General features: G+C 71.1%; 52 protein-coding genes and 1 pseudogene (1 of these 53 only partly in view). 25 read left to right on the forward strand and 28 right to left on the reverse strand.

What is annotated here, in order from left to right; translation table 11 throughout:
• Positions 1-849 (reverse strand): PspC domain-containing protein (locus tag ACWD6N_RS21720; RefSeq protein WP_450005141.1); only part of this gene is annotated, 849 nt, incomplete at its 3' end.
• 158 nt (positions 850-1,007) lie between these two features.
• On the opposite strand from ACWD6N_RS21720, the gene ACWD6N_RS21725 reads away from it, so the two are divergent.
• Complete coding sequence (locus ACWD6N_RS21725) at positions 1,008-2,273, forward strand: PspC domain-containing protein (protein ID WP_354964880.1); 1,266 nt, start codon at positions 1,008-1,010, stop codon at positions 2,271-2,273.
• Positions 2,274-2,275: 2 nt separating this feature from the next.
• Positions 2,276-2,962, forward strand: coding sequence for a response regulator (locus tag ACWD6N_RS21730; RefSeq protein WP_172899192.1), 687 nt, complete (start codon positions 2,276-2,278; stop codon positions 2,960-2,962).
• Here the strand turns inward: ACWD6N_RS21730 and ACWD6N_RS21735 are convergent.
• Positions 2,920-3,183, reverse strand: a complete 264-nt coding sequence (locus ACWD6N_RS21735) for a PIG-L family deacetylase (RefSeq protein WP_354964707.1) — start codon at positions 3,181-3,183, stop codon at positions 2,920-2,922. The genes ACWD6N_RS21730 and ACWD6N_RS21735 overlap by 43 nt on opposite strands.
• A 432-nt stretch (positions 3,184-3,615) precedes the next feature.
• Between ACWD6N_RS21735 and ACWD6N_RS21740 the strand changes: the two genes are divergently transcribed.
• The 5 genes from ACWD6N_RS21740 (at position 3,616) to ACWD6N_RS21760 (ending at position 9,353) form a co-directional block, all read left to right on the forward strand.
• Positions 3,616-5,253, forward strand: coding sequence for a peptide ABC transporter substrate-binding protein (locus ACWD6N_RS21740; RefSeq protein ID WP_354964706.1), 1,638 nt, complete (start codon positions 3,616-3,618; stop codon positions 5,251-5,253).
• A 148-nt stretch (positions 5,254-5,401) separates the two neighbouring features.
• A complete protein-coding gene (locus ACWD6N_RS21745) occupies positions 5,402-6,328 on the forward strand; it encodes an ABC transporter permease (RefSeq protein ID WP_354964705.1) in 927 nt (308 codons plus the stop codon).
• Entirely contained in the window at positions 6,321-7,289 is a 969-nt protein-coding gene (locus ACWD6N_RS21750; protein ID WP_354964704.1) for an ABC transporter permease, read from the forward strand. The genes ACWD6N_RS21745 and ACWD6N_RS21750 overlap by 8 nt, the downstream gene beginning before the upstream one ends.
• A gap of 26 nt (positions 7,290-7,315) precedes the next feature.
• Positions 7,316-8,344: an ABC transporter ATP-binding protein gene (locus ACWD6N_RS21755; RefSeq protein WP_354964879.1), complete on the forward strand. Its 1,029-nt coding sequence runs from the start codon at positions 7,316-7,318 to the stop codon at positions 8,342-8,344.
• Positions 8,337-9,353, forward strand: a complete 1,017-nt coding sequence (locus ACWD6N_RS21760) for an ABC transporter ATP-binding protein (RefSeq protein ID WP_354964703.1) — start codon at positions 8,337-8,339, stop codon at positions 9,351-9,353. The genes ACWD6N_RS21755 and ACWD6N_RS21760 overlap by 8 nt, the downstream gene beginning before the upstream one ends.
• Before the next feature lie 161 nt (positions 9,354-9,514).
• Here the strand turns inward: ACWD6N_RS21760 and ACWD6N_RS21765 are convergent, their stop codons facing one another.
• Positions 9,515-9,820 (reverse strand): chorismate mutase, encoded by a 306-nt coding sequence (locus tag ACWD6N_RS21765; RefSeq protein WP_354964878.1) that lies wholly within the window; start codon positions 9,818-9,820, stop codon positions 9,515-9,517.
• Between the two features lie 458 nt (positions 9,821-10,278).
• Between ACWD6N_RS21765 and pcrA the strand changes: the two genes are divergently transcribed.
• On the forward strand, positions 10,279-12,684 hold the full coding sequence (pcrA, locus tag ACWD6N_RS21770; RefSeq protein ID WP_354964702.1) for a DNA helicase PcrA: 2,406 nt from the start codon (positions 10,279-10,281) through the stop codon (positions 12,682-12,684).
• Positions 12,685-13,263: 579 nt separating this feature from the next.
• Here the strand turns inward: pcrA and ACWD6N_RS21775 are convergent.
• The 8 genes from ACWD6N_RS21775 to ACWD6N_RS21810 all read right to left on the reverse strand — a co-directional run bounded on the left by ACWD6N_RS21775 (position 13,264) and on the right by ACWD6N_RS21810 (position 20,261).
• Complete coding sequence (locus tag ACWD6N_RS21775) at positions 13,264-14,217, reverse strand: D-2-hydroxyacid dehydrogenase family protein (protein ID WP_354964701.1); 954 nt, start codon at positions 14,215-14,217, stop codon at positions 13,264-13,266.
• Between the two features lie 472 nt (positions 14,218-14,689).
• Positions 14,690-15,892 carry an ABC transporter permease gene (locus ACWD6N_RS21780; protein WP_354964700.1) on the reverse strand — a complete coding sequence of 401 codons (1,203 nt, stop codon included), beginning with the start codon at positions 15,890-15,892 and terminating at the stop codon, positions 14,690-14,692.
• Positions 15,889-16,596, reverse strand: coding sequence for an ABC transporter ATP-binding protein (locus tag ACWD6N_RS21785; RefSeq protein ID WP_387327768.1), 708 nt, complete (start codon positions 16,594-16,596; stop codon positions 15,889-15,891). Before ACWD6N_RS21785 ends, ACWD6N_RS21780 begins: the two co-directional genes overlap by 4 nt.
• A 2-nt stretch (positions 16,597-16,598) precedes the next feature.
• Positions 16,599-17,654: a peptidoglycan-binding protein gene (locus tag ACWD6N_RS21790; RefSeq protein WP_387327765.1), complete on the reverse strand. Its 1,056-nt coding sequence runs from the start codon at positions 17,652-17,654 to the stop codon at positions 16,599-16,601.
• The gene (locus tag ACWD6N_RS21795) at positions 17,651-18,226 is read right to left on the reverse strand and encodes a hypothetical protein (protein WP_354964697.1); all 576 of its coding nucleotides are present in this window, start codon (positions 18,224-18,226) and stop codon (positions 17,651-17,653) included. Before ACWD6N_RS21795 ends, ACWD6N_RS21790 begins: the two co-directional genes overlap by 4 nt.
• Before the next feature lie 222 nt (positions 18,227-18,448).
• Positions 18,449-19,042: a sensor histidine kinase gene (locus ACWD6N_RS21800; RefSeq protein WP_354964696.1), complete on the reverse strand. Its 594-nt coding sequence runs from the start codon at positions 19,040-19,042 to the stop codon at positions 18,449-18,451.
• The gene (locus tag ACWD6N_RS21805; RefSeq protein ID WP_354964695.1) at positions 19,039-19,608 is read right to left on the reverse strand and encodes a HAMP domain-containing protein; all 570 of its coding nucleotides are present in this window, start codon (positions 19,606-19,608) and stop codon (positions 19,039-19,041) included. Before ACWD6N_RS21805 ends, ACWD6N_RS21800 begins: the two co-directional genes overlap by 4 nt.
• Positions 19,605-20,261: a response regulator transcription factor gene (locus tag ACWD6N_RS21810; protein WP_354964694.1), complete on the reverse strand. Its 657-nt coding sequence runs from the start codon at positions 20,259-20,261 to the stop codon at positions 19,605-19,607. The genes ACWD6N_RS21805 and ACWD6N_RS21810 overlap by 4 nt, the downstream gene beginning before the upstream one ends.
• Positions 20,262-20,467: 206 nt before the next feature.
• On the opposite strand from ACWD6N_RS21810, the pseudogene ACWD6N_RS21815 reads away from it, so the two are divergent.
• Both ACWD6N_RS21815 and ACWD6N_RS21820 read left to right on the forward strand, forming a co-directional pair.
• Positions 20,468-21,007: pseudogene (locus ACWD6N_RS21815) on the forward strand (alanine racemase); the annotation flags it as partial.
• A 335-nt stretch (positions 21,008-21,342) separates the two neighbouring features.
• Positions 21,343-21,462, forward strand: a complete 120-nt coding sequence (locus ACWD6N_RS21820) for a hypothetical protein (RefSeq protein ID WP_449935092.1) — start codon at positions 21,343-21,345, stop codon at positions 21,460-21,462.
• Between the two features lie 172 nt (positions 21,463-21,634).
• Here ACWD6N_RS21820 and ACWD6N_RS21825 read toward each other — a convergent pair whose 3' ends face one another.
• Complete coding sequence (locus ACWD6N_RS21825) at positions 21,635-22,402, reverse strand: M23 family metallopeptidase (RefSeq protein WP_354964693.1); 768 nt, start codon at positions 22,400-22,402, stop codon at positions 21,635-21,637.
• A 273-nt stretch (positions 22,403-22,675) separates the two neighbouring features.
• Positions 22,676-23,386, reverse strand: coding sequence for a M23 family metallopeptidase (locus tag ACWD6N_RS21830; RefSeq protein ID WP_354964692.1), 711 nt, complete (start codon positions 23,384-23,386; stop codon positions 22,676-22,678).
• Positions 23,387-23,834: 448 nt separating this feature from the next.
• On the opposite strand from ACWD6N_RS21830, the gene ACWD6N_RS21835 reads away from it, so the two are divergent.
• From ACWD6N_RS21835 to ACWD6N_RS21850, 4 genes are all read left to right on the forward strand, one after another.
• Positions 23,835-24,239 carry a cobalamin B12-binding domain-containing protein gene (locus ACWD6N_RS21835; protein ID WP_074314422.1) on the forward strand — a complete coding sequence of 135 codons (405 nt, stop codon included), beginning with the start codon at positions 23,835-23,837 and terminating at the stop codon, positions 24,237-24,239.
• A 431-nt stretch (positions 24,240-24,670) separates the two neighbouring features.
• Positions 24,671-25,849 carry an ADP-forming succinate--CoA ligase subunit beta gene (gene sucC / locus ACWD6N_RS21840; RefSeq protein WP_354964691.1) on the forward strand — a complete coding sequence of 393 codons (1,179 nt, stop codon included), beginning with the start codon at positions 24,671-24,673 and terminating at the stop codon, positions 25,847-25,849.
• A gap of 2 nt (positions 25,850-25,851) precedes the next feature.
• Positions 25,852-26,739 carry a succinate--CoA ligase subunit alpha gene (sucD, locus tag ACWD6N_RS21845; protein WP_354964690.1) on the forward strand — a complete coding sequence of 296 codons (888 nt, stop codon included), beginning with the start codon at positions 25,852-25,854 and terminating at the stop codon, positions 26,737-26,739.
• Between the two features lie 67 nt (positions 26,740-26,806).
• The gene (locus tag ACWD6N_RS21850; RefSeq protein WP_354964689.1) at positions 26,807-27,037 is read left to right on the forward strand and encodes a GNAT family N-acetyltransferase; all 231 of its coding nucleotides are present in this window, start codon (positions 26,807-26,809) and stop codon (positions 27,035-27,037) included.
• A 9-nt stretch (positions 27,038-27,046) separates the two neighbouring features.
• Here the strand turns inward: ACWD6N_RS21850 and ACWD6N_RS21855 are convergent, their stop codons facing one another.
• Positions 27,047-27,313: a DUF4190 domain-containing protein gene (locus tag ACWD6N_RS21855; protein ID WP_354964688.1), complete on the reverse strand. Its 267-nt coding sequence runs from the start codon at positions 27,311-27,313 to the stop codon at positions 27,047-27,049.
• Positions 27,314-27,514: 201 nt separating this feature from the next.
• Between ACWD6N_RS21855 and ACWD6N_RS21860 the strand changes: the two genes are divergently transcribed.
• The gene (locus ACWD6N_RS21860; RefSeq protein WP_354964687.1) at positions 27,515-28,804 is read left to right on the forward strand and encodes a cell division protein PerM; all 1,290 of its coding nucleotides are present in this window, start codon (positions 27,515-27,517) and stop codon (positions 28,802-28,804) included.
• Between the two features lie 69 nt (positions 28,805-28,873).
• Here ACWD6N_RS21860 and ACWD6N_RS21865 read toward each other — a convergent pair whose 3' ends face one another.
• Together ACWD6N_RS21865 and ACWD6N_RS21870 are read right to left on the reverse strand one after the other, a co-directional pair.
• Complete coding sequence (locus ACWD6N_RS21865; RefSeq protein ID WP_354964686.1) at positions 28,874-29,428, reverse strand: DUF4190 domain-containing protein; 555 nt, start codon at positions 29,426-29,428, stop codon at positions 28,874-28,876.
• Between the two features lie 26 nt (positions 29,429-29,454).
• Positions 29,455-29,754: a CD225/dispanin family protein gene (locus ACWD6N_RS21870; protein ID WP_354964685.1), complete on the reverse strand. Its 300-nt coding sequence runs from the start codon at positions 29,752-29,754 to the stop codon at positions 29,455-29,457.
• A 178-nt stretch (positions 29,755-29,932) separates the two neighbouring features.
• Here ACWD6N_RS21870 and purN point away from each other — a divergent pair, with 178 nt between their 5' ends.
• Positions 29,933-30,553, forward strand: coding sequence for a phosphoribosylglycinamide formyltransferase (gene purN, locus ACWD6N_RS21875; RefSeq protein WP_354964684.1), 621 nt, complete (start codon positions 29,933-29,935; stop codon positions 30,551-30,553).
• On the forward strand, positions 30,550-32,121 hold the full coding sequence (purH, locus tag ACWD6N_RS21880; protein ID WP_354964683.1) for a bifunctional phosphoribosylaminoimidazolecarboxamide formyltransferase/IMP cyclohydrolase: 1,572 nt from the start codon (positions 30,550-30,552) through the stop codon (positions 32,119-32,121). The genes purN and purH overlap by 4 nt, the downstream gene beginning before the upstream one ends.
• A gap of 116 nt (positions 32,122-32,237) precedes the next feature.
• Here purH and ACWD6N_RS21885 read toward each other — a convergent pair whose 3' ends face one another.
• The 5 genes from ACWD6N_RS21885 to ACWD6N_RS21905 form a co-directional block, all read right to left on the reverse strand.
• Positions 32,238-33,269 carry an ABC transporter ATP-binding protein gene (locus tag ACWD6N_RS21885; protein WP_354964682.1) on the reverse strand — a complete coding sequence of 344 codons (1,032 nt, stop codon included), beginning with the start codon at positions 33,267-33,269 and terminating at the stop codon, positions 32,238-32,240.
• Positions 33,253-34,290 (reverse strand): ABC transporter ATP-binding protein, encoded by a 1,038-nt coding sequence (locus ACWD6N_RS21890; RefSeq protein ID WP_354964681.1) that lies wholly within the window; start codon positions 34,288-34,290, stop codon positions 33,253-33,255. Before ACWD6N_RS21890 ends, ACWD6N_RS21885 begins: the two co-directional genes overlap by 17 nt.
• A 7-nt stretch (positions 34,291-34,297) precedes the next feature.
• On the reverse strand, positions 34,298-35,254 hold the full coding sequence (locus ACWD6N_RS21895) for an ABC transporter permease (RefSeq protein ID WP_354964680.1): 957 nt from the start codon (positions 35,252-35,254) through the stop codon (positions 34,298-34,300).
• Positions 35,247-36,185 (reverse strand): ABC transporter permease, encoded by a 939-nt coding sequence (locus ACWD6N_RS21900; RefSeq protein ID WP_089019049.1) that lies wholly within the window; start codon positions 36,183-36,185, stop codon positions 35,247-35,249. The genes ACWD6N_RS21895 and ACWD6N_RS21900 overlap by 8 nt, the downstream gene beginning before the upstream one ends.
• Positions 36,186-36,380: 195 nt before the next feature.
• A complete protein-coding gene (locus ACWD6N_RS21905) occupies positions 36,381-37,979 on the reverse strand; it encodes a peptide ABC transporter substrate-binding protein (RefSeq protein ID WP_354964679.1) in 1,599 nt (532 codons plus the stop codon).
• Positions 37,980-38,426: 447 nt separating this feature from the next.
• Between ACWD6N_RS21905 and ACWD6N_RS21910 the strand changes: the two genes are divergently transcribed.
• Complete coding sequence (locus ACWD6N_RS21910; protein ID WP_449935085.1) at positions 38,427-39,287, forward strand: bifunctional methylenetetrahydrofolate dehydrogenase/methenyltetrahydrofolate cyclohydrolase; 861 nt, start codon at positions 38,427-38,429, stop codon at positions 39,285-39,287.
• 150 nt (positions 39,288-39,437) lie between these two features.
• Positions 39,438-40,388, forward strand: coding sequence for a malate dehydrogenase (locus ACWD6N_RS21915; protein WP_387327749.1), 951 nt, complete (start codon positions 39,438-39,440; stop codon positions 40,386-40,388).
• Between the two features lie 132 nt (positions 40,389-40,520).
• On the opposite strand, the gene ACWD6N_RS21920 is transcribed toward ACWD6N_RS21915, so the two are convergent.
• Positions 40,521-41,345, reverse strand: coding sequence for an MBL fold metallo-hydrolase (locus tag ACWD6N_RS21920; RefSeq protein WP_387327746.1), 825 nt, complete (start codon positions 41,343-41,345; stop codon positions 40,521-40,523).
• 138 nt (positions 41,346-41,483) lie between these two features.
• Between ACWD6N_RS21920 and ACWD6N_RS21925 the strand changes: the two genes are divergently transcribed.
• A complete protein-coding gene (locus tag ACWD6N_RS21925) occupies positions 41,484-42,701 on the forward strand; it encodes an NADP-dependent isocitrate dehydrogenase (RefSeq protein ID WP_354964675.1) in 1,218 nt (405 codons plus the stop codon).
• A 326-nt stretch (positions 42,702-43,027) separates the two neighbouring features.
• Here ACWD6N_RS21925 and galT read toward each other — a convergent pair whose 3' ends face one another.
• The 3 genes from galT to cysC all read right to left on the reverse strand — a co-directional run bounded on the left by galT (position 43,028) and on the right by cysC (position 46,563).
• Positions 43,028-44,104 carry a galactose-1-phosphate uridylyltransferase gene (gene galT / locus ACWD6N_RS21930; protein WP_354964674.1) on the reverse strand — a complete coding sequence of 359 codons (1,077 nt, stop codon included), beginning with the start codon at positions 44,102-44,104 and terminating at the stop codon, positions 43,028-43,030.
• Positions 44,101-44,925: a DeoR/GlpR family DNA-binding transcription regulator gene (locus tag ACWD6N_RS21935; RefSeq protein WP_354964673.1), complete on the reverse strand. Its 825-nt coding sequence runs from the start codon at positions 44,923-44,925 to the stop codon at positions 44,101-44,103. Before ACWD6N_RS21935 ends, galT begins: the two co-directional genes overlap by 4 nt.
• Positions 44,926-45,033: 108 nt before the next feature.
• Positions 45,034-46,563 (reverse strand): adenylyl-sulfate kinase, encoded by a 1,530-nt coding sequence (cysC, locus tag ACWD6N_RS21940; protein ID WP_354964672.1) that lies wholly within the window; start codon positions 46,561-46,563, stop codon positions 45,034-45,036.
• Between the two features lie 252 nt (positions 46,564-46,815).
• Here cysC and ACWD6N_RS21945 point away from each other — a divergent pair, with 252 nt between their 5' ends.
• The 5 genes from ACWD6N_RS21945 to ACWD6N_RS21965 all read left to right on the forward strand — a co-directional run bounded on the left by ACWD6N_RS21945 (position 46,816) and on the right by ACWD6N_RS21965 (position 50,989).
• A complete protein-coding gene (locus ACWD6N_RS21945) occupies positions 46,816-47,730 on the forward strand; it encodes an ABC transporter ATP-binding protein (protein WP_387327743.1) in 915 nt (304 codons plus the stop codon).
• Positions 47,723-48,628 (forward strand): ABC transporter permease, encoded by a 906-nt coding sequence (locus tag ACWD6N_RS21950; protein ID WP_354964670.1) that lies wholly within the window; start codon positions 47,723-47,725, stop codon positions 48,626-48,628. Before ACWD6N_RS21945 ends, ACWD6N_RS21950 begins: the two co-directional genes overlap by 8 nt.
• Positions 48,628-49,539, forward strand: coding sequence for an ABC transporter ATP-binding protein (locus ACWD6N_RS21955; RefSeq protein ID WP_387327740.1), 912 nt, complete (start codon positions 48,628-48,630; stop codon positions 49,537-49,539). The genes ACWD6N_RS21950 and ACWD6N_RS21955 overlap by 1 nt, the downstream gene beginning before the upstream one ends.
• Before the next feature lies 1 nt (position 49,540).
• Complete coding sequence (locus ACWD6N_RS21960) at positions 49,541-50,251, forward strand: ABC transporter permease subunit (RefSeq protein ID WP_354964668.1); 711 nt, start codon at positions 49,541-49,543, stop codon at positions 50,249-50,251.
• Positions 50,252-50,344: 93 nt separating this feature from the next.
• On the forward strand, positions 50,345-50,989 hold the full coding sequence (locus ACWD6N_RS21965) for a hypothetical protein (RefSeq protein WP_354964667.1): 645 nt from the start codon (positions 50,345-50,347) through the stop codon (positions 50,987-50,989).
• Positions 50,990-51,035: 46 nt separating this feature from the next.
• Here ACWD6N_RS21965 and valS read toward each other — a convergent pair whose 3' ends face one another.
• From valS to ACWD6N_RS21980, 3 genes are all read right to left on the reverse strand, one after another.
• On the reverse strand, positions 51,036-53,600 hold the full coding sequence (gene valS / locus ACWD6N_RS21970) for a valine--tRNA ligase (protein WP_354964666.1): 2,565 nt from the start codon (positions 53,598-53,600) through the stop codon (positions 51,036-51,038).
• 107 nt (positions 53,601-53,707) lie between these two features.
• A complete protein-coding gene (locus tag ACWD6N_RS21975) occupies positions 53,708-55,267 on the reverse strand; it encodes a trypsin-like serine protease (protein ID WP_387327733.1) in 1,560 nt (519 codons plus the stop codon).
• Positions 55,268-55,394: 127 nt separating this feature from the next.
• On the reverse strand, positions 55,395-56,730 hold the 3' portion of the coding sequence (locus ACWD6N_RS21980; protein ID WP_354964664.1) for an ABC transporter ATP-binding protein. 542 nt of this gene lie beyond the right edge of the window; the window shows 1,336 of its 1,878 coding nt (coding positions 543-1,878); its start codon lies beyond the right edge, outside the window; the stop codon is at positions 55,395-55,397.

Raw genomic sequence — 56,730 nt, forward strand, 5'->3', positions numbered from 1 at the left:
GGTCGCCAGCGGGCCGGTGGGCGGCACGGCGCCGGAGGCCGGCGCCGGCCAGGCGACCGGCGGGACGGGCCCGGGCGGCGTACCCATCGGCCCGGAGGGCGCCGCCCCACCGGGGACACCGGGCTGTGGCCCTCGGCTGTCCCGGTTGAGCAGTAGCGCACCGCCGATCAGGATGGCCGCCCCGAGCAGCACCGCGCGGAAGGCGTCGGTGACGATGTAGCCGAAGCTGGCCGCGACCAGGATGCCCAGGATGATCACGGTCACCGGCGACATGCTGGACCGGCCGCGTCCGAGCATGGACTCCACGGGGGACGCGGTGTCGCCCTCGTTGGGGATGATCAGCCAGGCGGCGACGTACACCAGGATGCCGATGCCGCCGAAGAACCCGAGCACCGCGAGCAGCACCCGCCAGAGCACCGGATCGGTGTTGGTGGCTCGTCCGATGGCCGCGCAGACCCCGGCCAGGTAGCGCCCCTCACGCGGCCGGACCAGCCCGTACCGCGAGGTGAAGCCGGCCCCGCCCAGCGGCGGCGCCGACGGCCCGGGACCACCCGGCCCGGGTGGCGTACCCCCGGCCCCGCCCGCCCCGTAGCCGGTGCCGGCCGCGTACCCGGCGCCGTAGCCGGCGCCGGGCCCGTAGCCCGCGCCGCCGGGCCCGTAGCCGCTGTCCGGAGCGCCCGGTGTGGGGTCGGCGGCCGGACCCGCGTCGAAGCCGGTGGTGGCGCCGGTGGGCGGGCCGAACTGGGTGGGCTCGGCCCAGCCGGCGGGTGTCGCGGCTGGTGAGGGCGGTGATGAACCGCCCGGCTGTGCCGACCCGGGTCGGGGCGGCGGGGCAGCTTCCTCGGTCATGCCTCGATCCTGCTGCCAGGTGGGCCCGAGCGACCTCAGGACCCGACCCTGACCCCACCCTGAGATCCGGGCGGCCGGAATGTCGGGGGCGTCCCCGTGGTCGCGGTACGCCGCAGCGTGTGACGATCGGATCCACCGACCTCGCCCGACCCGCCACCGTGACCAGGGAGCCTCCGATCAGCATCGTGACACCGCCCCCGCGCCTCTACCGCGCCCCCGAGCACCGGATGGCCGCCGGCGTCGCCGCCGGCATCGCCGACCACCTCGGCATTTCGGTGCTGCGGGTGCGGGTCGCGTTCATGGTGCTGCTCGGCCTGAGCGGGCTCGGCCTGCTGCTCTACGCGGCCTTCTGGGCGGTGGTGCCGCTACGGCCCGGTGACACCGCGGTGCCGCGCCGGCGCGACGTGGCCCAGCTCCTGCCGTTCGTGGGGATCGGGCTCGGGGTTCTGCTGATCCAGGTGATGGTCTTCGACTCGGTCGGCGCGGCGGGCACCGCCGGCTGGCTGGTGGCCATCATCGCGGTCGGCGCCGGCGTCATCTGGCACCAGTCCGCGCCCGAGCGGCGGCGGCGGTGGGGCGACACGATGCCGGTGCCCTGGCTCGGCGCGGTGGTCGAGGAGAGCGACCGGCGGGCCTTCGTGCTCCGGTTCATCGGCGGCGGGGTGCTGGTTGCGGTCGGCATCATCGGCGTCGCGGCGGTCTACTCGCCGGCGCAGAACTTCGACGCGGTGATCAACGGCGTGATCTTCGCGCTGGTCGGGCTGGCCGGGGTCGGTGTGGTCGCCGCGCCGGTGCTCTGGCGGACGTACAGCCAGCTCCGCTCGGAGCGCGAGGGGCGCATCCGCGAGCAGGAGCGGGCCGAGCTGGCCGCGATGGTGCACGACCAGGTGCTGCACACGTTGGCCCTGATCCAGCGCAACGCCGGTGACGTCAAGACGGTGCAGCGGCTGGCCCGGGGGCAGGAACGTTCGCTGCGCAACTGGCTCTACAAGCCCACCGCGTCGCCGAACGAGCGGCTCGCGGCCGCGCTCGAGCAGGCCGCGGCCGAGGTCGAGGACACCTTCGCGATCACGGTGGAGGCGGTGGTGGTCGGCGACCGGGAGAACGACGAGCGGGTCGGCGCGCTGGTCGCCGCCGCGCGGGAGGCGCTGGTGAACGCGGCCCGACACGCGGGGGTGCAGACCGTGTCCCTGTACGCCGAGGTGGAGCCCGATCAGGTCAGCGTCTTCGTCCGGGACCGGGGAGCGGGCTTCGACCCGGATACCGTGGAGGACCACCGGCACGGCGTACGCGGCTCGATCATCGGGCGGATGAAGCGGCACGGCGGACGGGCCGAAATCCGGTCCGGCCCGGGGGAGGGGACAGAGGTCCGGTTGATCCTGCCGATCTCCCGGGACTCGTCCGCAGCGGAGAGGAACAGATGACCATGGCCGAGCAGTCGATGGAGCACCTCGACCCGGCGGACGCCCGCCCCGAGCGGCTGCGGGTGTTCCTGGTGGACGACCATGCGATGTTCCGGGCCGGGGTGCGCGCGGAGCTGGGCGCCCACGTCGAGGTGGTGGGCGAGGCGAGCACGGTGGCCGAGGCGGTCACCCGGATCGCCGCGACCGGACCGGACGTGGTGCTGCTCGACGTGCACATGCCCGACGGCGGCGGGCGCGCGGTGCTGGAGGCGATGCGGCGCAGCCATCCGCAGGTCAAGTTCCTGGCGCTGAGCGTCTCCGACGCGGCGGAGGACGTGATCGGGCTGATCCGGGCCGGCGCCCGTGGTTACGTCACCAAGACCATCTCGCCGGACGAGCTGGCCGCGGCGATCCGTCGGGTCGCTGACGGTGACGCGGTGTTCAGCCCTCGGCTGGCCGGGTTCGTCCTGGACGCCTTCGCGGCCCGGCCGGACGCCCCGGTGGCCGACCCGGAGTTGGACCAGCTCACCAACCGGGAGCGGGAGGTGCTCCGGCTGCTCGCTCGGGGGTACGCGTACAAGGAGATCGCGAAGGAGCTGTTCATCTCCATCAAGACGGTGGAGACGCACGTGTCGAACGTGCTGCGCAAGCTCCAGATGTCCAACCGCTACGAACTCTCGCGATGGGCGGCGGACCGCCGCCTCGTGTGACCCGGGTTCCGCCACGCGCAGCCGGTGCATCTCGGCCCGGTCTGTGTCGTCGAATCCGCCGGCGTCGCCCGGGTGATGATCAGAAAAGCGACGTCGGCGCCCTCGTCCACCCAGCCGGCAATCTTGCCTGTGCAGCCGAAGGCGGCATCGTCCGGATGGGCAAAGACGGCCGGCGCGGGCCGGCCGTCGGACAGCACCGGAGCGGACGCGGGAAAGCTCATAGATCCCGACCCCGCGCGCGGCGGCGGTGTCCGGCTGGGCCACGTATTTCCTGCTCAGAGCTGCCCGACCCAACCGGTTTCTGATCATTTTTCAGGTATCGGCAACGTGGCGGGCAACTAACGGCTTGATAACGGCACCTTCACGGAAGCGGCAAGTGAGTGTCACAGTGGCAGCACCTCACCCTCGGTGTGCGGCACTCCGTACGGCCCACGACCACGACCTCCGCTATTTCGCGGCCGGTTCGTGGCTGTGTCGCCTGCGTCGGGTCGTACCTCGTCGGTGGGGGAGCCCGGCGGATCGGAACATCAGGGGTGTCTCCAGCTTCCCTGTGAACCCGGCGACCCGCGCCCCGGGGTGGTCGGGCGGTGTCACCCCCAGACGTGCGTGAAACCCACGACGGAACCAGGTTTAGAAAGAGGAGGCCCCTCGGAATGAGAGTCTCGAAGCGGGCGACGAGCGCGATCGCGCTCAGCGCGGCTGCCGCGCTTGTCGCGAGCGGTTGCTCGAGCGGTGACGGTGACGGCGACGCCGCCGCCAGCAAGGACGGCTCGATCGTTATCCACGGCGTCCAGCCGGAGAACCCGCTGGTCCCGTCGAACACGACGGAGACCGGCGGTGGCAAGATCATCGACTGGATGTGGACCGGCCTGGTCGAGTACCCGAACGACGGTGGGGCCCCGCGCAACGCGCTGGCGGAGTCCATCAACACCACGGACTCCAAGGTCTTCACGATCAAGATCAAGAAGGGTACCAAGTTCCACGACGGTACCGAGGTGAAGGCGAAGAACTTCGTCGACGCCTGGAACTGGGCCGCCTACTCGCCGAACGGTGCGCAGAACGGCTCCTTCTTCTCGGACATCGCGGGCTTCGACAAGACCTACACGTCGGACCCGGACGGCGAGGGCCCGAAGAAGGCTCCGGCGCCGACGGCCGAGAAGCTGTCCGGCCTGAAGGTCGTCGACGACCAGACCTTCGAGGTCACCCTGGCGGCCCCGACCGCGGTCTTCCCGACCAAGCTCGGCTACAGCGCCTTCATGCCGCTGCCGGACGTGTTCTTCACCCAGAAGCCCGAGGAGTTCGGCAAGAAGCCGATCGGCAACGGCCCGGTGAAGTTCGTGTCGTGGGACGACAACGTCCTCATCAAGCTGACGCGCTTCGACGACTACAACCTGCGCGACACCATGAAGGTCAAGGACGTCGACGTCAAGCTGTACCAGGACGAGACGGCGGCCTACAACGACCTGCTGGCCAACAACCTGGACTTCCTGGAGTCGATCCCCACCTCGGCGCTCGCCGGTGACAAGTGGAAGACCGACCTCGGCGAGCGGGGCCTGTCGACCACCACGCCGACGACCGGCCTGATCGCGTTCCCGATCTACGACAAGCGCTTCCAGAACCCGAAGCTGCGTCGTGCCGTGTCGCTGTCGATCAACCGCCAGGAGGTCACGGACAAGATCTTCTTCGGTACCCGCAAGCCGGCCGACAGCTGGGCGAACCCGCTGACCCCGGGTGCCAAGCCGGGTAACTGCACCGCCTGCAAGTTCGACGCCGCCGAGGCCAAGCGGCTCCTGGCCGAGGCCGGTGGCTTCACGGGCGAGATGGTCTTCTACTACAACACGGACTCCAGCCACAAGGACTGGATGGACGCTGTTGCGCAGCAGGTCAAGACCAACCTCGGCATCGAGGCTCGCGCAGAGGGCATGCCGACGTTCGCGGTCTTCCGCCAGCAGGTCAACGCGCACAAGATGACCGGCCCGTACCGCGCCGCCTGGCAGCAGGACTACCCGGACGTGGAGAACTGGATCAACCCGCTCTACGTGACTGGTGGCTCCTCGAACGACGGCCTCTACAGCAACCCGCAGGTCGACACCCTGGCCAAGGCCGCCGGTGCCGCACCGAGCCTGGAGGCCTCGCACGAGCAGTTCTCCAAGGCCGTCGAGCTGGTCGACCAGGACGTGCCGAGCATCCCGGTCTACTTCTACGGCCAGCAGTCCGGCCACTCGGAGAAGGTCAAGAAGCTCGAGCTGAACAACGTCGGCGAACTCGACATCACCTCGGTCGAGCTCTGATCCGAACGGTCTGACCCCGGGTCGGGCTCGCCACATCCGGTGAGCCCGACCCGGGGCCGTTCCGCGAGTGAGTGTTACAACATCCACTCGCCACGTTGTCACCACCGTGTCGGCCGTCCGACGCGCCCCCTGTCTGGAGGACCACCCCATGGGCCGTTATCTGTTGAGACGGCTGCTCCAACTCGTGCCGGTCTTCATCGGTACGACGTTCATGATCTACGCCCTCGTCTGGGCCGTTCCGGGCGATCCGTTCGCCGGCAAGTGCGGTGACCGCCGCTGCCCGGACCAGTACATCGCCTTCATGACCGAGAAGTACCACCTGGACCAGAACGTCTTCGTGCAGTACGCGAACTACATGAAGAACCTGCTCCAGGGCGACTTCGGTCAGACGTTCTCGCAGCGCGAGATCAGTGACATCATCCTGACGTCGTACCCGAACACGCTGAAGCTGGCCCTGGTGGCGCTCAGCATCGAGGCCGTGATCGGCCTCGGCGCCGGCGTGCTGACCGGTCTGCGGCGCAACGGGTTCCTGGACAACCTGGTCCTGGTCTCCACGCTGTTCCTGATCGCGCTGCCGGTCTTCGTCGTCGGCTTCGTCCTTCAGTGGCTGCTCGGCGTGCAGTGGGGCATCATCAAGCCGACCGTCTCCTCCGAGATGCGGCTCTCCGAGCTGATCGTGCCGGGCTTCGTGCTCGGTAGCGCGTCAGTGGCGTACATCGCCCGGGTGGCACGAACGAGCATCGCGGAGAACCGCCGCGCCGACTACGTGCGTACCGCCATCGCCAAGGGCCTCCCGATGCGCCGGGTGGTGGGCGTGCACCTGCTGCGCAACTCGCTCATCCCGGTGGTCACCCTGCTCGGCACCGACCTCGGTGCCCTGATGGGCGGCGCGATCGTCACCGAGGGCATCTTCGGTATCAACGGAATCGGCCGCCAGGTCTTCCGCGCGATCGTCACCAAGGAAAGCGCTACCGTGGTAGGGATCGTGGTCGTCCTCGTGCTGGTCTATCTCGTGATGAACCTGCTGGTTGACCTGCTCTACGCCGCCCTGGACCCGAGGATCCGCTATGAGTGACCCGAGTACCGCATCGATCGTCAGCACCCCTCCCGCGCAGCCGACCGACGCCGGCGCCCCCACCACCGCTGGCCTGCCGCAGAGCAACGAGAAGCCGCGCGGCCTGCTCGGTGACGCCTGGCGGGACCTGCGGCGCAAGCCGCTGTTCTGGATCTCGGCCACGCTGATCGTGATCTTCCTGCTGATGGCGGCCTTCCCGGCGCTGTTCGCCCCGGGCGACGCGGTCAACGGCACGCTGTCCCGGAGCCTCAACAAGCCGTCCGCTGATGGCTGGTTCGGTTACGACGTGCAGGGTCGGGACGTCTACGCCCGGGTCATCTACGGCGCGCGTGCCTCCATCGTGGTCGCCGTGCTCTCCGTGCTCGGCACCCTGCTGGTCGGTGGTGCCATGGGCATCATCGCCGGCTACCGCGGTGGCTGGGTGGACGCTCTGCTCAGCCGGATCGCCGATGTCTTCTTCGGCCTGCCCTTCGTGCTCGGCGCGATCGTCATCCTGACCACGTTCAACGGCTCGAACTCCGGCAACAGCAAGGCCCAGATCATGGGCCTGGTGATCGCCTCCCTGATGGTGCTGAGCTGGCCGGTCGTGATGCGGCTGATGCGTTCCTCGGTGCTGGCCACCAAGGAGGCCGACTACATCGTCGCGGCACGCGCGTTGGGTGCCGGCACCGGCCGGATCATCCTCAAGCACCTGCTGCCGAACTGCCTGGCCCCGCTGCTGGTCTACGGCACGATCATGGTCGGCTCGTTCATCGGCGCCGAGGCCACCCTGTCGTTCCTGGGCGTCGGCCTGAAGTCGCCGGTGGTGTCCTGGGGCATCATGATCAGCGACGGGCAGCAGTTCATCCGGGTCGCGCCGGGGCTGGTGTTCTTCCCCGCCGCGTTCCTCGTCACCGCCGTGCTGAGCTTCGTGATGCTCGGTGAGGCGGTCCGCGAGGCCCTCGATCCGAAACTCCGCTAGGGGAGATCCAGTTGTCCGACATTCTCGTGTCTGAGCAGTCCGCGCCGGGAACCGGCGGCTCCGGACGTCCCTCCGGCCGGCTGCTCGAGGTCGAAGACCTGCGGGTGGAGTTCCGTACCCGGGACGGCGTCGCCAAGGTCATCAACGGGGTCACGTACCACGTCGACGCGGGGGAGACCCTCGCCGTGCTCGGCGAGTCCGGCTCCGGTAAGAGCGTCACGGCGCAGACCATCATGGGCATCCTCGACACCCCGCCCGGCTTCGTCACCGGTGGGCAGGTCCGCTTCCACGGCAAGGACATGCTCCGCATGTCCAACGAGGAGCGCCGCCGCATCCGCGGTGAGGGCATCGCGATGATCTTCCAGGACGCGCTCTCCGCGCTGAACCCGGTCTTCACCGTCGGGTTCCAGATCGCCGAGCAGTTCCGGGTCCGGCGGGGCATGGGTCGCGCGGAGTCCAAGAAGCGCGCCATCGAGATGCTTGACCAGGTCAAGATCCCGAACGCCAAGGACCGGTTCAGCAACTATCCGCACCAGTTCTCCGGCGGTATGCGGCAGCGCGCCATGATCGCGATGTCGCTGGCGCTCGACCCTGAGGTGCTGATCGCGGACGAGCCGACCACCGCGCTCGACGTGACCGTGCAGGCCCAGATCATGGACCTGCTCGCCGAGCTTCAGCGTGAGCGGCAGATGGGCATGATCCTGATCACCCACGACCTCGGCGTGGTCGCCGACGTCGCGGACCGGATCGCGGTCATGTACGCGGGCCGGATCGTCGAGGAAGCCGACGTGTACGACCTGTACGCCAAGCCGGCGCACCCGTACACGTTGGGTCTGATCGACTCGATTCCGCGTATGGACGAGAAGGGGCAGCAGCTCCGGACGATCAAGGGCCTCCCGCCGAACCTGATGAACATCCCGCCGGGCTGCCCGTTCAACCCGCGCTGTCCCATGGCTCAGCCGGTGTGCCGGGAGAAGCTCCCGCCGCTGCTGCAGGTGGGCACCGCACGGGCCAGCGCCTGCCACTTCGCCGAGGAGCTGGTGAACCGTGTCTGAGAACATCATCGAGGTCCGTGACCTGGTCAAGCACTACCCCGTCACCCAGGGCGTGGTGTTCAAGAAGACCGTCGGTCAGGTCAAGGCGGTCGACGGGGTCTCGTTCGGCCTCCGTGCCGGTGAGACGCTGGGTGTGGTCGGTGAGTCCGGCTGCGGCAAGTCGACCCTCGCCCGGGTTCTGATGAACCTGGAGCGGCCGACCGCCGGCAGCGTGGTCTACAAGGGCCAGGACATCTCCAAGCTCTCCGGCGGTGCGCTGCGGCGCCTCCGTCGGCAGATCCAGCTGGTGATGCAGGACCCGTACACCTCGCTCAACCCGCGGATGACCGTCGGTGACCTGCTCGGTGAGCCGTTCGAGATCCACCCGGAGGTGGCGCCGAAGGGCAGCCGTCGGGCGAAGGTCAGGGAACTGCTCGACCTGGTCGGGCTCAACCCGGAGCACATCAACCGGTACCCGCACCAGTTCTCCGGCGGTCAGCGCCAGCGCATCGGCATCGCCCGGGCGCTCGCGCTGCGGCCCGAGGTGATCGTCTGCGACGAGCCGGTGTCGGCGCTGGACGTGTCCATCCAGGCCCAGGTGATGAACCTGCTGGAGCAGTTGCAGGGCGAGTTCGGGCTCTCGTACGTCTTCATCGCCCACGACCTGTCGGTGGTCCGCCACCTCTCGGACCGCGTCGCGGTGATGTACCTCGGCAAGATCGTTGAGATCGGCACCGAGGACGAGATCTACGAGCGGCCGACCCACCCGTACACCCAGGCGCTGCTCTCGGCGGTGCCGGTGCCGGACCCGACCCAGCGGAACAACAAGACGATCATCCGGCTCACCGGTGACGTGCCGTCGCCGATCAGCCCGCCCTCGGGCTGCCGGTTCCGGACCCGCTGCTGGAAGGCGCAGGACGTCTGCGCCGAGCAGGTCCCGCTGCTGGAGATCCGGCGGAGCTCGGATCACCCGAGCGCCTGCCACTTCGCGGAGAAGCGCGAGATCGTCGCGAGCCACGAGGCCGCCTGAGTCACCCGGAACCGCCTGCCGACGTCACCACGACGACGGCAGGCGGTTTCGTTTGTCCGGGGCGCCCGGCTGCCTGCTTCGGAGCCGAGCGGTGGCGTCGGACCGGTCGCAGCGTGGGCCGTCGAGCGGCGGCCGCCCGAGCCGGGGCCGGCCCGTGCGGCTCACAGTGGGCCGCGCCCCGCTCGGAGCAGCAGCAGTGCCAGTTGGGTGCCGTCGGCGCCGAGCGCGACCCGGAAACGCTCCAGGATCTCCCGTTCCCGGGAGAGCACCAGGCGCGTCCCGCCGGACGCCATCCGGGTCGCCCCAACCTCCTGAGATAGCGTGGCCCGCTCGTGCCAGAGCGAGATCAACGCGTCGTCGATCTCGTCGATGCGTTCCCTGATCTGCACGATCCGTGCGGCGGCGGCCGGCTCCGCGGTGCCGGTCCGTGCCTCGGTCGGCCCGCCGTCCTCGGCCGGTGGCGCCATTCCCACCGGGGGCTCGCTCCCATTGACCGGGGGCTGCTCAGCCCCTGGTCGGACCGGCCCGCCGCTCTGCTCCGCCACGTCTGTCATCATCGGGTACCTCTCGCACTGTCGTGCCCGGTGCCCGGATCCCGGGACGAAAAAGCCCCGGGCTCCAGGAGCCCGGGGCTTTCGCAGGTCTGATCGATCAGGCGCGACCTACGGCTGCCGGACTCCCGGTGCCGTAGTAAAAGTAGTAGCGCTGAGCGAACACGCCGTCGAGTATGCCCATGCCACCCGCCTGTGCGCAAGGAATCGGCGTCAACAGGCACCTCCTCGGCTCCGGCACGTTCTGCGGGCGGGCCCTGGTGTGACCACCACGTTGCTTCCACCGTCATCGTTCTCCGTCGGGGGGCGGGCGCGCCGGCGACGACACCGCGCGGTCGGGAAGTGTCTGGCCGGCGGCATAGACTTGTCGCGCGATGCATCCTCTCTTCGACATTCCCGCGTCCTCGCCTGCGCCGGAGTCCGCGCCGGCCCGTCCGGACCGGCCCCGGCCGGCCGCCGTCCGCCTCGATCCGCAGCAGTTGCTCGCCGGGCTGAACGGGCCGCAGCGCGACGCGGTCACCCACGCCGGCTCTCCGCTGTTGATCGTCGCCGGTGCCGGGTCGGGCAAGACCCGGGTGCTCACCCACCGGATCGCCTACCTGCTCGCCGCGCGGGACGTGCACCCCGGCGAGATCATCGCCATCACCTTCACCAACAAGGCCGCCGGCGAGATGAAGGAGCGGGTGGCCGCGCTGGTCGGCCCGCGGGCCCGGCTGATGTGGGTGTCGACGTTCCACTCCGCGTGTGTCCGGATCCTGCGGGCCGAGCACGAGCACGCCGGGCTCAAGTCCACGTTCTCGATCTACGACGCGGACGACTCACGCCGGCTGATGCAGCTGGTCACCCGCGAGCTGGACCTCGACCCGAAGCGCTATCCGGCGCGCGGGCTGGCCGCCCAGGTCTCCAACCTGAAGAACGAGTTGGTCGACCCGGAGCAGTTCGCGCAGCGGGCCAAGGGGCCCAACGAGCGGGCGCTCGCCGAGGCGTACACGCTCTACCAGCGGCGGCTGCGCGAGGCGCACGCGCTCGACTTCGACGACCTGATCATGACCACGGTGCACCTGCTCCAGTCTCATCCACACGTGGCCGAGAGCTACCGTCGCCGGTTCCGGCACGTCCTGGTCGACGAATACCAGGACACCAACCACGCGCAGTACACGCTGATCAAGGAGCTGGTCTCCGGCACCGAGGGGCTGGAGCCGGCCGAGCTGTGCGTGGTCGGTGACGCCGACCAGTCGATCTACGCGTTCCGGGGCGCGACGATCCGCAACATCCTGGAGTTCGAGCGGGACTTCACCGACGCGCGGACGATCCTGCTGGAGCAGAACTACCGCTCCACCCAGACCATCCTGAACGCGGCCAACGCGGTGATCGACCGGAACACCTCCCGCAAGCCGAAGCGGCTGTGGAGCGAGGCTGGCGCCGGCGAGCAAATCGTCGGCTACGTGGCCGACACCGAGCACGCCGAGGCGGACTGGGTGGCCCGGGAGATCGACCGGCTGGTCGACGCCGACGAGACCCGCCCCGGCGACGTCGCCGTCTTCTACCGCACCAACGCCCAGTCCCGGGTCTTCGAGGAGGTGTTCATCCGGGTCGGCCTGCCCTACAAGGTGGTCGGCGGGGTGCGCTTCTACGAGCGCAAGGAGGTCCGCGACGCGCTCGCGTACCTGCGTTCGGTGGTCAACGACGACGACACGGTGAGCCTGCGGCGGGTGCTGAACACCCCGCGCCGGGGGATCGGCGACCGAGCGGAGGCGTGCGTCGAGGCGCTCTCCAGCCGCGACCGGATCTCCTTCGGCGCGGCGCTGCGCCGGGCCCGCGAGGCGCCGGGCATCTCCAGCCGGGCGGCCAACGGCATCGCCGACTTCGTGGCGCTGCTCGATGGTGCCCGGGAGCTGGCCGAGACCGGCACTCCGGAGGAGGTCCTGGAGGCGCTGCTGACCCGCTCGGGCTACCTCAGCGAGCTGGAGGAGAGCCTGGACCCGCAGGACGCCGGCCGGGTGGACAACCTCCAGGAGCTGGTCAGCGTCGCCCGGGAGTTCACCGAGCGGATCGAGGCGACCGGCGCCGAGGGCGAGCGGGCCACCCTGGCGGGCTTCCTGGAGCAGGTCGCACTGGTCGCCGACGCCGACCAGATCCCCTCCGACGACCCCGACCATCAGGGCGTGGTCACCCTGATGACGCTGCACACCGCCAAGGGGTTGGAGTTCCCGGTGGTCTTCCTGACCGGGCTGGAGGACGGCGTCTTCCCGCACCTGCGTTCGCTGGGCGACACCCGCGAGCTGGAGGAGGAGCGCCGGCTGGCGTACGTCGGCATCACCCGGGCCCGACAGCGGCTCTACCTCTCCCGGGCGGTGACCCGCTCGGCCTGGGGGCAGCCGGCCTACAACCCTCCGTCGCGGTTCCTGGAGGAGCTGCCGCCGGAGCTGGTGCACTGGGAGCGCACCGAGGGGTCGTACACCTCATGGGCCGGTGGGGGCGGCGGCGTCGGTGGTCGTGCGGACCGCGCGCCCGGCGTGCGGGGCACCTTCAGCGGGGGCACGCCGAAGGCGGCGCAGTTGGCCAAGCGCCTCGGGGTGGACGGCAGCCGACTGACCACGGCCAGCGAGCTGCCCCAGGGGCCGAAGGTGTCGGCGGGCGACCGGGTCAACCACCAGCGGTACGGGTTGGGGCGGGTCGTCGCCGTCGAGGGGCACGGCCCCGGTGCCCGCGCGCAGATCGACTTCGGTGACCAGACCATGTGGCTGGTGCTGCGGCACGCCCCGATCGACAAGCTCTGACCCGGCCGGGCCGAGACGTCGCCCGGCGTATCTGGCCCGCCCGCCCAAGATCGCACTATGTTGCGGAAAGAGTGGCCTCCGGCAGCGCGGACGCCACTCTTTCCGTGATGTCGTGTGGATCAGTACCCGGTCGAGGTGTGACCGGTCCAATCGGCTACTGCGAGCTCACTCTTGAGGTTTTCCTGTAGCTCAGCGAGCTTGGCGGTGACGTCGGCGCGGTGCGCCTCCGCGGGAAAGCGCCGGTGTTGTACGAGAACCTACAGCCGGCAGTAGGTCCTCACCACAGATGTCGGTGATCGGCGTGTGAGCCTGGAGCTCTGCGCTGGTTCTCGGGCCCCCTAAGAGCAGGACGTCCTGCAGCACCTCCTCACCCGCGCCCTCATCCGCTGACCGCTCTGATGGGTCTTCAAGGAGGAGTCTGCACCGGCTGCAGACTCCCACTCACCATCGAGCAGGTGCACCAGCCGCGTGAGCGCGCCGAATCAAGGGGCCGCTGCTTGAATCTCGGACGGGTCGGCTGCCGCGGTGGTGACCGCGTCAAGACCGCTGGCTTCCGGGCCAGGACCAGGGTCGAGTGAGTCAGGTCAGCACGCGGATCGGGCTGCCGTCGAGGAAGGCGCCGATGTCGTCCACGGCGTCGCGGAAGAACGTCGCGTAGTTCAGCTCGCTGACATAGTCGAGGTGCGGCGTGGCCAGCACGTTCGGCAGCGTACGGAACTCATGTCCGGCGGGCAGCGGCTCCTCGTCGAACACATCCAGCCCGGCCCCCGCGATCCGCCCCTCGCGCAGTGCGGACGCCAGGGCGGACTGGTCGACGATCGCCGCCCGCGAGGTGTTGACCAGGTAGGCGGTGGGCTTCATGAGCGCGAGTTCCCGCGCGCCGACGAGCCCGCGCGTCCGGTCGCCGAGCACCAGGTGAACGGAGACGACGTCGGAGCCGGCGAGCAGGGCGTCCAGGTCGGGGGCCCGCCGCGCGCCGCCCTCCTCGGCCCGCTCGCGCGTCAGGTTCTGGCTCCAGGCCAGCACGTCCATGCCGAACGCCCGCCCGACGGCCGCGACCTGCGACCCGATCCTGCCCAGGCCGAGCAGCCCGAGGGTGCGTCCGTGCAGGTCGGTGCCGAGGGTGTGCCGCCAGGGACCGCTGGTGCGCAGCGCGGTCGCCTCGGACACCAGGTGGCGGGCCAGGCCGAGGATCAACGCCCACGTCAGCTCGACCGTCGAGGTCCAGCCGCCGCCCGTGCCGCACACCGTGACGCCGTGCGCCCGCGCCGCCTCCAGGTCGATGGCGGCGTTGCTCATGCCGGTGGTGACGAGCAGCCGCAGGTGGGGGAGCCGGTCGAACACCTCGGCGGGGAACGGCGTGCGCTCCCGCATGGCGACCACGACCTCGCAGTCGCGGATGGCCGCCACGAGCTCGTCGGTGCTCGTGGAGTGCTCGCGGAAGCTGGTGACCCGGACCCGGGACCAGTCCGCCAGCCCGAGCGCCACCCCCTGGTAGTCGTCCAGCACGGCGCAGCGCAGATCAGTGGACATGACGAAGGACCGTACGCCCCCTGCTCCAGCTCATCGCTGCTTTGGCGCTGGAGTCCCGCTTGCGAGCAGGACGGCATATACAGGGGCGAGTCGAAGCGCACACCACCTCGGACCTGCGGTTGTTCCTGTGCTGGTACGCGGAGCGGTGTATCGATCCGCTGCAGGAGCCGCGACCATCTGGTGCGACCGCATCTCGCGACCAAGCCACCGGAACCTGGCCACGTCGGCGCCCAGCTGTAGGTCCTCAGCAGAGTTGTCGGTGCTCGGTGCGTTGGCCTGGAGACCTGCATTGGTTTCTCACTGGCTTGTCGGCAGGTTCTTCTCACCGATCTGTCGGTTTCTTGATGATCTTGATGGCCCACGCACTGCCTGACTCTGATCGTGGCGTTTGGGGTTAGCGGCAGCGTTATCGCAGCCGCTGTGGGGAACGCTTGATTAGCGACCCCGATCGGGACGCCGTCGGCCGGTCGGCTCAGACGCCCGCCAGCGCTTCCGTCGGCGTGAGCCGGGCGGCCCGCACGGCGGGGTAAAGTCCCGCGACCGTGCCGATCAGCAGCGTCGCGGCGAACCCGCCCGCCGTCGCCCACAGCGGCACCACGGCCGGCCAGTCCTGCGTGGCCGCGTACCCGCCGGTCACCACGACGCCGATCAGGATGCCGCCGAGGCCGCCGAGCGCGGACAGCAGCAGCGACTCCACCAGGAACTGCAGCAGGACCTGGCCGCGGGTGGCCCCGAGCGCCCGGCGCAGGCCGATCTCCGACCGGCGTTCGAGTACCGAGATGACCATCGTGTTCGTGACGCCGATGCCGCCGACCAGGAGCGCCACCGCGCCGAGGCCCAGCAGCAGACCGCTGAACGTGTTCTCGGTGATCGTCCTGGCGGCCAGTGCGTCGGAAGGCCGCGAGACCAGGACCTCGGTGGGCGCCGTCGGTTTCACGGTGCGCGGAAGGGCCATGCGCACCTCGACCACCGCGTCCTCCGCCGTACGCGTGTAGACGGTCGTCGCGTGCCCGTCGAAGCCGAGGTAGGCCGCCGCGGCCGACCAGCCGATGAACACGGCGCGGTCCAGCTCCTCGGCCAGCGGCACCGGCCGCAGCACGCCCACCACGGTGAAGCGTTGCTTGCCGAGCACGATCTGCGGCTGTGCTGCGGCGTCGTCGATGCCGAGCCGCTGCGCCGCGGTCCAGCCCAGCACGGCGGTGGGGAAGTCGGCGGTGGGCAGGCTCAGCCAGCGCCCGCTGACCGGGCTGAGTCCGACCGTTTCCGGCAGGTCGAGGCGGCCCGCATAGACGGCGAGGCTGCCGGTCTGCGCGGGGTTGACGTGCTCGTTGCGGTACGCGTACACGTTGGGCAGCCGTCCGACCGCCGACACCGCCTCCACCGACGCGATTCTTGCGATCATGGGGATCGCCTCGTCCGGTAGGTGCGTCGGCGTGTCGTCCGACGATCTGCCCGGCTCGACAGTCAGCAGGTTGGTGCCCAGGTCGTCCAGCTGCCGGTCCAGTTCGGCCTGGCTGGAGCTGGAGATGCCGACCACGGCGATCATCGCGGCGATGCCGATCGCGATGCCGAGCGCGGACAGGAACACCCGCAGTCGGCGCGATCGCAGCCCGGCCGCGCCGACCCGCAGCACATCGCCCGGCGACAGCCGCCCGGGGCGGGGCGGGGCGCTCATACGGCCGCCCCGATCCGTGTGGCGAACGGCACCACGCCGGGTTCGCGCTCGTCGCGCACGATGAGCCCGTCGGAGACCTCGACCCGCCGCGGCAGCCGTGCCGCCAACTCCCGGTCGTGGGTGATGACCACGACGGTGGTGCCGGCCGCGTTCAGCTCCGTCAGCAGGCCCAGCACGGTCTCGCCCGAGGCGGAGTCGAGGTTGCCGGTGGGCTCGTCGGCCACCAGCAGCGGCGGATCGCCGATCAGCGCCCGGGCGATCGCCACCCGCTGCCGCTCACCGCCGGAGAGCTCGTGCGGACGGTGGTGCAGCCGGTGGCCCAGGCCGACCCGTTCCAACGCGACGTCGGCCCGCCGCAGCCGCTCCCGGGCGGCCACGCTCGAGTAGAGCAGGCCGTCGGCCACCGCGGCCCGCACCGCAACGCCCGGGGTCAGGTGGAACTGCTGGAAGACGAAGCCGATCGTGGCGGCCCGAAGGCCGGACAGCTGCCGGTCGGACAGGGCCGCCACGTCGTGCCCGCCGATGCGGACCTGGCCGCTGGTGGGGCGGTCCAGGGTGCCGATCAGGTTGAGGAGGCTGGACTTGCCCGATCCGGAACGCCCGACGACGGCGACCGCCTCGCCGTATCCGATGTCGAGGCTGACCCCGCGTACGGCCCGTACTCCGCCGGGGTAGGTTTTGGTGACGTCCGTCAGCTCGACCACGTTCACTGCGCGACCCCCACGGTGACGCCCTCGGCGATGCCGTCGCCGCTGATCTCGACCTTGCCGCCGGCGAACAGCCCCGTCTGCACTGGCACGACCCGGCTGGTCACGCCGTCACGCAGTTCCAGGCCGTAGCCGCGCTCGCCGATGGCGAGCAGCGCCTGGATCGGCACGACAAGCACGTCGGCGTGCTCGGCGGTGACGAAGCGGACCGTCACCGGCCCGGGCTCCGGCTCGGCGGTGGCTTTCAGGACCAGCTGCACGGTGACCTTGGGCTCTCCCTGACCCGGCGGCGGATCCGCGGGCGCGCCGCCGGTGGACGCGGGTGTTACCACGCCGAGCACGGTCGCCTCCACCGGTGCGCCGTCGGGCAGCGTGACGGTGGCCTTGACGCCCTTCTTGGCCAGGTCCGGTTCGGTGGCCGGCACCTTCGCGGTGACGATGAGGGTGGTCGGGCCGGCGAGGATGTCACCGGCGGCCGGCGCCCCGAGCCGCGCGGTCTGGGTGGCGATCCGCAGCGCGCCGGGTGCGACGATCACGTCCGTCGGCGCCACGGTGCCCGTGACGGGCAGCCCCAGGTCTTTCTGCCACCGCTTGACGGCGGCCGCGGTCGACGCGGAGTAAGAGGTGTCGGCCTCGAAGCCGGTGTACTTCAGCGCGACCAGGTTCGCCTCGAGCTGGGCGACGTCCGGGCCTTTGACCCCGCCGGCGAGGACCCGGTAGAACGGCAGCTCGCCGTAGAGCAGCACGATCGGGTTGTTGTCCGCACGCAGCAGCGGCTGTCCGCGCCGCACCGTGCTGCCGGCCGCCGCGAGCCAGGTCAGGGTGCCGACCGCCTTGGACGTGACCGCCGACGGTTGGCCGTAGCCGATCTCGCCTTCGACGACCGTGGCCGCCGTGATCGTGGAGCGTGTCACCTTGACCGTGCCGACCGCGGGAGCGCCGACGGGGCTGTCGTCCCCGCCCCCGGCGAAGACCCCGGCGGACATCGCCGCCGCCGCGGCGACCACCGCGGCGGCGACGACACCGAAGAGCACACGGCGCCATCGGGGGCTCATCCGACACCCGGCCCGTCGGTGGCCCTGGGCATGCAGATCTCCGTCGCCGCCTTGTACGTCGGGTTCGCCATCCGGGCCCTGAGTTCGTCCTTCATGCGTTTCGCGGTGGCCCCGTCGATCGGGGCAGGGTCGGGATCAGGATCGGGGTAGTCCGGCACGCCGTTGTTGCGCATGCACGCCGCGATCTCCCGGCGCTCGCGCAGTTCCTCCTCGGTCGGCTTGCGGGGCGTGTCCTTTACCGGGGGGTCCAGCGCGGGCCACTTCTGGAAGCACTCGACCAGTTCGGGAGTCAGCTCGCCCTCCGGCAGGCCCGAGAAATCCACCATGTTGTCGTGACCGAGGTAGCGGACCGACAGGCCCTTCTCGTTCAGGCACGTCGCGAGGTTCTGCTTCTGCTTGTCGTAGGCGTCCCACTGGCCGGCGGTGCCGGAGTTCGCCTCGCCGGTGGTCTCCGACTGGCCCGGCCCGCACGCCGTCAACACCGCCACCAGCAACGGCGCGCATGCCGCCAGTGCCGCGTACCGGATGCCACGCCCTGAACGCTGGCCCACACGTCTGCCGTCGATCGGCATCTACTTCTCCTCTGGAGCTAGGTTTCGCATCGCGTACGACGTGTCCGTCCCGGCGGGAACGTCGCCGCCAGGCCTGTGCTGGACGCCGGAGGGGTTCGCCGGCCGTCTCGGTACACAGCCCACCAGAGGTGGTGTTATGGGGCGGTGAGCAGAATTCCTCACATCCCGTTAACATCATATGAAATCGATTGATTTACTGATTCTTCGGGTGTGGGCGTGGGTTCATGCCCGCGGGGCGTCACTGCGGGGCAGGATCACGCGCACTGACAGGCCGCCGTCGGGACGGGGGGTGGCCAGCGCGTCGCCGCCGTGGGCCTGGGCGACCGCACGCACGATGGACAGGCCCAGACCGCTGCCCCTGGCCGAACCCACCCGGTCGGTGAGCCGGCGGAACGGCTCGAACAGCACCGGCACCTCGTGCGGCGAGATCAGCGCGCCCGTATTGGTCACGATGATCTCGGCCTGCCGGACCTCGGCCAGGATCTGCACCCACACGAAGCCGTGCGGGCGGTTGTAGCGGACCGCGTTGTCGACCAGGTTGCGGATCAACTGCTCCAGCAGGATCGGGTCGCCGACCACCGGCGCCGCCGCGAGTTGCGCCTGGACCTGCACCCGCTGCTCCGCGGCCGCCTTCGCGGTGACCTCGAGCGCATACCCCGCCAGTTGTGCCAGGTCGACCGACCGCCGGTCGGTGACCGCCTCGTCTGCCCTGGCCAGGGTGAGCAGCGAGTCGATCAGCCGTTCGTGGCGCAGGTTGACCGCGAGCAAGTTATCGCCGAGCTGCCTGACCTCGGCCGGGCTGTCCGGGCGGCTCATCGCAACCTCGACCAGGGTGCGGTTGAGCGCGATGGGGTCTTCAGCTCGTGCGCGGCGTTGGCGATGAAACGGCCCTGCCCGGCGAACGCCCCGTCGAGGCGGTCCAGCATGCTGTCGAACGAGTCGGCCAAGCTCTTCACCTCACCCGGCGGGGCGTCCAGGTCGATGCGCTTGTGCAGGGTGCGCCCCGCGATTCGGTGCGCCGTCTCGGTGATCATGCTAAGCGGGCGCATCAGCCGCCCCGACACAAACCAGCCCGCCGCGGTGACCACCACCCACACCACCAGCAGCGTCATCCCGCCCTTGAACAGCAGGTTCGCCTGCATCGAATCCATGATCGCCTGCTTGGAGGCGAAGCTCTGCCCGATGTGCTCACCCGCGGCCGCCTGTTCCTCCGGCGGGAGCACCGCGTACTTCTCCTCGTACAAGGCGTTCAGGCTGTACTCCATGCTGTTGTCGACCAGGATCAGCACGCCGCCGAGCACCACGCTGCCCGCCAGGGCGAACAGCAGGCTGAACACGACGGTCAGCCGGACCCGCAGGCTGCCGTGCCAGGAACCGTTCATCGCAACCGGTAACCCACTGCGGTCACCGTCTCGATGAGCTGCGGCTCCCCGAGCTTGCGGCGCAGGCCGCTGATGGTGACCCGGACGATGGTGGTGAACGGGTCCATGTGCTCGTCCCAGACCTTCTCCAGCAGCGTCTCGGCCGACGCCACCGCGCCCTCGGCCCGCAGCAGCTCCTCCAGCACCGCGAACTCGCGGCGGGACAGGCTCACGTAGCGGCCGTCACGGTACGTCTCCCGGTGGTGCGGGTCGAGCCGGATCCCGGCCCGCTCCAGCACCGGCGGCGTTGCCGGGCGGGCCCGGCGGCCCAGCGCCCGCACTCGCGCCACCAGCTCGGCGAACGCGAACGGCTTGGGCAGGTAGTCGTCGGCGCCGAGGCTGAGCCCGGCGACCCGCTCGGCCACCGTCACCGACACCGTGAGCATCAGCACGCGCACGTCCAGGCCCTGCGCCACGACCTGGCGGCACACCTCGTCGCCGTGCACCCGCGGCAGGTCGCGGTCCAGGACCATCACGTCGTACGCGTTGACGGCGAGCTTCTCCAGTGCCGCCGCCCCGTCGTAGGCGACGTCGACGGCGATGGCCTCCTGCCGCAGCCCCTCGGCGACGGCCTCGGCCATCAGCTCCTCGTCCTCCACGACCAGGACCCGCACCCCGCCACCTCCTCGACCGACCGACCGACCGCCAAGTATGCACGGGGCGTCGTTAGCAGGGTGTTAGTGAATTCCCTGTCGGCACGCTCACACCCCCTGCTGTTGGCTACCGAGCGTGACTGGAAAGCTGGCCGAGGCGGTCGTCGATCTCGCGGTGGTCGCGGGGCAACGTCGAACGGATCGCCGGGGCCACGACCGCCGCGGTGATGGCCGTGGTGAAGGCGGACGGGTTCGGCCACGGCGCGGTGCCGGTGGCCCGGGCCGCGCTGGCCGGCGGCGCCACCTGGCTCGGGGTCACCAGCGCCGCCGAGGCGCTGCAGCTGCGCGCCGCCGGGCTCACCGCGCCGGTGCTGAGCTGGCTGCACGGCCCCGGCACCGACTTCGCCGCGCTCGCCGCCGCCGACGTGGACGTGTCCGTGGCCGCCCCGGAGCTGCTCGACGCGGTCGCCGCCGCGGCCCGCGGCACCGGCCGCACCGCCGAGGTCCACCTGAAGATTGACACCGGCGTGTCGCGGCACGGCGCGACCGCCGACGGCTGGCCGGAGCTGGTCGCCTGGGGCCGCAAGTACGAGCGGGAGGGCGTGCTGGCCGTGCGCGGCGTGTGGTCGCACCTGGCCACCGCCGACTCCTCGCCCTACGGCGTGACCGTGCAGACGGCCGCGTTCGCCGAGGCAGTGAGGCACGCCCGCGACGCCGGGCTGGACCCGACGCTGCTGCACCTGGCCAACTCGGCCGCCGCCTTCACCGCCCCGCCGACCCACTTCGACCTGGTCCGCGCCGGCATCGCGGTGTACGGGGTCGAGCCGGTGCCGCAGCGCCGCTTCGGGCTGCGGCCGGCGCTCACCCTCCGACATGGCGGTGCTGGAGCACCCGGACGGGTCGCTGCAGGCGGGGCCGTCGCTGGAGATCCGGGTCGAGGGCGGGCACGACTTCTTCGACTACGCCAAGTACACCGCCGGCGAGGTGGTGTTCGACATCCCGGCGCGGCTCGACCCGTGGGTCACCGCGCTGCTGCACTGCCGGGCGCTGCAGGCGTTCGGCCGCGCTGGAGTGCCGCGGCCTGCTGCGTGTCGACTTCTTCCTGCCCGCCGACGGCGGCGAGCCGGTCCTCAATGAGGTCAACACGTTCCCGGGGTTCACCGCCGCGTCGCAGTATCGCGCATCTGGCAGGCCGTCGGGATGTCATACCCCGACCTGCTGAACACGCTCGTGAACACCGCGGCGCGACGGCGGCCCGCTCCCTGACCGCCCTGGCCAGGCGGCACCGGGACGCCGCTGGGCCGGGCCACTCGGGGTAGGGCCCGGCCCGGCGGACACCTCGCGCCGGCCCGGGGACGTCGGCCGAAACCGAAAGATCTAGTGAGAACCAGCGCTCAGCAGCCCAGGTCGATGCCGCGCGCCCGCATGAACGGAGCCGGGTCGATCTGGTTCCACATGCCCTGGTGCACCTCGAAGTGCAGGTGCGGGCCGGTGGCGTCGCCGGTGGCGCCCTCGTAGCCGATCACCTGGCCGGCCTTGACCTTCTGGCCCACGGTGACCGCGATGCGGCTCTGGTGGGCGTAGTGGGTCAGGTAGCCGTTGCCGTGGTCGACGAAGACGGAGTTGCCGTACCCGTCGGAGGCGTCACCGGCCTGGACGACCGTGCCGGCGGCCGCGGCGTGGATCGGCGTACCGGAGGGCAGCGCCAGGTCGATGCCGGCGTGCAGGGTGCCCCAGCGCTGGCCGTAGCAGGAGGTGACCGAGGCGCCCGGCATCGGGTCGACCCAGGCCGGCGTCGGCTTCGTGGTCTTCTTCGGCTTGGGCTTCGGCTTCGCGGTGGCCGTCTTCGTCGGCGTGGGGATGGCGCTGGCCGCTGTCGGGCTCGCCGTCGGGCTGGCCGAGGGGGAGATTGGCGTGCTCGACTCGCGGGCGGAGCGGTCCGCCCGGCTGGCGGCCTCGGCCCGGGACTGCGCGTCCAGGGACACGGCGGTGGGCGCCGGGCGGTCCGGGCCGGTGGTGGCGACGGCGACGCCGCCCAGGCCGAGGGCCACCAGGGCGGCCGCGCCGAGCACGATGAGGCGGTTCCGCCGGCCGGCGCGCTGCGGTTGCTCGGCGGCGGTGTCGGGGGTGTTCTCGTTCTGGACGGGGCTGTCTTCCTGCACGGCGGACCTTCACAGTCGAGGGGCACTTGACCTCGAAATACTGGTGTCGGGCCGAGCCGGGGCAGGTACGGGGACCGGGAGGTAGGCCGACGGGTCGGGTACCGCCTGCCCGGATATGACCTGCTTAGGTGTGATCCATCCGGAAAACTGATCTTGTCGGGCAGTGTCGTCGACCACAGTTCGTTCTGTGATCCAGCAGACAATCACCCCGCGCAAGCGACAAAAAACCGCCCGGATTGACAGATCCGGGCGGTCAACGGCCAGTACGCAGCGTCAGGACGCGGCTACCTCGCTGTAGATTATTGCCTCGACTCCCAGCTTGATGTCCACTCTGCGGTCCTGCAGGAACGGCACGGGGTCGATCGGCTCGCCCTTGACATGGATCTCAAGGTGCAGGTGGGTGCCGTAGGCGTGACCGGTCTGGCCCACCAGGCCGAGCTGGTCGCCCGCCTTGACGTTCTGCCCCTCCTTGACGCTCAGCGCGGAGGAGTGGCCGTAGATGGCCTCGCTGCCGTCGGCGTGCTGGACGATCACCGCGTAGCCGTACCCGCCGAACCAGCCGGCCTTGGTGACCAGCCCGTCGTGGATCGCCACGTACGGCGTGCCCTCGGCAACCACCAGATCCACGCCGGTGTGCATCTTGCCCCAGCGCACCCCGTAGGGAGAGTTGAAGTCGTAGCCCTGCAGCGGCAGCAACCAGAGCTCGGGCTCGGCTTCGTCCGTGCTCCGGCTGTCCCGGGAGGCGCGGTCGGCGTTGTCCGCACGGGCCACGGCGTCCTGGCTGGTGACCGACGCCTGCTTCAGCTCGTCGAGCACCGACGGGCTGACGTCCTTGGCGTCCGGCAGGGCGCTGGCGCCGAGCGCGACGATGCCGGCTCCGACGAAGGCGGTGGTGACGACCGCGGCGTAACGGCTACGCGGGGGGGTGGGTACGCGGCGACGACCGCGATATCTATCGGGCTCAGACGACAGGCGCTGGCGCACGCACACCCTCCGTTGTCGGGGTTCCGAGGCGACCGGTGGACGTTCGTGAAGCTCTGCTGAACGTCCGCTGACCGCGTCGTCACCCGTCCTTGGACTCGATGACAACCGTGGACACGTTAGCCAACCACCAGGCGAGTCACAAGCCAAAGCGCCGAATTGGCGTGTCGATCTGTCCGTTTGCGTCCGTGATTGTCATGCCTCGTGACGTCATTCGGTGCCCTCGTTACTGCCCGTTCGTCGCCGACCGTGACCGGTCCGGCGGAGTCGTCCGGCTTGACGGCGAGGGTCGTCGGCATCCGCCCGCGCGCTCACCCGTACTCCCCGTGACCGAGCCCCCGGCGGTGCCGCAGCGCCGGGCGCGTTTTCCGGCCCGGATTTCCCGGGCCCGGCCGGCCGGGTTACCGTTCGTTCAGGTGAAGGCCGTGGAGCCGGTGAAAGGTGTGCGCTGATGAGCTCTCGTATTCGGGTCGTCGTCGCCAAGCCAGGCCTGGACGGCCACGACCGGGGCGCCAAGGTGGTCGCGCGGGCCCTGAGGGACGCTGGGATGGAGGTCGTCTACACCGGCCTGCACCAGACTCCCGAGCAGATCGTGGAGACCGCCATCCAGGAGGACGCGGACGCCGTCGGTCTCTCCGTTCTCTCCGGCGCGCACATGACGCTCTTCCGTCGGGTGCTGGAACTGCTCGGTGAGCGGGACGCGCGGGACATCGTCGTGTTCGGCGGCGGCATCATCCCCAACGGCGACATCCCCGAGCTGGAGAAGCTGGGCGTCGCCAAGATCTTCACGCCGGGCGCCACCACGCAGTCGATCGTCGAGTGGGTCCGGCAGAACGTCGCGCAGCCGGTCGCCTGAGGCGCGCCGGAACGGGTCGTCGGACGGGGCCGGGCACGGGGGAGGGGCCGGACGCACCCCTCACACGTCCGGCCCCTCTATGCACGATGCCCCGCCGCCACCCCTCGACCGACAGGGCATCGGCCGTCTCCCGTCATCGCGCTGATCAGCGCTCCGACACCTGACTCAACGACGCCCCGACGGCCGGGTTACGCACCCCCGGCAACATCGCCCGGACGGCTGACGCCGCCCGCGCCGCGCCGGGAACCGGCCGTGTCCGACGCCTGGTTGTGCATTACCGCACACCGCGCACCCGCTCGGTTGCCGGTCGTGCCCACCTCGTTAGGCTGCGGCCAATGGCCTGTGTCAAGTGATGACAGGCGTCAAACTGTTTTCTGAACGCTGGTGGCGGCGCGACGGCGCGCCGCGGAGACGGGACGGGACGCGCAATCGTGGACCTGTACGAGTACCAGGGGCGGGACCTGTTCGAGCGGCACGGCTTGCCCGTGCTTGCCGGCGGCGTCGCCACTACCCCGGAGGAGGCCCGCGCGATCGCCGAACGCCTCGGCGGTCGGGTGGTCGTCAAGGCGCAGGTGAAGGTCGGCGGCCGAGGCAAGGCCGGCGGCGTCAAGCTGGCCGAGGGCCCGGATGAGGCGGTGGCCAGGGCCACCGACATCCTGGGCATGGACATCAAGGGCCACACCGTCCACAAGGTCATGATCACGGTGACGGCGGACGTGGCCGAGGAGTACTACTTCTCGTACCTGCTCGACCGGGCGAACCGCACCTTCCTCTGCATCGCCAGCGTCGCTGGCGGCATGGACATCGAGCAGGTCGCCGCCGAGACCCCGGATCGCGTGGTCAAGGCCTCGATCGACGCGAACGTCGGTGTCGACGAGGCCAAGGCGCGGGAGATCGTTTCCGCCGCCGGCTTCCCGGCCGAGGTCGCCGACCAGGTGGTCGAGGTGGCCGTCGGCCTGTGGCAGGCGTTCGTCGCCGAGGACGCCACCCTCGTCGAGGTCAACCCGTTGGCGAAGAACGGCGACGGGCGGATGCTGCTGCTCGACGCCAAGATCACCCTCGACGAGAACGCCGCGTTCCGGCACCCGGACCACGAGGCCCTGGTCGACCAGGCCTCGGTGGACCCGCTGGAGCAGGCCGCCAAGGAGAAGGACCTCAACTACGTCAAGCTCGACGGCGAGGTCGGCATCATCGGCAACGGCGCGGGTCTGGTCATGTCGACCCTCGACGTGGTCGCGTACGCCGGTGAGCGGCACGGCAACGTCAAGCCGGCGAACTTCCTCGACATCGGCGGCGGCGCGAGCGCCGCGGTGATGGCGAACGGCCTGGAGATCGTCCTCTCCGACCCGTCGGTGAAGAGCGTCTTCGTCAACGTCTTCGGCGGGATCACCGCCTGCGACGCGGTCGCCAACGGCATCGTGCAGGCGCTGGCCCTGCTCGAGCAGCGTGGCGAGAAGGTCACCAAGCCGCTCGTCGTCCGGCTCGACGGCAACAACGCCGAGGCCGGCCGGGCGATCCTCGACGACGCGAACAACCCGCTGATCCAGCGGGTCGACACCATGGACGGCGCGGCCGAGCGGGCCGCCGAGCTGGCAGCTGCGGGGGTCTGATCATGGCTATCTGGCTGACCAAGGACTCCAAGGTCATCGTGCAGGGGATGACCGGTTCCGAGGGTTCCAAGCACACCCGGCGGATGCTCGCCGCCGGCACCAACGTCGTCGGTGGCGTCAACCCGCGCAAGGCGGGCCAGAAGGTCGACTTCGACGGCACCGAGCTGCCGGTCTTCGCGTCCGTGGCGGACGCCATGGCCGAGACCGGGGCCGACGTCACGGTCATCTTCGTCCCGCCGCAGTTCACCAAGGCCGCCGTGGTCGAGGCGATCGACGCCGCGATCCCGCTGGCCGTGGTGATCACCGAGGGCGTGCCGGTGCACGACACCGCCGCGTTCTGGGCGTACAACCTTGCGCAGGGCGAGCAGACCCGGATCATCGGGCCGAACTGCCCGGGCATCGCCTCGCCGGGCGCCTCCAACGCCGGCATCATCCCGGCCGACATCACCGGCTCCGGCCGGATCGGTCTGGTCAGCAAGAGCGGCACGCTGACCTACCAGATGATGTACGAGCTGCGCGACATCGGCTTCTCCACCTGTGTCGGCATCGGTGGCGACCCGATCATCGGGACCACCCACATCGACGCCCTGAAGGCGTTCGAGGCCGACCCGGAGACCGACGCCATCGTCATGATCGGTGAGATCGGCGGTGACGCCGAGGAGCGGGCCGCCGAGTTCATCAAGGCGAACGTCACCAAGCCGGTCGTCGGCTACATCGCCGGCTTCACCGCGCCTCCGGGCAAGACCATGGGCCACGCCGGGGCGATCATCTCCGGTTCGGCCGGCACCGCCGAGGCGAAGCAGGCGGCGCTGGAGGCGGTCGGAGTCAAGGTCGGCAAGACGCCGACCGAGACCGCCCGCCTGATGCGCGAGATCATGTCCGGCAGCTGAGCAGACCAGGCAACACCGCAGGGGGTCGACCGGTTCCGGTCGGCCCCCTGCGCGTACCACTGCGTGGTTGCGCTCCGTATGCGAGCGGGCCGCCGGCCGGGGCGTGGCGCGGGCCGCGGTCGAGCAGGTGTGCCATCTGGCCGCCACCGACTACCGGCTCGCCGTGCTCACCGCGGTGACCACCCTCGACAACCCGGCGTCCCAGGCGGTGCTGGCACGCACCGGATTCACCGTGACGGGCGAGATCCGTGGCGACGGCCGCCCCGGCCTGCGGTACGAGCGTCGACTCGTCGGCTGACCAGTCCGCTCAGTCGTTGTTCCAGAACGGGTAGTTGCCGGTGGAGCGCAGGACCGCTCCTCCGATGATGTTGATCACGCCGAACGCGATGGCGAGATAGCCGAGGACCGGCGACTGGTTGTACCGCCGGGCGTCGCGGATGGACAGGTAGCCGAAGACGATGCCGAGGATGCCGCAGCAGATCAGGCCCAGCACGATGCCCAGCACGCCCCAGAGGGTGGTCCGGTCCCGTCCCCTCGCCGGTGGGGGTGGGGGTGGGGGGTATGCGCTCGTCACGGCGTCCTCCCGGCGGTCATGGGCGGTGGGCCGACCTGGACCGCGACCGGCGGACCCGACCCGGGCGGCGGTGACAGCCGACCCCTCGGGGCCGAGGCTAGACCGGGCCGGGCGTCCCGAAGCCGGATTCGGTCAACTCGCCGCCCTTCGGGGTGAGTTAACGGACTGCTCCCGCACCCGCGACGTGCCAGAGTAGAGCCGATGTCCCCCGTCACCCCTGACCATCCCAGCCGTGCCGGCGGTGTGAGCGCCGACGACCGGCCCGTCGGCCGTGCCGCGCCGGCCCGGCGGGTGCCCGCGCCCCGCGCCGGTGGGTCGCCGCGCGGGCGCGCACCACTGCCCGTCGCCGCAGGGGTGGCCGCCGGCTGGGCCGCACTCACCTCGTACCTGCCGGTCGCCATCGTGCTCGGCCTGGTCCGGCTCGGCGCGGATTCCGCGACGTTGAGCGGCACCCTGCGCACCGCGTTGGCCGGCTGGCTCCTCGGGCACGGTGTGCCGCTGCGCACCGAGTCCGGCCCGTTCGCGCTCGCCCCGCTGGCGCTGACCGTGCTCGCGCTCTGGCGGCTCACCCGGGCCGGCGTGCACGTCAGCCGTGCGATCGGCGCCCGCGACACCCGCTCACCACCCCGGGCACTGCTCGCCGCGAGCGCGGTCGGCATCGCGTACGCGCTGCTCGGCGCCCTGGCGGCGGTGCTGGTCGGCGCCGGCGGGCCGGCGGTGTCCCCGGTACGGGCGGCGGCCACGTTCGCGGTCGTCGGCACGCTCGCCGCGCTGGTCGGCGCGACCCGGATCACCGCCGTCACCCGGCTGCTCGTCGCCCGGATGCCGCGGCCACTACGGGACGGCGTGCGCACCGGGCTGGTGGCCGTGCTGCTGCTGCTCGGGGCGGGTGCCGGCGCGGCTGGCCTGGCGGTGGCCACCGGCGGTGGAGACGCGGCCGACATGATCGGGGCGTACCGGACCGGCGTGGCCGGGCAGGCCGGGATCACGCTGGTCAGCGTGGCGTACGCGCCGAACGCCGCGATCTGGTCGACGAGCTATCTGCTCGGGCCGGGCTTCGCGGTCGGCACCGACACCGCAGTCCGCACCAGCGAGGTGTCGGTCGGCGCACTGCCGGCCGTACCGCTGCTCGCCGGCCTGCCGCGCGGCCCGGTGGACGGCCTCGGCGCCCTGCTGCTCGCGGTGCCGGTGCTGGCCGGGATGGTCGCCGGCTGGCTGCTCGCCCGCCGCGTGGCCCGGGTCGCCGGCCCGGAGCGGGCCCCGCGGCGCTGGGCCCAGTTGCTGACGCCAGCAGCGTTGGCCGGGCCGGTGGCCGGCGTGCTGGTCGGCGTGGCCGCCGAGATCTCCGGCGGTCCGCTCGGCGCCGGCCGGCTGGCGCAGCTCGGGCCGGTGGCCTGGCAGGTCGGGCTCGTGACGGCCGGTGTCATCGCGGTTGGCGCGCTGCTCGGCGCCGCCGCCACCCGCGCACTCACCCGCGTCCCAGCTCAGTAGCCGCGCGCCGCCGGTGCGACCGCGGGGCGCCCCGGACGAATCCGGAGCGCCCCGTCACGACCGAACCGGTCAGGGCTGGGTCGGCAGATTGACCTGCGCCACGACGCTCAGGATGATCAGCAGGATGCCCAGCCCGACAGCGACAGCGCCGCAGATCAGGCCGGCCTTGGCCTGCCCGGCGTTGCTGGCCTGGCCCTGGGCGACCTTCTGCCGGGCCAGGTACCCGGTCACCACGCCCGCGATGCCGAGCGGGATGCCCAGGTAGAAGCAGCAGAGCAGCGGGATCGACGCGATGCCGAGAATCATCGACACCAGGCCGAGGGTGTTGTTCTGTCCCTGCTGCTGCGGGTAGCCGGCATTCGGGTACGTCGGCGTGCCGTACGGCGGCTGCTGCTGCTGCTGGCCGTACGGGTCCTGGTACGGCTGCTGCTGGCCGTACGGCTGCCCCGAGGTGGGCTGCTGGCCGTACGGGGCGGCCGGCTGCTGGCCGTACGGGTTCTGCGGCTGCTGGCCGTACGGGGCGGCCGGCGGCGGGGCGTACGGGTCGTGCGGCGGCTGGGGGGCGGTCGGGTCCTGATTGGGCTGCTGGCCGTACGGGTCCTGACCGGGGTTACCGGGCTGCATTCGAGAAGCTCCTTGGACTGGTTTCGTCAGTAGCTGCTGTTGTCGCTACTCATGATCGCGCCCAGACCGCCCAAAGCACAGCACACCAAGAAGATGGCATACCACGCAATGCCCACGATCAGGGCCCACTTCGACCACTTCCGCGACTCCGCCGCGGCCGCCTGGGCCCCGGCGAAGTCACCCTGCTGGAGCAGCGGGTTGACCTTCGACGCGTTGATGATCGCCGGGATGGCCAGCGGCCAGAAGAGGAAGATGGCGACGATCGACATCGTCATGTTGTTGTTGATCGGCGGCGGCTGTTGCTGGGGGTGGTAACCGGGCTGCACGGGTGCTCCTCATTCCAACGACACGGCTGGCGTGCCGGATCAGCGACGGGGGTGCGGGCCGGCACAGCGTCCAGCCCGAGCGACCGGCAGCGTACCGGGTCGATGCCCGTCAGCACTGTCAAAGATCGGCGCGCCGCCCAGCCGATGGGCGCCCTGACCTGCCCGATAGGGTGGCCCGGTGACCGAGCCCGCGTCCGCCGCCCGCATCGTCGTCCTCGTCTCCGGCTCCGGAAGCAACCTGCAGGCGCTGCTGGACGCCGCCGCCGACCCCGCGTACGGCGCGCAGGTCGTCGCGGTCGGCGCGGACCGCGAAGGCATCGCGGGCCTGGACCGGGCCGCGGCCGCCGGCGTGCCGACGTTCGTCGAGCGGGTCCGCGACCACGACACCCGGGAGGGCTGGGACGCCGCGCTCACCGCGCACGTCGCGAAGCACCAACCCGACCTGGTCATCTCCGCCGGGTTCCTCAAACTGGTCGGCCCGCACTTCCTCGCCACCTTCGGTGACCGCTACCTGAACACACACAACACCCTGCTGCCGGCGTTCCCCGGCATCCACGGCCCGCGCGACGCTCTCGCCTACGGCGTGAAGCTCACCGGGGCCACGCTCTTCTTCGTCGACGCCGGCATGGACACCGGGCCGATCGTGGCGCAGGTCGCGGTTCCGGTGCTCGACTCCGACGACGTGGAGGCGCTCACCGAGCGCATCAAGGAAGCCGAGCGGCGCCAGCTCGTCGAGCAGGTCGGCCGTCTGGTCCGCGAAGGCTGGACCATCACCGGAAGGAAGGTCACGGTTCCGTGAGTTCCACTCAGGACGGGCGCCGCCCGATCAGGCGGGCGCTGGTCAGCGTCTACGACAAGACCGGGCTGGTCGAGCTGGCCCAGGCCCTGCACGCGGCCGGTGTGGAGATCGTGTCCACCGGCAGCACGGCGGGCACCATCGCCGCCGCCGGCGTGCCGGTGACGCCGGTGGAGACGGTGACCGGCTTCCCCGAGGTGCTCGACGGCCGGGTGAAGACCCTGCACCCGAAGGTCCACGCCGGTCTCCTCGCCGACCTGCGCAAGGACACCCACGTGGCGCAGCTCGACGAGCTGGGAGTGGCCGCGTTCGACCTGCTGGTCTCCAACCTCTACCCGTTCCAGGCGACCGTCGCCTCCGGCGCCGGCGTCGAGGAGTGCGTGGAGCAGATCGACATCGGCGGCCCGGCCATGGTCCGAGCCGCCGCCAAGAACCACGCGTCGGTAGCCGTGCTCACCGACCCGTCCGGGTACCCGGCGCTGCACGCCGCGCTCGGCGAGGGCGGGTTCACCCTCGCCGAGCGCCGCGCGCTGGCCGCCCGGGCGTTCGCCGACATCGCCGAGTACGACGTGGCGGTGGCCCAGTGGTGCGCGCAGGAGCTGGCACCGGCCGACGACTCCTGGCCGGCGTTCGCCGGGCAGGCGCTGCGCAAGTCCGCCGTGCTGCGCTACGGGGAGAACCCGCACCAGCCGGCCGCGCTCTACACCGACCCGGACGCTCCGGCGGGGCTGGCCCAGGCCGAGCAGCTGCACGGCAAGGAGATGTCCTACAACAACTACGTCGACGCGGACGCCGCCTGGCGGGCTGCGAACGACTTCGCCGACCAGCCGGCCGTCGCGATCATCAAGCACGCCAACCCGTGCGGCATCGCGGTGGGCGCGGACGTGGCCGAGGCGCACCGCAAGGCACACGCCTGCGACCCGGTGTCGGCGTACGGCGGGGTGATCGCGGTCAACCGGTCGGTCTCGGTCGAGCTGGCCCGGCAGGTGGCCGACATCTTCACCGAGGTGGTCGTCGCCCCCGGCTTCGACGAGGGCGCGGTGGAGGTGTTGCAGGGCAAGAAGAACATCCGGCTGCTGCGCGCGCCGGCCTGGAACCCGGCGAGGGTCGAGTGGCGGCCGGTGACCGGTGGCGTGCTGACCCAGGTCGCCGACCGGGTGGACGCCCCCGGCGACGACCCGGCGAGCTGGCGGCTGGCGACCGGGGAGGCGGCGGACGAGGAACTGCTGCGCGACCTCGCGTTCGCCTGGCGGGCGGTCCGCGCGGTGAAGAGCAACGCGATCCTGCTCGCCCGGGGCGGCGCCACCGTCGGGGTCGGCATGGGGCAGGTCAACCGGGTCGACTCGGCTCAGCTGGCGGTCAGCCGGGCGGGCGCCGACCGGGCCCGGGGGTCCGTCGCCGCGTCGGACGCGTTCTTCCCGTTCGCCGACGGCCCGAAGATCCTCATCGACGCCGGCGTCCGCGCCATCGTGCAGCCCGGCGGCTCGATCCGCGACGAAGAGGTCATCGCCGCGGCCAAGGAAGCCAACGTCACCATGTACCTGACCAACACCCGCCACTTCTTCCACTAACCACCGGCCGGGCCGGTCCCCGGCCCGGCGATCATGAAGTTATTGCGCGGCTGATCGGCGTGTCGGGACAATAACTTCATGATCAACGGCGCTGGGCGCCCGGGGCCCGGGTGGGGTTAGGCAGCGGTTGGGCGGAGTTCGGCGAAGTGGCAGGCCGACGGGTGTGGGTCTGCGGCGCGGGGCACGGTTTGCGGATCCTCGACGGCGCAGATGTCCTGGGCCTTCCAGCAGCGGGTCCGGAAGTGGCAGCCGCTCGGCGGGTCGGCCGGGCTGGGCACGTCGCCGACCAGCCGGATCATGTTGCGCTGCTCGCGCGCCTCCGGGTCCGGGACCGGCACCGCCGAGAGCAGCGCCTGGGTGTACGGGTGGGTGGCCCGCTCGTAGATCTCGTCCTCGGTGCCGGTCTCGACGATCCGGCCGAGGTACATGACCGCGACCCGGTCGGCGATGTGCCGCACCACGGAGAGGTCGTGGGCGATGAAGATGTACGAGAGCCCGAACTCGTCCTGGAGCTGCTCCAGCAGATTGATCACCTGGGCCTGGATGGAGACGTCCAGCGCCGACACCGGCTCGTCGCAGACGATCACCTCGGGCCGCAGCGCGAGCGCCCGGGCGATGCCGATGCGCTGGCGCTGACCGCCGGAGAACTGGTGCGGGTACCGGTTGATGTGCTCCGGGTTGAGCCCGACCACATCGAGCAGTTCCTGGACCCGTCGATCCCGGCTGCCCTTCGGCGCGGCGTCGCGGTGGATCTCGAAGGGCTCACCGATGATGTCGCCGACGGTCATCCGCGGGTTGAGCGAGGTGTACGGGTCCTGCATGACCATCTGCATGTTGCGGCGCAGCCGGCGCAGCTCGGCCCCGGACGCCTTGAAGAGGTCCTTGCCCTCGAGGGTGGCGCTCCCGGAGGTGGGCGTCTCCAGCCGCATCAGCAGCCGGGCGAGGGTGGACTTCCCGCAGCCGGACTCGCCGACCACGCCCAGCGTCTCACCGCGGCGCAGCTCGAAGCTCACGCCGTCGACGGCCTTGACCGCGCCGATCTGCCGTTGGAACAACACGCCCTGACTGATCGGGAAGTGCTTGACCAGGTTGTCGACGGAGAGGATGGTCTCGCCCCGGACCTTGGTGGAGCTAGCGGGCGCTGTCATCACGGACCTCCTGCGCGAAGTGGCAAGCGCTGGTCCGGCCGTCGCCGAGAACCAGGTCGTGCGGCACCGCGTCCACGCAGACCTGCTGCACGTACGGGCACCGGGGGTGGAACGGGCAACCGGAGGGGATGCGCATCAGGTTCGGCGGGAGCCCCTTGATCGTCGACAGCTCCTGGCCGCGGACGTCCATCCGCGGGATCGACTCCAGCAACCCCTTGGTGTACGGGTGGGCCGGCGCCTTGTAGAGCGAGCGGACGTCGGCGTGCTCGACGATCCGGCCGGCGTACATGACCGCGATCCGGTCCGCGACGCCGGCGACCACGCCCAGGTCGTGGGTGATCAGGATCATCGCCATGTTCAGGTCCCGGCGCAGGTCGGCCAGCAGGTCCATGATCTGGGCCTGCACGGTGACGTCGAGCGCCGTGGTGGGCTCGTCGGCGATCAGCACCTTCGGGTTCAGCGCCAGCGCCATGGCGATCATGACGCGCTGCCGCATGCCTCCGGAGAACTGGTGCGGGTAGTCACCGATCCGCTTTGCGGCACCCGGGATCTTGACCAGGTCCATCAGCTCGATGGCACGCTGGCGGGCGTCAGTTCGTGACATGCCGTCGCGCTGGCGCAGCGTCTCGCCGATCTGCCAGCCGACCGGGAACACCGGGTTCAGCGCGGAGAGCGCGTCCTGGAAGATCATCGCGATCTCCTTGCCGCGGACCTGCCGGCGCTGTTCCTCGGAGCGGGTGAGCAGGTCCTGACCCTGGTAGAGGATCTGGCCGGAGCGGATGACCGCGGGCGGAGTGTCCAGGATGCCCATGATCGCCTGGGCGGTGACCGACTTGCCGGAGCCGGATTCGCCGAGTACGGCGAGGGTCTCCCCGGCGTCCAGGTGGTAGGACACGCCGTTGATCACCCGGGCCACACCCTCGTTGGTCCGGAACTCGACGTGCAGGTCCCGGAGTTCCAGCAGGTGGCCGCCCTCGGGCGTGGCGGAGGCGGGCGTGGGTTGGACGGTGGAGTGGGTCATGAGAGGTTCACCGCAGCTTCGGGTCGAAGGCGTCACGGATCGCGTCGCCGAGCATGATGAACGCCAGCACGGTCAGCGCGAGGAAGGCCGACGGGACGATCAGCGGCGTGGCCGCCTCCCGCATGTGGATGCGGCCGGTGTCGATGTCCTGGCCCCACGAGATGGTCGGCGCCTTCAGGCCGATGCCCAGGAACGAGAGCGTCGCCTCGGCGGCGATGAAGGAGCCGAGCGCGATGGTCAGCACGACGATGGCCGGGGCCAGCGAGTTCGGCAGGATGTGCCGCCACATGATCCGGCCGTGGCCGGCGCCGAGCATCCGGGCCGCCGCCACGTAGTCCTGCTCCTTGGCGGTGATCACCGAGGAGCGCACGACCCGGGCGGCCGTGGTCCAACCCAGGATCGCCAGCACGAAGATCACCGCGGCGATCCGGGCGTTCACGCTGTCGCTGGACACTCGCTTGAGCAGCACGATCGCGGCCAGCAGCAGCGGGATGCCGAGCACCACGTCGATCACCCGGGAGAGCACCGCGTCGACCCAGCGGCCGAAGTAGCCGGCCACCATGCCGACCACCAGCGCGATGACCCCGGTCCCGAGCGCGGAGAGCGCGCCGACCAGCAGCGAGGCCCGGGTGCCGTAGACCGCCCGGGAGTACGTGTCGCAGCCCTGGAAGTCGTACCCGAAGATCGCGCCTCCGGACGGTCCGGCGTGCTGCCGGGAGAGCACGCAGTCGTTCGGGCTGTTGGCGGTGAAGATCCCGGGGGCCAGGGCCATCAGGGTGAAAACGACGACCAGCGCCAGCGAGATCCAGAAGATCGGGTTGCGGCGCAGGTCGCGCCAGGCGTCCCCGGCCAGGCTGCGGGCCTTGTTCGCCGCGCCGATCTGGTTCGGCGTGCCCGGCTCGCCCGAGGGGCCACGGCGTGCGGCCTGGTTCTCGGTGGCCGCCACAGTTTCAAAGTCACTCATAGCGGATCCTCGGGTCGAGTACGGCGTACAGGACGTCCACCACCAGGTTCGAGACCAGGTAGACCACGACGAGCACGCTGACGATGCCCACCACCAGGGGGCCGTCCTCGGTGCGGATGCCGCGGAAGAGGTTGAAGCCCACGCCGGGGATGTTGAAGACGCCCTCGGTGATGATCGCGCCGCTCATCAGGTTGCCCAGTTCCACACCGAGGAAGGTGACCACGGGGATGAGCGAGTTCCGCAGCACGTGCACGGTGACGATGCGGCGCTTGACCAGGCCCTTGGACCGGGCGGTCCGTACGTAGTCGGCGCGCAGGTTCTCCGCCACCGAGGTGCGGGTCAGTCGCAGCGCGGTGGCCAGCGACAGCGAGCCGAGCACGATGCCCGGCAGCAGCAGCGCGTAGAACGTCGGCTCGGAGCCGGCGGTGGGCGGGAAGAGCTGCCACTTGACGCCCAGGAAGTACTGCGCGAGGGGCGCCAGCACGATGGTCGGGATGCCCAGCACCAGCAGGGTCAGCACCAGCGTCGAGTTGTCGAAGATGCTGGCCCGGCGGATGCCGGCGACCACGCCGGCGGTGACTCCGAAGATGATCGCCACGGCGAGCGCGATGAGCGCGAGTTTCACGGTGACCGGCCAGGCAGCCTGCAGGATGTCGCCGATCTGGCGACCGGTCAGCGACTGGCCGAGGTCGCCCTGGAGCAGGCTCTTGACGTAGTCGAAGTAGCGGTAGAAGAAGCCGCCGACGCCGGTGGCGTCCAGGTGGTACTTCTCGGTCAGGTAGGCCCGCTGGGCTTCGGTCACCGGGCGCTCGCCGGCGAGCGCCTGGATGGGGTCGCCCTGGCCGGCGAACATCAGCGCGTAGACGATCAGGGTGGTCCCGAAGAACGCCAGGACCATCTGCAGTAGGCGCCGCAAGATGTAGCGGAACATGCTTAGCAGTCTCTCCGGAAATGTGCGAAAGGGTCGCAGGACGGCATCTCTGGTCGTACCCGAAATATCCGGGATGCCTGCCGTTCGGCCCGGGGATGGCCGGCGCTACCGATGCCGGGTCCGTTGTCCGGGCCCGGGGAGCGCGGTCCGGGCCACCCGGGCGTCATCGCCCGGGTGGCCCGCACCATGGTCAGCTCAGCTGGCTGCTTCGATCTTGACGAGGTTGACCCGCTGGAACAGGTCCATCTCGACATTCTTGACCTTGGACGAGTGGCCGAACACGTTCTCGCCGAAGCGGAGCGGGATGACCGGCATGTCCTTGGCCAGGATGTCCTCCGCCTGCTGGTACTTGGCGATCGCCTCGTCCTGCGTCTTGGCGGCGGAACCCTCCTTGACGAGCTTGTCGAACTCCGGGTTGCTGTAGCCGTAGTAGTTCGACGAACCGTTGGTGCTGTACAGCGGGCCGAGGTAGTCCTCCATGGTCGGGTAGTCCATGACCCAACCCATCCGGAACATGCCCACCGGCTGCTTCTTCTCGACCTTGGTCAGCAGGTCGGCGAACTTCGGCTCGGTCGAGCCGACGACGTCGACACCCAGGTTGGTCTTCAGCTGGTTGACCGTGGCGTCGACCCAGTCCTTGTGGCCGCCGTCCCCGTTGTAGGAGATGACGATCTTCGACGGGCCGCCGGCGGCCTGGTAGAGCCTCTTGGCCTCGGTCGGGTTGAACTCCCCGGCCGCACCAGCGGTGTTGTCCCGGTAGCCCGGCAGCACCGGCGAGACGAACGAGCGGGCCGACTGCTGCGAACCCTTGAAGACCGACTTGCTGATCTCGTCCCGGTCGATCGCCATCGAGATGGCCTTGCGCACGTCCGGGTTGCTGTAGTCCTTGTCGAACGTCGGGAACGCGAGGAACTGGAACGACGACATGGGGCTGGTCTTGTACCGGTCACCCAGGTCGGTCGGAGCGGTGCTCAGGCTCTCGGTCGGGATCGTGGGCAGCACGTCCAGGTTGTCCGCCAGGACGTCCGCGTAGGCCGCGGTGAGCTGCTGGTAGATCCGGAACTCGACGTCCTTCACCTTGGGCTTCTCGCCCGGGTAGGCGTCGTACCGCTCGACAACGATCTTGCTGTCGTGCTGCCAGGTGCCCTTCATCTTGAAGGGGCCCTGCCCGATCGGCGCCTGCTCGTAGGAGTCCTTGAGCACGCCCGGGGCCGAGAACGCGGCCTCCGGCATCGGGTAGAACGCGGTGTAGCCGAGCATCGTCCGGAAGTCGATGTACGGGTCGGCGAGCGTCACCTGGAAGGTGAGGTCGTCGACCTTCTTCAGACCGGACATCTCCTTCGCCTTCGGCGCCTTGCCCTGCAGGTCCGGGTAGCCAGCGATCTTCTCGAAGAAGAAGTTGCTGTCCTGCCCGTTGGGGGCGTACGCGCCGTAGTTCCAGGCGTTGATGTAGTCCTCGGACGTGACCTTCTCACCGTTGTGGAAGGTGTAGCCGTCCTTGAGCTTGACCGTCCAGACCTTGTTGTCCGACGACGTCACGGACTCGGCCGCGACCTCGTACGGCTTGTTCTGGGCGTCGTAGTCGACGAGCGGGGAGAACAGGCCGGTGAGCACCTGCGCACCGGACGTCTCGGTGGTGTTGGTCGGAACCAGGTGCTTCGGTTCCGCGATCTGGATGCTGACAGCTGAACTGCCGCTGCTGGACCCACCGTCTCCGCCGCTGCCGCAGGCCGCGAGGCCCAGCGTCACCGCGAGCGGGAGGGCGGTCCAGGCGGCGAGCCTACGAACTCGCATTGAGCCTCCTCATCTCCTCACGCTGCGCAGTCAAGCCCGACGCTGGGTTTACGCTGCGCAACAAGGGGTAACGGTAGGTCGGGCAACCGCCTTCGGCAACGAGCCGGTTGCGGCTGCATAACGGTCCGGGATGGCTTTCCTTGCCGAGTGCGGGGAGGCCTGCTACCCCAGACGGGGCTTAACCGGACTGACCTGCTTTTTCGCCGGTCGATTTCACGCCTGTTGTGGTGTCTCCGCCCTCGCTGGCCTGCTCTGGGTCGAATGCCGCCCCCCACCCTGCTGTGCCGACCTGTCCGGTTCGGCGGTGATCAGCTCCACAAAACGTCACGGAGAGTGACTAGCGACACGTCACAGTTCGTGACCGGCGGCGAGTGGCAGGGATCTCGGCAGCCGGTCCCGGACTGAGGTCGTCCGAACGGTCGGCGGTGGCCGTGAGACGATCTGGTCGTGACGGCGACGCTTCTGGACGGCAAGGCGACCGCGGCGGAGATCAAGGATGAGCTGCGGATACGGGTGAAGGCGCTCGCGGAGCGTGGCATCACCCCCGGGCTGGGCACGGTGCTGGTCGGGGCGGACCCGGGCAGCCAGGCGTACGTCAACGGCAAGCACCGGGACTGCGCCGAGGTGGGCATCGCCTCCATCCGCCGGGAGCTGCCGGCCGACGCCACCCAGCAGCAGGTCGACGACGTCCTGGCCGAGCTGAACGCCGACCCGGCGTGCCACGGCTACATCGTCCAGCTGCCGCTGCCGGCCCACCTGGACACCCAACGGGTACTGGAGCTGATCGACCCGGCCAAGGACGCCGACGGCCTGCACCCGGTCAACCTGGGCCGGCTCGTCCTCGGCTACGACGGCCCGCTGCCCTGCACGCCGCGCGGCATCGTGGAGCTGCTCCGGCGGCACGATGTGGCGCTGCGCGGCGCCACCGTCGCGGTGGTCGGCCGGGGCAACACCGTCGGCCGTCCGCTCGGGCTGCTGCTCACCCGGCGCAGTGAGAACGCCACCGTCACCCTGTGCCACACCGGCACGCTCGACCTCGCCTCGCACACCCGGGCCGCCGACATCGTCATCGTCGCGGCCGGCGTACCGGGCCTGCTCACCGCCGACATGATCAGTCCTGGCGCGGTGGTGGTGGACGTCGGCATCACCCGGGTGATCGGCGCGGACGGCAAGGGCCGGTACACCGGCGACGTGGACCCGGGCGTGGCCGAGACGGCCGGCGCGCTGGTCCCGATGCCCGGCGGCGTCGGCCCGATGACCCGGGCGATGCTGCTCAGCAACGTCGTCGAACGCGCCGAGCGCGGCTGAGGTGTAACGAAGGGCACCCTGCGGACGCTCGTGCGGGTGAGCGGACGTTCCGTGTCGAACCAGGCCGTAACCATCCGCCCCTGACCTGATCGGTGCCAGGATGACTGATACGGTCCGGAAAACCGACTGGTATCAGGGAGTGGGACGACCATGGGTAAGAAGGTCACTGTCGTCGGGGCTGGCTTCTACGGCTCCACCACCGCACAGCGCCTGGCCGAGTACGACGTCTTCGACACCGTAGTGATCACCGACATCGTGGAGGGCAAGCCCGCGGGTCTCGCACTCGACCTCAACCAGTCGCGGGCCATCGAGGGCTTCGAGACCAAGGTGGTCGGCGCGACCACCGGCCCGAACGGCGAGGGCTACGAGGCCATCGAGGGCTCCGACGTCGTGGTGATCACCGCTGGCCTGCCGCGCAAGCCGGGCATGAGCCGGATGGACCTGCTGGAGACCAACGCCAAGATCGTGCGGCAGGTCGCCGAGAACGTCGCCAAGTACGCCCCGAACGCCGTCGTCATCGTGGTCTCCAACCCGCTGGACGAGATGACCGCCCTGGCGCAGCTCGCCACCCAGTTCCCGAAGAACCGGGTGCTCGGCCAGGCCGGCATGCTCGACAGTGCCCGGTTCAGCAACTTCGTCGCCGAGGCGCTCAACGTGCCGGTGGCGTCGGTCCGCACGCTGACCCTGGGCTCGCACGGCGACACCATGGTCCCGGTGCCCTCGAAGAGCACGGTCAACGGCAAGCCGCTGCGGGAGGCGATGCCGGCGGCGCAGATCGAGGAGCTGGTGGTCAAGACCCGCAACGGTGGCGCCGAGGTGGTCGCGCTGCTCAAGACCGGTTCCGCGTACTACGCCCCGTCCGCCGCGGCGGCCCGGATGGCGACGGCCGTCGCCGAGGACTCCGGCGAGGTCATGCCGGTCTGCGCGTGGGTCGACGGCGAGTACGGCATCGACGGCGTCTACCTGGGCGTCGAGGCCGAGATCGGCGCCGAGGGCGTCAAGCGGGTCGTCGAGACCGACCTGGACGCCGACGAGCGGGCCAGCCTCCTGGCGGCCGCCGAGGCCGTCCGCGCCAAGCAGGGCGACGTCGCGAACATGTGACCCGAACCACCGCTCCGCGAAGGGCGCGCCGGCGAAGCCGGCGCGCCCTTCGCTGTCCCCCCACCCCGATCCACCCCCGTGATCAAGAGGTTTGCGTCACCGCGACCGCGGTTCCTGACGCAAACCTCTTGATCAACAAGCTGGGAACGGGGGGAGCGGGGTGAAGGGGGTGAAGGGAGTGCCCAGGTGGGGGGTGGCCAGGAGGGTGGGGTTGAGGGTGCGCAGGGCGGCCAGCCGGGAGGCGCGGGCGAGTTCCGGGTCCACCTCGTGGGCGTACGCCAGGTTGGGGTCGACGAGTTGCGCGGCGTGCACCAGCAGGTCGCCGGTGAGCAGCATCCGCTCGTCGGCCGCCGTCAGGAGCACCGACTGGTGGCCGGGGGTGTGTCCCGGGGTGGGCAGCAGTCGTACCGCCGGGGTGAGGCTGGTCTCGCCGTCGACCACCCGGAGCTGGCCGGCGGCGCGCAACGGCGCGACCAGGCCGGCCGGCAGCCCGGGACTGATCGTCTCCGCGGCGTCCAGCTCGGCGCGTTGCACAAGGTAGCTCGCGTTCGGGAAGTACGGCCGGCCGGGCGTGCCGGTCACCGCCCAGCCGATGTGGTCGCTGTGCAGATGGGTGAGCACGACCGTGTCGACGTCGGCGGGGTCGATGCCGGCGGCGGCCAGTTCGGCGGGCAGCCGACCGGGTACGGGCGCCCAGCTCCCGGCGGGCGCGTCGGCCGGCCCGATCCCGGCATCGACCAGGGTCACCGGCCCGTCGCCGGCCCGGACGGCGAAGCTGCGGAAGGACAGCCACCACTGCCCGTCGGCGGTCACCGAGGTGGGGTCGCGCCGGTCGGCTTCCCGCCAGTGCGCCGTTGTGGCGTGCGGAAACGCCTCCGTCCGGGGCTGGAAGAAGGCACCCTCGGAGTCGGTGAGCGCGGTGACCGTGATAGACCCGAGGGTGCGGCTCAGTGGCATCGGGCGATGATGTCAGGAGACTTCTGCGCCGTGCAGCCCGGTTTCCGCCGGCCGGTCGAGGCCGGCTGGGGGCCGCCGGCCTGTTTCCAGTACGCTCGTACTGCTTGAGCACGTGTCCCCCGAGAGGAGCGCCGGCCGATGGCGAAGATCAAGGTAAACAACCCGGTCGTGGAGCTCGACGGCGACGAGATGACCCGGATCATCTGGAAGCAGATCCGGGAGCAGCTGATCCTGCCCTACCTCGACGTCGACCTGCACTACTACGACCTGTCGATCCAGCACCGTGACGAGACCGACGACCAGGTCACCATCGACGCCGCCAACGCCATCAAGGAGCACGGCGTCGGCGTCAAGTGCGCGACCATCACCCCGGACGAGGCCCGGGTGGAGGAGTTCGGCCTGAAGAAGATGTGGCGGTCGCCCAACGGCACCATCCGCAACATCCTCGGCGGCGTCGTCTTCCGTGAGCCGATCATCATGTCCAACGTGCCGCGGCTGGTCCCCGGCTGGACCAAGCCGATCATCATCGGCCGGCACGCCCACGGTGACCAGTACAAGGCCACCGACTTCGTCGTCCCCGGCCCCGGCAAGGTGACCGTCACCTACACCCCGGCCGACGGCGGCGCGCCGATGGAGATGGAGGTCGCCAACTTCTCCGGCGGCGGCATCGCCATGGGCATGTACAACTACGACGAGTCGATCCGGGACTTTGCCCGGGCCTCGTTCCGGTACGGCCTGGACCGCAACTACCCGGTCTACCTGTCCACCAAGAACACCATCCTCAAGGCGTACGACGGCCGGTTCAAGGACATCTTCGCCGAGGTGTTCGAGAACGAGTTCAAGGCCGAGTTCGCCGCCGCCGGCATCACCTACGAGCACCGGCTGATCGACGACATGGTCGCCGCCGCGCTCAAGTGGGAGGGCGGCTACGTCTGGGCCTGCAAGAACTACGACGGTGACGTGCAGTCGGACACCGTCGCGCAGGGCTTCGGCTCGCTGGGTCTGATGACCTCGGTCCTGCTCTCCCCGGACGGTCGTACCGTCGAGGCCGAGGCCGCGCACGGCACGGTCACCCGGCACTACCGGCAGTACCAGAAGGGCGAGAAGACCTCGACCAACCCGATCGCGTCGATCTACGCCTGGACCCGGGGCCTCGCCCACCGGGGCAAGCTGGACGGCACGCCGGCGGTGACCGAGTTCGCCAACACCCTGGAGCAGGTCATCGTCGACACCGTCGAGGGCGGCCAGATGACCAAGGACCTCGCGCTGCTCATCTCGCGGGACGCCCCGTGGCTGAGCACCGACGAGTTCATGAACGCGCTCGACGAGAACCTGGCGCGCAAGATCGGCGCCTGATCCACGCGTACCGCAGCAACGGAGCCCGTCGGCACCCGCCGGCGGGCTCCGGCGTGTCCGTGGTCGACACACCGCCCGCGTCACCCCGGCCGGCGCGCCTCGTTGACCAGGGTGGACGAGATGCCAGTCGCGTCCAGGAAGGTTGACCGCGGTCGACCCGCGGCATGCGTGCCGATCAGCCAGCCTTCCCGGCTGTGTCGAGCACAGCCAGCCGTCCCTTCCCTGCGGGGGGCCCTGTCCCGGGCCCCCCGCGCCCTGTCTCCCGGGTGTCAGGCGTTAGGAAGGGCCCCTTCCTATGCACCCGGCGTTAATAAGGGGCCCTTCCTTCAGGCGGCGCGCAGGAGGTCGGCGGCGCGTTCGGGGGAGATGTCGTTGATGAAGACGCCCATCCCGGACTCGGAGCCCGCCAGGTACTTCAACTTGTCCTTGGCGCGTCGGATGCTGAACAGCTGAAGGTGCAGGTGGCCCAGCTCGCGGTCGATCCGCACCGGCGCCTGGTGCCACGCGGCGATGTACGGCATCGGCATGTCGAACAGCCCGTCGAAGCGGCGCAGCAGGTCCAGGTAGAGCGGCCCGAAGGCGTCCCGCTCGCTGTCGCTGAGCGCCGGGATGTCCGGCACGACGCGGCGCGGCGCCACGTGCACCTCGAACGGCCAGCGGGCCGCCGCCGGCACGAACGCCGTCCAGTGCTCGTTCTCGACGACCACCCGGTCGCCGGCAGCGCGTTCGGCGGCCAGCACGTCCGCGTAGAGGTTGCCTCCGCCGGTCCGCTCGGCGTGCCGGCGTGCCGCGGCCAGCAGCGCCCGGGTGCGCGGCGTCACGAAGGGGTACGCGTAGATCTGCCCGTGCGGGTGGTGCAGCGTGACACCGATCTCGACGCCCCGGTTCTCGAAGCAGAACACCTGCTCCACGCCGGGCAGCTCGCCGAGCACCTCGGTCCGGTCGGCGAGCGCGTCCAGAACGGTGCGGACCCGGCTCGGGGGGAGGCTCGCGAAGGAGGCGTTGTGGTCCGAGGTGAAGCAGACGACCTCGCACCGGCCGAGGCCCGGCCGGGCCGGCGTGAACGGGGTGATCTCCCCGGGCTCGTCGGTCACCCGGCCGCTCAGCGACGGGAAGCGGTTCTCGAAGACCACCACGTCGTAGTCGGGGGCCGGGATCTCGGTCAGGCGGTCGCCGACCGATGGGTCGAGCGGGCACTCGTTCGCTGGCGGGAGGAAGGTGCGGGTCTGCCGGTGCACGGCGACCGCCACCCACTCGTCGGTCAGCGGGTCGTAGCGCAGTTGGGACGCGGGGGGCGGCGGCGGAAGGTGCCGGCGGTCCGCCTGGTCGCGGACAGCGTCGTCGCGCTCGTCGAAGTAGATCAGCTCCCGGCCGTCGGCCAGGTCGATCGCGGTGCGCTTCACTGCGCCGTCCCCTCACTCGTCGGCGTGCGCGTCATGCGGCCCGCCCCCGTCGCCTTCACGATGATCAATTCGCCCACCTGTTCCTCGAGTACCTGTCGCGCGGGCGGAGGCAACCGGTCGTCGCTCACCAGGACGTGCGCCGCGGCCAGCTCGACGATCGAGGAGATGCCCACCGTGCCCCACTTGGTGTGGTCGGCGAGCACCACCAACCGGTCCGCCGCCGCGACCAGTGCCCGGTCGGTCTCCGCCTCCATCAGGTTCGGGGTGGTGAAGCCGGCCCGTTCGCTGATGCCGTGCACTCCGAGAAAGAGCAGGTCCAGGTGCAGCGTCCGGACGGCGTCGACCGCGAGCGGGCCGACCAGCGCGTCCGAGGGCGTGCGTACGCCGCCGGTGAGCACCACCGTCTGGTCCGGCCGGCCGCCGGCGTGCAGGATCTCGGCCACCGGCAGCGAGTTGGTCACGACGGTCAGGCCGGGCACGTCCACCAGCCTGCGGGCCAGCTCGGCGGTGGTGGTGCCGGCGGAGAGCGCGACCGCGGCACCCGACCGGACCAACTGGGCGGCCCGGTCCGCGATGGCGGCTTTCTCGGGCAGCTGGCGGACCGACTTGGCGTGGAAGCCCGGCTCGTCGGTCGAGCTCGGGCCGGCCGCCGTGGCGCCGCCGTGCACCTTGGCCAGCAGGCCGCGTTCGTGCAGCGCCTCCAGGTCGCGCCGGATGGTCATGTCGGAGACGCCGAACTCGGTGGCCAGCTCGGTCACCCGGACGCCGCCCGTCGACCGGACCCGCTCCAGGATGGCCGCCTGCCGCTGCTGAGCGAGCATCCGCCGTGCCTCCCGGGTCCACGTACTCTCACGCGGTCAAACGTGTTCCAACAAAGATGAACACTAGCGCGTAGCCGGTAGCGGTGGAAGGAACGGGGTACGGCCGGCTCAGGCGGACGGGGTCTTCATCTCCACCCAGCCGGTCTCGGTCAGGTGGTGCAGCACGGCCTGCACCGCCTCCGGCACGCTCAGATCGGTGGTGTCCACCACCAGGTCCGCGTCCGTCGGCTCCTCGTACGGGTCGTCGATGCCGGTCATGCCGGTGAGCAGGCCGGCCCGGGCGCGCGCGTACAGGCCCTTGCGGTCTCGCTGTTCGCACACCTCCAGCGGGGTGGCGACGTGCACCAGCACGAAACCGGCCCCCGCGGCCAGGGCCATCTCACGAGCGGTGGCGCGGGCCGCCGCGTACGGGGCGATCGGGCAGCAGATGCCCACCCCACGGTGCCGGGCCATCTCCGCGGCCACCCAGCCGATCCGTCGGACGTTGAGATCCCGGTCCGTCTTGCTGAAGCCCAGCCCGGCGGAGAGCTCCCGGCGCACCACGTCCCCGTCGAGCAGGGTCACCGTGCGGTCGCCGCTCTCGCGCAACACGTCCGCCAGGCCCCGGGCGATGGTCGACTTGCCGGAGCCGGAGAGCCCGGTCAGGAAGACCACGAGGCCCCGGTGCCGGCGCGGTGGCCGGGCCCGGGCCAGCTCCTTCGCCACCGCGGGCGGGGTGTGCCACTCCGGCAGCGGGAAGCCCCGGTCCAGCAGGTCGTCGATCTCCTCCTGCGTCAGCGCGAGACGGCGGTTGCGCGGCGGGATGTCCTCCCGCCAGCGCCACTGCCCGTCCCGGTTGTCGTACGCCAGCTCGCGCGGCACCAGCACCCGCAGCCCGGCTCCGGAGAGCATCTCCCCGGTGGAGAGCAGGTGGGTGACCCCGTACGCGGCGGAGACCCGTGCGCGCAGCAGCGCATCGGCGATCTCCTCCCGACGGTGCGACAGTGGCACCGCGACCAGGGTGGCCGGCGGCATCCGGTCCCGGGCGGCGAAGATGCTGCGCACCAGAGCCTCCGGCGGGAGCCCGGCGACGCCACCCTCACCGACCGGGATCATCACCAGCAGGTGCGCGGCCAGGGTGCGCGCGGCGTGGGCGATCTGGGCAAGCTGCGGCCGGTGCAGCGGCCGGTCGGCGATCACTCCGAGCACCCGGCCCGGCGGCAGCAGCGCGCGGACCTCCTCCGGGCTGCGGCGCAGTCGCTGGAACGGCCCGTGGCCACCGTCACCCAGCCGCCGGACTTGGCCGCCCACCCCGGCCACGCCGTCGCGTACCGGCCAGACGTCCGCCACGTCCAAGGCGGCCACCGGCGCGCCCTCGCCGTCGGTCAGCACCAGCGCCCGGCGGGCCGGATCGCGCGGATCGAAACCCTGGGCCAGCGCGGCGGGCAGTTGGAGGGCCACCGCGACCTGCCACGGCGTGCCGTCGGCCAGCCGCCCGCGTCGGCTGACCGAGACCAGATCGGCGCGGGTCATGAAGCCGGTCAGGGGGGCGTACGCGCCGGTCAGCAGCAGCTCAAGATCCGCGAGCTCGCCCGGACGCGGCGTGTACGCCGGCGCGTCCCGGAGCACCTCGTCGGGCAGCACCCAGCCGTTGCTCATCCACACCCCCCACTCGCTGACCGGCACACAGTTTCGCAGCCGACCGCCGATCGGTCGAGGCCGCCACTCCACGACCCGGCGGGCGGTCAGCGGCGGATCCGGCGACCCACCGCCGACCGCAGTCGGTTCCAGATCCACCGCTCGTCGCGGAATCGGGGCGGCGCACCCTAGGGGTCGGCCGCCGCGAGATCAGGGGAGTGCAGGGGGCGCGCCGGTGTCCGCGGGGGGCATCGACTCCCTACGCTGGGCATCGTGACACTGATCGCGACCCAGTCGCTCACCAAGACGTACGGAGGTCGGGTCACCGCGCTCGCCGACCTCACCGTCGCCGTCGAGCCGGGGATCATCGGCCTGGTGGGCGCGAACGGCGCCGGCAAATCCACCTTGATCAAGATCCTGCTCGGCCTGATCGCCCCGACCAGCGGTCAGGTCTCGGTGATCGGTTTCGACCCGACCGCTGACCCGGCGGCGGTCCGCGCCCGGGTCGGCTACATGCCCGAGCACGACTGCCTCCCGCCGGACCTGTCCGCCGCCGAGCTGGTCACCCACCTCGGCCGGATCAGCGGCCTGCCGCGCACCGCGGCCCGCGAGCGGGCCTCCGAGGCGCTGCGGCACGTCGGGCTCTACGAGGAGCGCTACCGCCCGGTCGGCGGCTACTCCACCGGCATGAAGCAGCGGGTCAAGCTGGCGCAGGCGCTGGTGCACGACCCCGACCTGCTGCTGCTCGACGAGCCGACCAACGGCCTCGACCCGGCCGGCCGGGACGCCATGCTGGCGCTGGTGCACCGCATCGGCACCGAGTTCGGCATCTCCGTGCTGGTCTGTTCGCACCTGTTGGGCGAGGTGGAACGGATCTGCGACACGCTGATCGCCATCGACGGCGGCCGGCTGCTGCGCGCCGACCACATCTCCGCCATGACCTCGGCCACCGACGTGCTCGCCGTGGAGGTCAGCGAGGGCACCGAGGAACTCGCCGCCCGGCTCGCCGCGCTCGACCTGCCGGTGGCGCGGGACGGCCGGCTGCTGCTCGTGCCACTCGCCGACGACAGCACCTACGACCTGATCCTCGGCGCGGTCGCCGAGCTGGACCTGCCGCTGCACCGACTGGACCAGCGCCGGCACCGGGTGGCCGAACTCTTCGCCACGAGGGAGCTCTCCCATGCCTGAGCTGTCAACCGCCGCGGTGCGCTCCACGCCGACGGGCGTCATCCACGACATCGGCTACCAGCGCTACGAGGGTCCGCGGCTGGGCCGCCGGCACGTCTTCGGCGCGCTCTATCTGCACGGGCTGCGCACCGCGTTCGGGTTCGGGCGCAGCGCCAAGGCCAAGATCTTCCCCTGGCTGGTGGTCGGCATCGTCACCCTGGTCGCGGTGGCCCTGGCCGCCGTACGCAGCCAGATCGGCGAACCGGTCGCCACGTACGCCCAGTTCGCCGACTCGATGAGCTGGCTGGTCCTCTTCTTCGTCGCGGTGGCCGCGCCGGAGCTGGTCTCGCGGGACCTGCGCAGCGGGGTGCTGCCGCTGTACTTCTCCCGACCGCTGCCGCGCGGTGACTACGCGGTGGCCAAGCTGCTGGCGCTGGTCACCGCACTCTGGCTGCTGCTCGGCGGGCCCCAGCTGGTGATGTTCCTGGGCGCCGCGTTCACCACCAAGGACGGCATGCGCGGGGTCTGGAACGAGCTGCTCGACCTGCTGCCCGGGCTGCTCTACGCCGGGCTGTGGGCGGTGGTCTTCGCCTCGGTCGGGTTGCTGGTCGCGTCGCTGACCGGCAAGCGCGCGTTCGCCGCCGGTGGTGTGGTCGCCGTCTTCCTGATGACCACCCCGATCGTGGGCACGCTGAGCATCCTGCCGTCGCGTACGGCCAACGAGCTGGCCGGGCTGGCCTCGCCCTCCACCCTGGTGCAGGGCGTGGGCATCTGGTCGCTGGGCGATCTGCTCGTGGAGGGCGACCAGGGCGGCCCGTCGATCGGCGGCTTCGGCCCGGTCTACGCCCTGGCCGCGCTACTGCTGGTCGCCGGCGCGACCGCCCTCCTGCTGGCCCGCTACCGGAAGGTCGCCTCCTGATGAGCACGCTGAGCCTGACCGGGGTGTCCCGGTGGTACGGCAACGTGGTCGCCGTCAACGACATCAGCATGGCGCTCGGGCCGGGAGTGACCGGGCTGCTCGGCCCGAACGGCGCCGGCAAGACCACGCTCCTGCACATGATGGCCGGGTTCCTCGCCCCGTCGCGGGGCACCGTGACCCTCGACGACGAGCCGACCTGGCGCAACCCGAGCGTCTACCGCCGGCTGGGGCTGGTCAGTGAGCGCGAGGCGGTGCAGGGCTTCCTCACCGCGTACGAGTTCGTGCTGGCCAGCGCGAAGCTGCACCGGTTGGCCGATCCGGCGGCGGCGGCCCGGCGGGCCATCGACCTGGTGGAGCTGGAGTCCGCGCAGGACCGCCGGATCGGCACGTACTCCAAGGGCATGCGGCAACGGGCGCGGGTGGCCGCCGCGTTGGTGCACGACCCGCAGGTGCTGCTGCTCGACGAGCCGTTCAACGGGTTGGACCCGCGCCAGCGACTGCACATGATGCAGTTGCTGCACACGCTTGGCGACGCCGGCCGGACCATCCTGTTCAGCTCGCACATCCTGGAGGAGGTCGAGCAGGTCTCCGGGACGGTGCAGGTGATGGTGGCCGGCCGACTGGCGGCCTCCGGCGACTTCCGGACCATCCGGCGGCTGATGACCAATCGCCCGCACGTCTTCGCGGTGCGCTCCACCGACGACCGGGCGCTGGCCGTCGCGCTGATCGCCGAGGATTCGGTGAGCGGCGTGGAGCTGGACCGCACCGGCCTGACCGTGCGCGCCGGCGACTACGGCGCCTTCACCCGGGCGCTGCCCCGGATCGCACTGACCCGGGGCATCCGGGTGCGCCAGCTGGTGCCGTCCGACGAGTCCCTGGAGAGCGTCTTCTCCTACCTGGTGGAGGCCTGACATGTCGACCATTACCTGGATCACCGCGCGCGGCCTGTTCGGCCGGCGGCGGTTCCTGCTGCTGCTCCCGCTGCCGCTGGTGCTGCTCGGGCTGGCCGTGCTCTGCCGGTCGCTGGGCGTCGACCCGGGCGAGTGGGGCCCGCCGGTGCTGGTCGGCCTCGGGTTGGCGGTGGTGCTGCCGGTGGTGGCGCTGATCATCGGCACCGGTGTGCTGGGCGCCGAGATCGACGACGGCACGGTGGTGCACATCCTGACCAAGCCGTTGCCGCGGTGGCAGATCGTGCTGCCCAAGCTCGCGGTGGCCGCCGGGGTCACCGCGGTCACCGTCGCGGTGCCGCTCTACGTGGCGGGCGTGCTGGCCGATTCGGTACGCCTCGGCCTGGCGCTGGCCGCCGCGGCGGCGCTCGGCGCGCTGGCGTACTCGGCGCTGTTCCTCGCGCTCAGCCTGGTCACTCGGCGGCCGGTGCTCCTCGGCCTGGTCTACGTGCTGATCTGGGAGGGGCTGCTGGGCAACTTCGTCAGCGGCACCAAGGTGCTCTCCATCCAGCAGTACGTGATCGCCCTCGCCGACCGGCTCGCCCCCACCGGGCTGCTGGAGACCACGGTGTCGGTGCCGGTGGCGGCGGTGATGACCGCGCTGGTCAGCATCGGCTTCACCGTGCTGGCCATCGACCGTCTGCGCTCGTTCAGCGTGGCCGGCGAGACGAGCTGAGGTCGGTGCGGCGCGGTCTTCCGGCCAGCCACCGTCCGGCGGTAGGGCTGGCCGGATGGACCGGGCGGGGCGTCGCGCGCCAGGCTGGTGGGCGTGAGCGTCGAAGCGGAGCGAGTGTCGTTGGCTGAGCCGTACTCCCGGAGCAGCCGGCCGTGGCTGACCAGCCTGGCGGTCGCCGGACTGGCCTGCGCCACCGTCGCGACGGCCGCCCAGGGCAGCGGACGGTTCCACTGGTGGGCCGGCTTCATCCTGATCCCGGGCGCGCTGATCGCGGCCAGCGGAGGGCCGCTGCTGGCCAGGGGTGGGGGCCGGGCCTTCGCCGGGTACGTCATCGCCTGCGTCGGCGCGCTGGTGTTCGCGGTGGGCGCGCTGTTGATGTTCAGCGTGATGGGCCGGGGTTGGCCGGTGCTGGTGACGTTGCCCTGCCTGGCGGTCGCCGGCACCTACCTGTGGCGGGCGGCCCACCCGCTGGCCCGTGGCCTGCACCGGGCGGTTGCCCTGCTCGCGCTCACCGGCGCGTTGCTCGGTCTGACCCTGCAACTGATCCGGGTGGATCTGATCCACCTGGAGACCGGCTGGTGGGGTGCGTTCCTGATGCTGGCCGGGGCGATCGTGCTGGGCAACGCCGTGGAACTGACCCGGCACCGGATGCCGTACCGGCTCCAGGCGATCACGTTGCTGGTCGGGCCGGCGGTGGTCTCGTTCCTGCTCGGCCTGCGCTTCCTGCGCGGCTGGTGAGCTGCTGGGAAGGTGCCCTCCCCGCGGAGGGCACCTTCCGCACCGGTCAGAAGGCGCAGGCGATGACGAGTTCCGGTGTGCGATCGGGGAGCAGATCGAGCTTGCCGATCCGGCCAGCCGCGCGCAGGTCGTCGGCGACCAGGGTGAGCTGGTCCAGCAGCGCCGCCGGGCCGAGCGCCTCGGCCAGCGGCACCTCCGCCTTCATCGACAGTTTCCGCTCCGACTTGGCCCGCCGCACCTGGCTCAGCGCGTCGCCGGCCAGCCGAAGCAGCGCCGGTTCGCCCGTTCCGTCGATCGTCCGGGCCACCTCGTGCGTGGTGGGCCAGGGCGCCCGGTGCACCGAGCCGTACCGCCACCAGGACCAGACCTCCTCGGTGACGTACGGCAGGACCGGGGCGAACAGCCGCAACTGCACCGACAGCGCCGAGGCCAGCGCGGCCCGGGCCGAGTCGGCCGCCGCTCCGGTGCCGTACGCGCGCTCCTTGACCAGCTCGATGTAGTCGTCGCAGAACCGCCAGAAGAACGCCTCGGTCACCTGCAACGCCGCGGTGTGGTCGTAGGAGTCGAAGGCGGCGCCCGCGGCGGTGACCACGGTGGCCAACTCGGCGAGCATGGCCCGGTCCAGTGGCGCGGTCGCCGGGGTGCGCAGCGCGTCCGCGGCCCCCAACCCGAGCGCGAACTTCGACGCGTTGAGCAGCTTGGTGGCCAGCCGCCGGCCGACCTTGATCTGCGCCGGGTCGAACGCCAGGTCCATGCCGGGCTTGCCGCTGGCCGCCCAGTAGCGCACCGCGTCCGAGCCGTGCTGCTCCAGCAGCGCCAGCGGGGTGACCACGTTCCCCTTGGACTTGGCCATCTTCTTGTGGTCCGGGTCGAGGATCCAGCCGGAGAGCACGGTGTCCCGCCAGGGCAGCACGCCGTGCTCGAAGTGCGAGCGGACCACACTGTCGAACAGCCAGGTCCGGATGATCTCCTGCCCCTGCGGGCGGAGGTCCATCGGGAAGATCTGGGCGAACAGCTCCGGGTCGGTCTCCCAACCGCCGACGATCTGCGGGGTCAGCGACGAGGTGGCCCAGGTGTCCAGCACGTCCGGGTCGCCGACGAAACCACCCGGCCGGCCGCGCTGCGACTCGTCGTAGCCGGGTGCCGGATCGGTGGATGGATCGACCGGCAGCGCGGACTCGTCCGGCGTGAGAGGCTGGGACCAGTCCGGCTCGCCAGCGTTGTCGAGCCGGTACCACACCGGCACCGGCACCCCGAAGAAGCGCTGCCGGCTGACCAGCCAGTCGCCGGTCAGGCCGCCCACCCAGTTGTCGTAGCGGTGCTTCATGTGCGTCGGCACCCAGTGCAGCTGTTCGCCCCGAGCCAGCAGCGTCGCCCGCAACTCGTCGTCCCGGCCGCCGTTGCGCAGGTACCACTGCCGGGTCGAGACGATCTCCAGTGGCCGGTCGCCACGCTCGTAGAACTTGACCGGGTGCGTGATCGGGCGTGGCTCGCCGAGCAGGTCGCCCGCGTCGGCGAGCATTCCGACGATCTCCCGGCGGGCGCCGTTGACGGTCTGCCCGGCCAGTGCCGCGTACGGCTGCGCCGGCACCCCGGCCGGCGGTTCGGGGAGCAGCCGGCCGTCCCGGCCGATCACCACCCGGGTGTCCAGCCGCAGCTCACGCCACCAGGTCACGTCGGTCAGGTCCCCGAACGTGCAGACCATCGCGACGCCGGTGCCCTTGGCCGGGTCGGCCAGCGGATGGGCGTACACCGGCACCTCGACGCCGAACAGCGGGCTGCGCGCCGTGCCGCCCACCAGGTCGGCGTACCGCTCGTCGTCGGGATGGCAGACGAGCGCCACGCAGGCCGGCAGCAGCTCGGGCCGGGTGGTGTCGATGAGCACCTCCCGCCCGCCGGGCGCGGTGAACCGCAGCCGGTGGTAGGCGCCGGGCCGCTCCCGGTCCTCCAGTTCGGCCTGGGCGACCGCGGTGGCGAAGCCGACATCCCACAGCGTCGGCGCCTCCGCCTGGTACGCCTCACCCCGGTGCAGGTTGCGCAGGAACGCCCGCTGGCTGGTCGCCCGAGCCACCCGGCCGATCGTGGTGTACGTCAGGGACCAGTCCACGGAGAGCCCGAGGCGCCGCCAGAGCGCCTCGAAGACCTGCTCGTCGGCGACGGTCAGCCGCTCGCACAGCTCGATGAAGTTGCGCCGCGAGATCGGGGTGGGGTCGCGGCGGGCGGCCTCGTCGACCGGGGTCGCGGGTGGCCGCCACACCGGGTCGTACGGCAGCGCCGGATCGCACCGGACCCCGTACACGTTCTGCACCCGACGCTCGGTGGGCAGGCCGTTGTCGTCCCAGCCCATCGGGTAGAAGACCGCCTTGCCACGCATCCGTTGGTAGCGCGCCGTCGTGTCGGTGTGGGTGTACGAGAAGACGTGTCCCATGTGCAGCTCGCCCGATACGGTCGGCGGCGGGGTGTCGATCGAGTACACGTCGACACGCCTCTTCGAGCGGTCGAACGCGTACGTGCCCTCCTCCTGCCAGCGGCGCGCCCAGCTCTCCTCGAGCCCGTCCAGGGTCGGACGCTCGGGGACGCCGGCGCGGGCCGTCCTCGCCGTTTCGGTCATCCTGCGATCGTAGGCAGGCTCCAACGGCCGGACCACGGGTTAACCCGCGTGCCACGATGGATTTCGTGCCTGCGCCTCCAATGACCGGAGGGAGGGGGTCGGCCCCGTCACCGGGCGACCGGGCCGGCGACCGGGCCGGAGGTGGCCAGTCGGATCCGCAGCCTCCCGTCGCTGCGGGCGTTCGCCCGCTCCAGGATCGTGGAGATCGGGGCGTAGGAGTTCCGCTCGTTCTCGTTGGTGCAGGCGCCCTCTCCCGGGTCGCCGTTCGAGAGGATGCCCAGCGCCTTGCCGTCGGCCTCGGTGAACAGCGGGCCGCCGCTGTCGCCCGGCCGGGCACAGATCCGGACGTCGATGCCACCGCTGCTCTTGCCGGTGATCTCGCCGCACCGGGTGCCGGGCACGTAACCGGCGCCGGCGCCGGAGTCGACGTACTGCTCACCGGACTTCGGGGTGTACGCCGAGCCGGTCGCGCAGACCACCCAACCGGTCTGGATGGCGCTCCACGGCACGTAGCCGGTGATCCGCACGTCCCGGCTGCCGCTGGTGGCGCACCGCGGGTTGTCCGCGACACACCAGTAGTTGACCAGGCTGGGCGTGCTCGTGGCGCCGCGCGGGTACGCCCACCGGGGGAGAGCCCCGGGCTGGTACGGCATGATCGCGTAGTCGTACGGGTAGGCGTTCTCGGCCAGGCTCGGGTTCGGCGCCTCCACGTTCACCGGCACCTTCGGGCCGAGGAACTGGTGCCAGGTCCGGTCCACCTGCTGGTGCCGTCCGCCGACGACGCAGTGCCCCGCCGTCAGCACGTACGCGTCGCGCACTCCGACGATGAGGTTGAAGCCGGTGGTGCAGCCGCCGACGGTGCCGTCGTCGCGCGGCACGTCCAGGCGGATGCCGCCGCGCATCGGCCCCTGCGGGCAGTAGCGCGGGTCGCACGCCTTCTGCACGTTGGTCGCGGGGGTCCGGGCCTGGGTCCGGGTCGGCACCCCGGCGGCGCGGCGCGCCTCGGCCAGCCGCGGTTCGTCCGCCGTGATCCGGTCGCCGGTGAGCACCACGACCTCGTTGGCCTGATGATCCACCACCACGTCCGAGGGGGACGCGTCGAGCGCGGCGGCGACACCGGCCGCGGCCTCGACGAGCTGATTCAGCGTGTGCCGCACGGCGACCACCCGGACGTGCGCCGGGTCCGGTACGTCGGCCACGGCCGCCTGGACCGCCGCGACGTCGGTCGCTCCGATGGTGAGCACGCCACCGGCCGCCTGGTCGAGCCACATGCCGCCGTACGAGTGCGGGACCTGCTCGGTCAGCCGCGCGTCCAGGGGCGCGGAAAGCTCCTGGAGGGCGAGCCGGCGTGCCGCCTCGGTCGCGGAGATCCGGTAGCGGTCCCGCAGGTACGCGACCGAGGCAGGCGCCGCCTCAGCCACCACCTTGGCCGGTCGGGAGCGTACCGGCCCGGAAACGGCCTTCGACTCCGTCGCGGTCTTCGTGTCCGGTGCGGGCGCGGCTGCACCGGACGCGGTCGCGCCGGGTGGCGCGGTCGGTCCGCTGGCTGTCGCGCTGCCCAGCCCCTCCTCGGCCGCGACCGCGGTCACCGCGCGGCGCTCGGCCGCGTCCCCACTGGTCACCGCGACAGTGGCCCCGACCAGGCCGGCGACAGCCAGTCCAGCCACGATCATGCGTCCCCGTGTGCGCACCCCCGTGCCCTCCCCGTGCGTTCGTCGGTGCCCGGCCGGAACAGAGCAGTCGTCGTTGCCGACCGCGCCGGGCGAAACCGAGATAGACGAGCCGTGATTGTAGCTACAGGAGCGACTCCCGCCACTGCCGGTGCAGGGCGGCGTACCGGCCACCGGCGTCGGCGAGCTGGCCGGGCGGGCCGTCCTCGACGATCCGTCCGCCGTCGAGGACGAGCACCCGGTCGGCGGTCTCCACGGTGGAGAGTCGATGCGCGATCACCAGGGCGGTCCGGTCCCGCAGGATGGTGCCGAGCGCCCGCTGCACCAGCCGCTCGGTCGGCACGTCCAGCGAGGACGTCGCCTCGTCCAGGATCAGGACGGTCGGATCGGCCAGGAACGCCCGGGCGAACGCGACCAGCTGCCGCTGCCCGGCGGAGAGCCGGCCGCCGCGCCGGTGCACCTGGGTGCCGTACCCCTCGGGCAGCGCGGCGATGAACTCGTGCGCGCCGATCGCCTGGGCGGCGGCCTGCACCGCGGCGTCGTCGGCGTCCGGTCGGCCGAACCGGATGTTCTCCGCCACGGTGCCGCTGAACAGGTGGTTCTCCTGGGTCACCAGCACCACCGCCCGCCGGAGGTCGGCGTCGCTCACCTCGCGCAGGTCGGTCCCGTCCAGCCGGACCGTGCCGGCGTCCGGGTCGTGGAACCGGGCCACCAGCTTGGCGATGGTCGACTTGCCCGCGCCGGTCGTCCCGATCAGCGCGACGGTCTGCCCGGCCGGCACGGTCAGCTCCAGCCCGGCGAGGATCGGGGTGTCCGCGCGGTAGCCGAAGGAGACCGCCCGAAAGGTCAGCTCGCCGCGGCCGGCGCCGTTCGGCAGCGGCACCGGTCGGGCCGGCTCGGCGACCGCCGGCCGCTCGTCCAGCACCCCGGCCAGCTTCTCCAGCGCGGCGGTGGCCGACTGGAGCGAGTTGTAGAACTGGCTGAGCTCCTGCATCGGCTCGAAGAAGCGACGCAGGTAGAGCAGGAACGCGGCGAGCACCCCGACCTCGGTCCGTCCGCCGAGCACCCGCCAGCCGCCGTAGCAGAGCACCACCGCCACGGCGACGTTACCGATCAGCTTGATCGCCGGGGAGTACGTGGCGATCAGCCGGAACGCGTGCAGGCTGCTCGACCGGTAGTCGTCACCGAGCGCCTCGAAGATCCGCTGGTTACGCGGCTCCCGGCGGAACGCCTGCACCGCCCGGATGCCCCGCATCGACTCGACGAAATGCACGATGACCAGCGCGACCGCCTCCCGGGTCCGCCGGTAGGCGCTGGCCGACGCCCGCGCGAACCAGCGCGAGAGCCAGAACAGGAAAGGGAAGGCGAGCAGCGTCACCGCGGCCAGCGGCAGGTCCAGCCAGAGCAGGATGGCGGCCACCGACAGGATGGACAGCCCGGCGAGCACCAGGCTGTCGATC

The organism is Micromonospora sp. NPDC005163 (assembly GCF_053599835.1).

Excerpts from the sequence above, each read along its gene's own strand:
- valS (WP_354964666.1), bottom strand. The coding sequence starts at position 53,600 with ATGACCGAAACGGCGAGGACGGCCCGCGCCGGCGTCCCCGAGCGTCCG.
- ACWD6N_RS21905 (WP_354964679.1), bottom strand. The coding sequence starts at position 37,979 with ATGCGAGTTCGTAGGCTCGCCGCCTGGACCGCCCTCCCGCTCGCGGTG.
- ACWD6N_RS21885 (WP_354964682.1), bottom strand. The coding sequence starts at position 33,269 with ATGACAGCGCCCGCTAGCTCCACCAAGGTCCGGGGCGAGACCATCCTC.
- ACWD6N_RS21915 (WP_387327749.1), top strand. The coding sequence starts at position 39,438 with ATGGGTAAGAAGGTCACTGTCGTCGGGGCTGGCTTCTACGGCTCCACC.
- ACWD6N_RS21775 (WP_354964701.1), bottom strand. The coding sequence starts at position 14,217 with ATGTCCACTGATCTGCGCTGCGCCGTGCTGGACGACTACCAGGGGGTG.
- ACWD6N_RS21895 (WP_354964680.1), bottom strand. The coding sequence starts at position 35,254 with ATGAGTGACTTTGAAACTGTGGCGGCCACCGAGAACCAGGCCGCACGC.
- ACWD6N_RS21795 (WP_354964697.1), bottom strand. The coding sequence starts at position 18,226 with ATGCCGATCGACGGCAGACGTGTGGGCCAGCGTTCAGGGCGTGGCATC.
- cysC (WP_354964672.1), bottom strand. The coding sequence starts at position 46,563 with ATGAGCAACGGCTGGGTGCTGCCCGACGAGGTGCTCCGGGACGCGCCG.
- ACWD6N_RS21935 (WP_354964673.1), bottom strand. The coding sequence starts at position 44,925 with ATGCTCGCTCAGCAGCGGCAGGCGGCCATCCTGGAGCGGGTCCGGTCG.
- ACWD6N_RS21790 (WP_387327765.1), bottom strand. The coding sequence starts at position 17,654 with ATGAGCCCCCGATGGCGCCGTGTGCTCTTCGGTGTCGTCGCCGCCGCG.
- ACWD6N_RS21865 (WP_354964686.1), bottom strand. The coding sequence starts at position 29,428 with ATGCAGCCCGGTAACCCCGGTCAGGACCCGTACGGCCAGCAGCCCAAT.
- ACWD6N_RS21805 (WP_354964695.1), bottom strand. The coding sequence starts at position 19,608 with ATGAACGGTTCCTGGCACGGCAGCCTGCGGGTCCGGCTGACCGTCGTG.
- ACWD6N_RS21860 (WP_354964687.1), top strand. The coding sequence starts at position 27,515 with ATGTCCCCCGTCACCCCTGACCATCCCAGCCGTGCCGGCGGTGTGAGC.
- ACWD6N_RS21750 (WP_354964704.1), top strand. The coding sequence starts at position 6,321 with ATGAGTGACCCGAGTACCGCATCGATCGTCAGCACCCCTCCCGCGCAG.
- ACWD6N_RS21890 (WP_354964681.1), bottom strand. The coding sequence starts at position 34,290 with ATGACCCACTCCACCGTCCAACCCACGCCCGCCTCCGCCACGCCCGAG.
- ACWD6N_RS21735 (WP_354964707.1), bottom strand. The coding sequence starts at position 3,183 with ATGAGCTTTCCCGCGTCCGCTCCGGTGCTGTCCGACGGCCGGCCCGCG.
- ACWD6N_RS21745 (WP_354964705.1), top strand. The coding sequence starts at position 5,402 with ATGGGCCGTTATCTGTTGAGACGGCTGCTCCAACTCGTGCCGGTCTTC.
- ACWD6N_RS21900 (WP_089019049.1), bottom strand. The coding sequence starts at position 36,185 with ATGTTCCGCTACATCTTGCGGCGCCTACTGCAGATGGTCCTGGCGTTC.
- sucD (WP_354964690.1), top strand. The coding sequence starts at position 25,852 with ATGGCTATCTGGCTGACCAAGGACTCCAAGGTCATCGTGCAGGGGATG.
- ACWD6N_RS21950 (WP_354964670.1), top strand. The coding sequence starts at position 47,723 with ATGCCTGAGCTGTCAACCGCCGCGGTGCGCTCCACGCCGACGGGCGTC.
- ACWD6N_RS21920 (WP_387327746.1), bottom strand. The coding sequence starts at position 41,345 with ATGCCACTGAGCCGCACCCTCGGGTCTATCACGGTCACCGCGCTCACC.
- ACWD6N_RS21765 (WP_354964878.1), bottom strand. The coding sequence starts at position 9,820 with ATGGCGCCACCGGCCGAGGACGGCGGGCCGACCGAGGCACGGACCGGC.
- ACWD6N_RS21955 (WP_387327740.1), top strand. The coding sequence starts at position 48,628 with ATGAGCACGCTGAGCCTGACCGGGGTGTCCCGGTGGTACGGCAACGTG.
- pcrA (WP_354964702.1), top strand. The coding sequence starts at position 10,279 with ATGCATCCTCTCTTCGACATTCCCGCGTCCTCGCCTGCGCCGGAGTCC.
- ACWD6N_RS21835 (WP_074314422.1), top strand. The coding sequence starts at position 23,835 with ATGAGCTCTCGTATTCGGGTCGTCGTCGCCAAGCCAGGCCTGGACGGC.
- ACWD6N_RS21960 (WP_354964668.1), top strand. The coding sequence starts at position 49,541 with ATGTCGACCATTACCTGGATCACCGCGCGCGGCCTGTTCGGCCGGCGG.
- ACWD6N_RS21780 (WP_354964700.1), bottom strand. The coding sequence starts at position 15,892 with ATGAGCGCCCCGCCCCGCCCCGGGCGGCTGTCGCCGGGCGATGTGCTG.
- ACWD6N_RS21800 (WP_354964696.1), bottom strand. The coding sequence starts at position 19,042 with ATGAGCCGCCCGGACAGCCCGGCCGAGGTCAGGCAGCTCGGCGATAAC.
- ACWD6N_RS21925 (WP_354964675.1), top strand. The coding sequence starts at position 41,484 with ATGGCGAAGATCAAGGTAAACAACCCGGTCGTGGAGCTCGACGGCGAC.
- ACWD6N_RS21740 (WP_354964706.1), top strand. The coding sequence starts at position 3,616 with ATGAGAGTCTCGAAGCGGGCGACGAGCGCGATCGCGCTCAGCGCGGCT.
- ACWD6N_RS21730 (WP_172899192.1), top strand. The coding sequence starts at position 2,276 with ATGGCCGAGCAGTCGATGGAGCACCTCGACCCGGCGGACGCCCGCCCC.